This is a genomic window from Streptomyces sp. NPDC012508 (genome assembly GCF_042902595.1).
In the GTDB taxonomy this organism is placed as follows: Bacteria; Actinomycetota; Actinomycetes; order Streptomycetales; family Streptomycetaceae; genus Streptomyces.
The window spans coordinates 461374-518812 of record NZ_JBIBEO010000001.1 but is presented as its reverse complement, the minus strand read 5'-3'; the positions used below and the strand labels follow the sequence as shown (position 1 = coordinate 518812).

46 protein-coding genes and 1 pseudogene (2 of these 47 running past the window's edge) are annotated in these 57439 nt (G+C 71.7%); 27 read left to right on the top strand and 20 right to left on the bottom strand.

Translation table 11 applies throughout. The annotated features are described in order from the left end of the window. On the top strand, window positions 1–19 hold the end of the coding sequence (locus ACFY8U_RS02085; protein WP_389564427.1) for an MFS transporter. It extends 1445 nt beyond the left edge of the window; the window shows 19 of its 1464 coding nt (coding positions 1446–1464); its start codon lies beyond the left edge, outside the window; the stop codon is at window positions 17–19. A 49-nt stretch (window positions 20–68) separates the two neighbouring features. Here the strand turns inward: ACFY8U_RS02085 and ACFY8U_RS02080 are convergent, their stop codons facing one another. The 4 genes from ACFY8U_RS02080 to ACFY8U_RS02065 all read right to left on the bottom strand — a co-directional run bounded on the left by ACFY8U_RS02080 (window position 69) and on the right by ACFY8U_RS02065 (window position 6422). Beyond that, window positions 69–830 carry a hypothetical protein gene (locus ACFY8U_RS02080; RefSeq protein ID WP_361431394.1) on the bottom strand — a complete coding sequence of 254 codons (762 nt, stop codon included), beginning with the start codon at window positions 828–830 and terminating at the stop codon, window positions 69–71. Window positions 831–1086: 256 nt separating this feature from the next. Further along, the gene (locus ACFY8U_RS02075; RefSeq protein WP_389564423.1) at window positions 1087–1356 is read right to left on the bottom strand and encodes a hypothetical protein; all 270 of its coding nucleotides are present in this window, start codon (window positions 1354–1356) and stop codon (window positions 1087–1089) included. 336 nt (window positions 1357–1692) lie between these two features. Then, window positions 1693–4632, bottom strand: a complete 2940-nt coding sequence (locus ACFY8U_RS02070; protein WP_389564422.1) for a poly(A) polymerase — start codon at window positions 4630–4632, stop codon at window positions 1693–1695. Next, window positions 4632–6422, bottom strand: coding sequence for an RNA ligase family protein (locus ACFY8U_RS02065; RefSeq protein WP_389564419.1), 1791 nt, complete (start codon window positions 6420–6422; stop codon window positions 4632–4634). The genes ACFY8U_RS02070 and ACFY8U_RS02065 overlap by 1 nt, the downstream gene beginning before the upstream one ends. Window positions 6423–6606: 184 nt before the next feature. On the opposite strand from ACFY8U_RS02065, the pseudogene ACFY8U_RS02060 reads away from it, so the two are divergent. The 6 genes and pseudogenes from ACFY8U_RS02060 to ACFY8U_RS02035 all read left to right on the top strand — a co-directional run. After that, a pseudogene (locus ACFY8U_RS02060) lies at window positions 6607–7374 on the top strand (DUF817 domain-containing protein); the annotation flags it as partial. 326 nt (window positions 7375–7700) lie between these two features. Beyond that, entirely contained in the window at window positions 7701–8504 is an 804-nt protein-coding gene (locus ACFY8U_RS02055; RefSeq protein WP_389564416.1) for an alpha/beta fold hydrolase, read from the top strand. Beyond that, window positions 8504–9781, top strand: a complete 1278-nt coding sequence (locus ACFY8U_RS02050; protein WP_389564414.1) for a PP2C family protein-serine/threonine phosphatase — start codon at window positions 8504–8506, stop codon at window positions 9779–9781. The genes ACFY8U_RS02055 and ACFY8U_RS02050 overlap by 1 nt, the downstream gene beginning before the upstream one ends. A gap of 13 nt (window positions 9782–9794) precedes the next feature. Further along, window positions 9795–10133, top strand: a complete 339-nt coding sequence (locus ACFY8U_RS02045; protein WP_389564411.1) for an STAS domain-containing protein — start codon at window positions 9795–9797, stop codon at window positions 10131–10133. Between the two features lie 61 nt (window positions 10134–10194). Continuing rightward, window positions 10195–10731, top strand: coding sequence for an MSMEG_6728 family protein (locus tag ACFY8U_RS02040; RefSeq protein ID WP_389564408.1), 537 nt, complete (start codon window positions 10195–10197; stop codon window positions 10729–10731). 209 nt (window positions 10732–10940) lie between these two features. Beyond that, window positions 10941–11168: a hypothetical protein gene (locus tag ACFY8U_RS02035; protein ID WP_389564405.1), complete on the top strand. Its 228-nt coding sequence runs from the start codon at window positions 10941–10943 to the stop codon at window positions 11166–11168. 38 nt (window positions 11169–11206) lie between these two features. Here the strand turns inward: ACFY8U_RS02035 and ACFY8U_RS02030 are convergent, their stop codons facing one another. After that, window positions 11207–11962: a restriction endonuclease gene (locus ACFY8U_RS02030; RefSeq protein WP_389564403.1), complete on the bottom strand. Its 756-nt coding sequence runs from the start codon at window positions 11960–11962 to the stop codon at window positions 11207–11209. Between the two features lie 415 nt (window positions 11963–12377). Between ACFY8U_RS02030 and ACFY8U_RS02025 the strand changes: the two genes are divergently transcribed. The 6 genes from ACFY8U_RS02025 (at window position 12378) to ACFY8U_RS02000 (ending at window position 18462) form a co-directional block, all read left to right on the top strand. Then, window positions 12378–13631, top strand: a complete 1254-nt coding sequence (locus ACFY8U_RS02025) for a PucR family transcriptional regulator (RefSeq protein WP_389564401.1) — start codon at window positions 12378–12380, stop codon at window positions 13629–13631. Window positions 13632–13852: 221 nt separating this feature from the next. Next, window positions 13853–14140, top strand: coding sequence for a hypothetical protein (locus tag ACFY8U_RS02020; RefSeq protein WP_389564398.1), 288 nt, complete (start codon window positions 13853–13855; stop codon window positions 14138–14140). Further along, window positions 14140–15738 (top strand): cation acetate symporter, encoded by a 1599-nt coding sequence (locus ACFY8U_RS02015; protein WP_389564396.1) that lies wholly within the window; start codon window positions 14140–14142, stop codon window positions 15736–15738. The genes ACFY8U_RS02020 and ACFY8U_RS02015 overlap by 1 nt, the downstream gene beginning before the upstream one ends. A gap of 142 nt (window positions 15739–15880) precedes the next feature. Continuing rightward, a complete protein-coding gene (locus tag ACFY8U_RS02010; RefSeq protein ID WP_389564393.1) occupies window positions 15881–17029 on the top strand; it encodes a tetratricopeptide repeat protein in 1149 nt (382 codons plus the stop codon). Window positions 17030–17163: 134 nt separating this feature from the next. Continuing rightward, window positions 17164–18189 (top strand): polyprenyl synthetase family protein, encoded by a 1026-nt coding sequence (locus ACFY8U_RS02005; RefSeq protein ID WP_389566099.1) that lies wholly within the window; start codon window positions 17164–17166, stop codon window positions 18187–18189. Window positions 18190–18300: 111 nt separating this feature from the next. Next, window positions 18301–18462 (top strand): DUF5670 family protein, encoded by a 162-nt coding sequence (locus tag ACFY8U_RS02000; protein ID WP_389564390.1) that lies wholly within the window; start codon window positions 18301–18303, stop codon window positions 18460–18462. Between the two features lie 124 nt (window positions 18463–18586). Here the strand turns inward: ACFY8U_RS02000 and ACFY8U_RS01995 are convergent, their stop codons facing one another. Both ACFY8U_RS01995 and ACFY8U_RS01990 read right to left on the bottom strand, forming a co-directional pair. Then, window positions 18587–19381, bottom strand: a complete 795-nt coding sequence (locus tag ACFY8U_RS01995; RefSeq protein ID WP_389564387.1) for a heparin lyase I family protein — start codon at window positions 19379–19381, stop codon at window positions 18587–18589. A gap of 81 nt (window positions 19382–19462) precedes the next feature. After that, complete coding sequence (locus ACFY8U_RS01990; RefSeq protein ID WP_389564384.1) at window positions 19463–21904, bottom strand: polysaccharide lyase 8 family protein; 2442 nt, start codon at window positions 21902–21904, stop codon at window positions 19463–19465. A 214-nt stretch (window positions 21905–22118) separates the two neighbouring features. On the opposite strand from ACFY8U_RS01990, the gene ACFY8U_RS01985 reads away from it, so the two are divergent. Together ACFY8U_RS01985 and ACFY8U_RS01980 are read left to right on the top strand one after the other, a co-directional pair. Further along, window positions 22119–23180 carry a LacI family DNA-binding transcriptional regulator gene (locus ACFY8U_RS01985; protein ID WP_389564381.1) on the top strand — a complete coding sequence of 354 codons (1062 nt, stop codon included), beginning with the start codon at window positions 22119–22121 and terminating at the stop codon, window positions 23178–23180. Between the two features lie 138 nt (window positions 23181–23318). Next, complete coding sequence (locus ACFY8U_RS01980) at window positions 23319–24740, top strand: PLP-dependent aminotransferase family protein (protein WP_389564378.1); 1422 nt, start codon at window positions 23319–23321, stop codon at window positions 24738–24740. Between the two features lie 47 nt (window positions 24741–24787). On the opposite strand, the gene ACFY8U_RS01975 is transcribed toward ACFY8U_RS01980, so the two are convergent. From ACFY8U_RS01975 to ACFY8U_RS01950, 6 genes are all read right to left on the bottom strand, one after another. Beyond that, window positions 24788–25285, bottom strand: a complete 498-nt coding sequence (locus tag ACFY8U_RS01975) for a cupin domain-containing protein (protein ID WP_389564375.1) — start codon at window positions 25283–25285, stop codon at window positions 24788–24790. A 159-nt stretch (window positions 25286–25444) separates the two neighbouring features. Beyond that, the gene (locus ACFY8U_RS01970; protein WP_389564373.1) at window positions 25445–25783 is read right to left on the bottom strand and encodes a thioredoxin family protein; all 339 of its coding nucleotides are present in this window, start codon (window positions 25781–25783) and stop codon (window positions 25445–25447) included. A gap of 75 nt (window positions 25784–25858) precedes the next feature. Further along, the gene (locus tag ACFY8U_RS01965) at window positions 25859–27301 is read right to left on the bottom strand and encodes a serine/threonine-protein kinase (protein WP_389564370.1); all 1443 of its coding nucleotides are present in this window, start codon (window positions 27299–27301) and stop codon (window positions 25859–25861) included. Then, entirely contained in the window at window positions 27298–28110 is an 813-nt protein-coding gene (locus ACFY8U_RS01960; protein WP_361596121.1) for a serine/threonine protein kinase, read from the bottom strand. The genes ACFY8U_RS01965 and ACFY8U_RS01960 overlap by 4 nt, the downstream gene beginning before the upstream one ends. Before the next feature lie 442 nt (window positions 28111–28552). Then, window positions 28553–30583, bottom strand: a complete 2031-nt coding sequence (locus tag ACFY8U_RS01955) for a family 43 glycosylhydrolase (RefSeq protein WP_389564367.1) — start codon at window positions 30581–30583, stop codon at window positions 28553–28555. Window positions 30584–30605: 22 nt separating this feature from the next. Then, window positions 30606–32120, bottom strand: coding sequence for a peptidoglycan DD-metalloendopeptidase family protein (locus ACFY8U_RS01950; protein WP_389564365.1), 1515 nt, complete (start codon window positions 32118–32120; stop codon window positions 30606–30608). 266 nt (window positions 32121–32386) lie between these two features. Between ACFY8U_RS01950 and ACFY8U_RS01945 the strand changes: the two genes are divergently transcribed. Continuing rightward, complete coding sequence (locus ACFY8U_RS01945; RefSeq protein ID WP_389564363.1) at window positions 32387–34906, top strand: penicillin acylase family protein; 2520 nt, start codon at window positions 32387–32389, stop codon at window positions 34904–34906. A 37-nt stretch (window positions 34907–34943) separates the two neighbouring features. Beyond that, on the top strand, window positions 34944–35975 hold the full coding sequence (locus ACFY8U_RS01940; protein WP_389564360.1) for an alpha/beta hydrolase: 1032 nt from the start codon (window positions 34944–34946) through the stop codon (window positions 35973–35975). Window positions 35976–36041: 66 nt separating this feature from the next. Here the strand turns inward: ACFY8U_RS01940 and ACFY8U_RS01935 are convergent, their stop codons facing one another. Continuing rightward, entirely contained in the window at window positions 36042–37703 is a 1662-nt protein-coding gene (locus ACFY8U_RS01935) for a peptidase M23 (RefSeq protein ID WP_389564357.1), read from the bottom strand. Window positions 37704–37858: 155 nt separating this feature from the next. Here ACFY8U_RS01935 and ACFY8U_RS01930 point away from each other — a divergent pair, with 155 nt between their 5' ends. Next, window positions 37859–38524 (top strand): cutinase family protein, encoded by a 666-nt coding sequence (locus ACFY8U_RS01930; RefSeq protein ID WP_361431455.1) that lies wholly within the window; start codon window positions 37859–37861, stop codon window positions 38522–38524. Here the strand turns inward: ACFY8U_RS01930 and ACFY8U_RS01925 are convergent, their stop codons facing one another. The 4 genes from ACFY8U_RS01925 to ACFY8U_RS01910 form a co-directional block, all read right to left on the bottom strand. Continuing rightward, on the bottom strand, window positions 38525–39607 hold the full coding sequence (locus ACFY8U_RS01925; protein ID WP_389564353.1) for a BTAD domain-containing putative transcriptional regulator: 1083 nt from the start codon (window positions 39605–39607) through the stop codon (window positions 38525–38527). Between the two features lie 187 nt (window positions 39608–39794). Beyond that, the gene (locus ACFY8U_RS01920; protein ID WP_389564350.1) at window positions 39795–41069 is read right to left on the bottom strand and encodes a ricin-type beta-trefoil lectin domain protein; all 1275 of its coding nucleotides are present in this window, start codon (window positions 41067–41069) and stop codon (window positions 39795–39797) included. A gap of 261 nt (window positions 41070–41330) precedes the next feature. Beyond that, window positions 41331–41981: a DUF4360 domain-containing protein gene (locus ACFY8U_RS01915; protein ID WP_389564348.1), complete on the bottom strand. Its 651-nt coding sequence runs from the start codon at window positions 41979–41981 to the stop codon at window positions 41331–41333. A gap of 304 nt (window positions 41982–42285) precedes the next feature. Next, window positions 42286–44001 carry an ABC transporter ATP-binding protein gene (locus ACFY8U_RS01910; RefSeq protein WP_389566097.1) on the bottom strand — a complete coding sequence of 572 codons (1716 nt, stop codon included), beginning with the start codon at window positions 43999–44001 and terminating at the stop codon, window positions 42286–42288. Window positions 44002–44274: 273 nt separating this feature from the next. On the opposite strand from ACFY8U_RS01910, the gene ACFY8U_RS01905 reads away from it, so the two are divergent. From ACFY8U_RS01905 to ACFY8U_RS01895, 3 genes are all read left to right on the top strand, one after another. Continuing rightward, entirely contained in the window at window positions 44275–44631 is a 357-nt protein-coding gene (locus ACFY8U_RS01905; RefSeq protein WP_389564345.1) for a hypothetical protein, read from the top strand. A gap of 106 nt (window positions 44632–44737) precedes the next feature. Then, the gene (locus ACFY8U_RS01900) at window positions 44738–45190 is read left to right on the top strand and encodes a YbhB/YbcL family Raf kinase inhibitor-like protein (RefSeq protein WP_389564343.1); all 453 of its coding nucleotides are present in this window, start codon (window positions 44738–44740) and stop codon (window positions 45188–45190) included. Between the two features lie 130 nt (window positions 45191–45320). After that, complete coding sequence (locus ACFY8U_RS01895) at window positions 45321–45482, top strand: hydrophobic protein (protein ID WP_389564340.1); 162 nt, start codon at window positions 45321–45323, stop codon at window positions 45480–45482. A gap of 124 nt (window positions 45483–45606) precedes the next feature. Here ACFY8U_RS01895 and ACFY8U_RS01890 read toward each other — a convergent pair whose 3' ends face one another. After that, a complete protein-coding gene (locus tag ACFY8U_RS01890; RefSeq protein ID WP_361596153.1) occupies window positions 45607–46035 on the bottom strand; it encodes an ATP-binding protein in 429 nt (142 codons plus the stop codon). A 443-nt stretch (window positions 46036–46478) separates the two neighbouring features. Here ACFY8U_RS01890 and ACFY8U_RS01885 point away from each other — a divergent pair, with 443 nt between their 5' ends. The 4 genes from ACFY8U_RS01885 (at window position 46479) to ACFY8U_RS01870 (ending at window position 54950) form a co-directional block, all read left to right on the top strand. Beyond that, a complete protein-coding gene (locus ACFY8U_RS01885; RefSeq protein WP_389564338.1) occupies window positions 46479–50501 on the top strand; it encodes a HAMP domain-containing protein in 4023 nt (1340 codons plus the stop codon). Between the two features lie 76 nt (window positions 50502–50577). Beyond that, window positions 50578–53232, top strand: a complete 2655-nt coding sequence (locus ACFY8U_RS01880; protein ID WP_389564335.1) for a PP2C family protein-serine/threonine phosphatase — start codon at window positions 50578–50580, stop codon at window positions 53230–53232. 87 nt (window positions 53233–53319) lie between these two features. Beyond that, window positions 53320–53691, top strand: a complete 372-nt coding sequence (locus ACFY8U_RS01875) for an STAS domain-containing protein (protein ID WP_361596162.1) — start codon at window positions 53320–53322, stop codon at window positions 53689–53691. Window positions 53692–53750: 59 nt separating this feature from the next. Beyond that, window positions 53751–54950, top strand: coding sequence for a PP2C family protein-serine/threonine phosphatase (locus ACFY8U_RS01870; RefSeq protein ID WP_389564332.1), 1200 nt, complete (start codon window positions 53751–53753; stop codon window positions 54948–54950). A 171-nt stretch (window positions 54951–55121) separates the two neighbouring features. On the opposite strand, the gene ACFY8U_RS01865 is transcribed toward ACFY8U_RS01870, so the two are convergent. Further along, on the bottom strand, window positions 55122–55628 hold the full coding sequence (locus ACFY8U_RS01865) for a MarR family winged helix-turn-helix transcriptional regulator (RefSeq protein WP_389564329.1): 507 nt from the start codon (window positions 55626–55628) through the stop codon (window positions 55122–55124). Between the two features lie 107 nt (window positions 55629–55735). Between ACFY8U_RS01865 and ACFY8U_RS01860 the strand changes: the two genes are divergently transcribed. Then, on the top strand, window positions 55736–56923 hold the full coding sequence (locus tag ACFY8U_RS01860) for a PP2C family protein-serine/threonine phosphatase (RefSeq protein ID WP_389564326.1): 1188 nt from the start codon (window positions 55736–55738) through the stop codon (window positions 56921–56923). A 140-nt stretch (window positions 56924–57063) separates the two neighbouring features. Continuing rightward, a protein-coding gene (locus ACFY8U_RS01855; RefSeq protein WP_389564324.1) for an ATP-binding protein crosses the window boundary here: on the top strand, window positions 57064–57439 show its 5' portion. Its footprint extends 59 nt past the window's final position; the window shows 376 of its 435 coding nt (coding positions 1–376); it begins with the start codon at window positions 57064–57066; its stop codon lies beyond the right edge, outside the window.

Sequence of the window (57439 nt, the reverse complement as noted above, 5' to 3'; positions counted from 1 at the left end):
CCAGACCCGCCGCTGCTGACGGCGTCCGGCTCGCGACGTGCGGTACCGCTTCCCTTCGTGATCCCTGATCAGACCGCGGTGGTGAGGAGGTCGCTCAAGGGCTGGGCGGAGTCCGTTCCGGAGTGGCCGAGGGGCGCGTCGAAGCTCCAGACGAGGAAGAGCAGGAAGACCACCAGCGCGCTGAAGGTGGTGGCGAGCAGGAGTTCGCGCGCCGAGCGGCGGATCTGCAGGGTGTAGAGCAGGCCGAGGGTGACCAGGGCGCCGGCGACGAGGCCGAACCAGAGCGCGGCGGGCAGGGTCGTGCCGGAGGTGTCCAGGCGCTGGTGGCGGGCGTCGTCCGCGGCCGCCACCTGGTCCAGGAGCGGCTGGTAGGCCTGGGCCTGGAGCTCGTCGGCCGGGGTGCGGTGAGCGATGTCGCTCCGGATGCGGCCCAGGAGCTCGGCGCCGGTGCCGTCGACGGGCGTGCCGTCCTTCAGGGCGGGCCATTCGGTGGTGACCGCGTGCCGGGCGTAGGCGTCGATGTGCCCCTTGATCTGCGTGCGGAACGCGGCCGGGTAGACGTCCAGGCGCTGATCGATCTCGTAGAGGGCCTGAGCCTCGCGCTGGACGGTGTCCTCGGCAGCCGTACGGGCTTCCCACACGCCGGCGATGGCCAGACCGAGCACGATGGCGTAGACGACGCCGACCATCATGACCATGTACTCCAGCACGTCCGGGGTCTCGGAGGTGTCCTCGTCGACGGCGACGCGACGGTGCCGCACGACGGTCGCCGTGACGACGAGAACGCAGACCAGGACTGAGGCCAGGGTGTAGACGAGCCATTCCGGCATTGCACAACTCCAGGACGAGCGAAGCGATGTGTACGGCATACGGGGAGCGGACGGGGGACCGGTCAGGGACCCGCCGGCCGGACGGGAAGCGGGCGGTCAGCCGCGGCCGCGGCGGCGGGACCCGGGTCGCAGGGCGGCCGCGGCCAGAACAGCCGGCAGGGTCACCACGACCGTGGACATGGTCATCGAGAGCTTGGCGGGCGCGGGACGGGACGGGCCGCCGGTGTAGTGCGAGCGTGGCACCCACCGGTAGGCCTCAGGCGCCTTCGCCGGGGGCGACGGCGCGGGGGCCGGGGTGGAGCCCGGCACCGGGGCCGCTGGCGTCGACTCCGGGCCGGGAGGCGGCGGTGCGGCGGGTGCCGGTGCCGCGGGTTCCGAGGCGGCTTCGGGCGGTGGCGAGAGCGCGGGCCCGGGCGGCTTCGGCGGCGTCGGCTCGGGGACCGCCGACGGGGGCGACGGTGGGGGAGCCGGCGCGGGCGGCGGGGACGTGTGCGGTGCGGGCAGTGGCGGGGACGGCGGCGTGCACGTGGGTGGGGTTTCGGGCGTCACATCGCCGTAGCCCATGTCGACCCACACGTCCGGGGTACAGACCACCAGGTGATCGCGGCCGGAGGAGTGATCCATGACGACGGTCACGTCGCCGTGGAGCGGCAGCGGGCACAGGGCCGCCGCAGCCCCGAGCCCGACACTGATCCAGCCACCCACTCGTCATTCCTCCCCGCGACGACCCGACGCCGTACACGCGCTCCGGGCGAAGGGGGCCGCCCTCGGACGCTGCCACTGCGGGTAACGATCATGGGCGTGGCCGGTCACGGACACCGGGCGTGCCGCCTGCCATCGGGGTGAACGGAGGGCGGACGGCCTACGGCGGGGCGTCGCCCGCGCGGGCGCCTCCGGGTCGGAGCGGCGTGGGCACCTCGCCTCCGGCGGCGTAGGTGAGGTCCACGCCGGGGAGGCCACGGGGCCAGGTGCGCGCCAGGGCTTCGACGGCAGCGGCGGGCGGCGGGGTGCGGCCCAGACCGATCGCGACATGGACGGTCCCGGGACCGCTGTCGTACGGGTGCGGCCAGGCGTGGATGTCGGGACCACCGGACGTCTCCAGCGCGCTCACCAGAGCCCGGATCCGCCCCCGTACGCGCCCCATCACCTCCTCGAACTCCACCGTGCCCCGTCGGCCCCGTACGGTCACCAGCGCCCAGGCGGCATGACGCCGGTGCAGCGGCGGAAGGTCCGGCGTGCCAGCGCGGACGTCGGCCTCCGCGTCCTCCCACGCCTCGTACAGCTCCTGGATCAGCAGGTCCCGGAACCCGGCGGACACCTGCGTGGTGCAGCTCCGCACAGGAGCGGAGGGGGTGAGGATCACGACAGGGTCGGACGAGTCGATGTCCTGTGCACGGCGGGTGGGGCCGGTACCTGACGCCCCCTCACCCGGCTCCAGGCCGATCGGGTGCTGCCAGTTCCAGGCGGCCCAGGTCGCGAGGAACTCGCGCCAGAGGGCATCCGGTCCGGCGTCCGGGGAGGGGGACCGGGCCACCACACGGGCGGCCAGAACCGTCCACGCCAGGCCGGGCAGACCGCCGTGCGGGGCGGAGTCCAGGCCCCGCACGCGGGACCAGGCCTTGACCCGCGTGGCCAGCTCCTCGAAGGCGGCGGTCCGCCCCGCCACCGCCGCGCGGACCGCCTCCGCGTCGCCGACGGCGCTCAGCGCGACCGCCGCCGACTCGCCCAGCTCCGCCCGGCGGGTCACCGCCTCGGCCGGGTCCAGACAGCCCGTGCCGACCAGCACCAGGTCCACGGCCAGACCGCCCACGGCGAACCGCAGACCCGGGACCCTGGCACCGACCACCTGCCGCAGTCCGGTCGCCTCGGGCAGTGCCGCGGCCAGGCGGGCGCCGACCGCCTCCGTGTCCACATTCCCGGGCAGGGCGGCGACGAGGTCCAGGTCGGCGCCGGGAAGCGCACAGCCCATCCGGCGGGATCCGACCACCTCCACTACCGCGTCGCCCAGGGCGCCGGCGACCCGCTCGGCGACCGCCGCCGCGAAGCCCGGTCCGTCGCCCGCCTCGTGGCCCGGGGCGGCCGGGTCCGGGCGCCAGCGGATCTCGCCGGTCCCCAGCGTCACCGTGGCCCGGACCCGCATCGGCTCCGGGCCGCGCCGGGACAGCAGCACCAACTCGCCGACCGTGCTCGCCGGCAGCCCGGCCAGTGCCTCGGCGCACTCGGCGGCGACGGCCGCCGGTTCGGCGGTGCGGCCCAGGCTGAGATGCGGGGTGAAGCCCGGGGCCCGGCCGCGGCAGCGCGGGAACCGCGCGGCCAGCGCGGCGTGCAGCTCCTGCCATGCCTGCTCGCCGCCCCCGGTGGGGTCCAGCCAGACCGTGGCGTCGTGCCGGTGCCCGAAGTCGTGCACCCCTGCCCACCGGACCGGGAAGGGCGCCGTCCCGGCCGCGACCCCGGCCACCAGAGCCGCCGCCCGCTCGAACTCCGCCTCCGGTACGAAGCCGAACAGCAGGTTCACATGGGGAGGCCACCGGTCGATCTGTGGGTCGTGCGCCTGCCGCAGCCGCTGGATCGCGGGCCACAGCACCTCGGGGGGCAGCCAGGCCAGCGCCGTACGGGGGGTCGGCGCCACGTCCACGACCTCGGTCGCCGCGACCGCCGGAGCGAGGTCCAGGTCGGCGCGGACCCCGAAGTGATCGGAGATGAACAGCCCGTCGGTATGCGGGACATCGCCGAGCAACCCGACTTCCGTCACCCGGCCGGTCCCGCGCAGCAGCACACGGTCCAGCCGCGAAGTCCGGCCGGTCAGCGACGACACCGCGGCCAGCGGGTTGACCGCCGGCGCGAAGGTCGGCGTCCGGTCGCCAGGACCGCGCGCCTCGGTCCAGGCATCCCGCAGCCCCAGTGCGGCGGCCGGGCCCTCCGGGCCGTCCCGCCCGTCGTTGAAGTCGCCGAGCAGCACCACGTCGCCGTCGGTGTCCGCCAGTCCCTTGGCCAGCTGGGCCAGTTCGGCCGCACGCCGGTCCGCCCCGCGGGCCGAGTGGTCGCTCGACAGATGCGTGCACGCCACCACCAGCGGGACGCCCTCCGCCTCCACCGCGATCGCCGTCACGGCCTTGTGCGGAGCGAGGGCGTGCACGCCCGCCTCGCTCACGGGCAGTCGGCTGAGCAGCAGAAGACCGAAGTCGTCCACGTCCCGCCCGCGGGGTTCAGCGCCCAGCGTGTAGCCGGAGCGCACCCAGTCGGCGGCCAGCACCATCTCCAGCAGGGCGGGTTCGACCTCCTGCAGCGCGATCACGTCGGCGTCGGCCTCGGCGAGCGCCTCCAGCAGCCGAGGCCGACGCAGCGCGGTGCCGATCAGCTCGGCGTCGTACCGGTCCCACAGGGTGTTCCACGTCAGCAACCGCACCCCGGAGCCGACCCGGGAGCCGGTCCCGTGCTGCCGCGGCACGACGGTGCCCGCCGTGGCCGGTACGGCCGGAGAGACCGGGCTCCATCGAGTCCCGTCCCAGGCGTGCGGTGTGCGCGCGGTGAAGAACGGGGCCCGCAACCGGCGCGGCGTCCGCATGCGTCCGGCCCCGGACTCCGCGACGCGGTCCAGGCCGCTCGCCCGGTCCCACACCAGCTCCCCGTCCGCCTCCACGAACAGCACACGGTGCCAGGGGACATCGCCCCCCGGTACGAAAGAGGTCAGCGGGATCCGCTTCGGATCCCGCCCGCGCTGGGCCACCCCCAGCAGAAACCGGGCCGGATCGAACCGCGGATCCCAGCGGACCTGGTGATAGATGGCCTCACTGGTACGCATCAGTCCCTCACACCCCACAGCTCCCGTTGGTCCAGGCCTCCGGCCCGGTCTTCGATCCCACCGTCCGGACCGGCGTACCAGGTCCGATGCGCCCGCCCCGGATACGGCGGGCTGTACCGCCGCAGCTGCCGGTCCAGCACCTCCGCCGGTACCGGATGCGGCCGGCAGGCGTTGCGCCGTACCAACTCGTCCTCCGCGACCAGCACCACGACCTGCGTGACCAGGGCGTTCCGCCGCCGTGCGACCGCCAGTACCGGATCTCGCTGCCGTTCGGTCAGCGAGGTGGCGTCCCACACCACCGTGCCGCCGTACGACAGCGCCGCGTCCAGTCGCTCCAGCCCGCGCCGGACCACCTCCGCGTTGGCGGACTGGTCCGAGCGATCACCACGCTCGGTCCTGAGGTCGTCCAGCGACACGCACACCGCGTGCGGAAACGTCCGCGCCAGGGTGCTCTTGCCGCTGCCGGAGGGCCCGACCAGCTGCACGAGCCGCGGGAACTCCCCGGAACGCCACCGCCACGTCGCGGCAACAGCTTCTTCCACCGTGCCGATCCGGCCCTCCGCGTACGCCTCCCGAGCCTGCGCCCAGCAGCGGTCCGCGGCCTCAGCCGTCACGTCCGCGCCGGCCAGGGCCTCCCGCAGCCCGGTCCGCAGCGGTTCCAGCGGGGCCGGACCGAGCAGCCCGGCGTCCTCCGCGTACAGCGAGGACCATTCCACCTGCTCCCGGCCGTCACGCGTCCGGCCTCCCGGCACGGACGCGGCCACCGCGTGAAGGACCCCGAGATCGGCCGCGGCCGTCATACGCAGCAGCCCGGCCCGACGCTCCGAGTCCGGGAAAGGAGCGTGGAGCCGAGGGTGCAGGCCGACGAGGTCGGCCACCCGCCGAGCCTGCGGTATCCCCAGCCTGCCCGCCAGCACGGGCCCCAACGAGCCGCGACGCCGGTCGTGCAGCAGTGCGGCCAGCACTCCGGTCAACCGTGCGTCCCCGGTGCGCCCCAGCACGTCCAAGCGCCCGGCGACCTCCCGTACGGCCTCCTCCGCAGCCACGGCCACCGGTCCACTGCTCACGGACAGCCGATCGGCACCCCCGTGCGCCGGACCGATCCCCACCGCGTCCAGCAGACCCGCCGGGTCGGGCGCGGCACCCGAGCGGACCGCCCACAGGGGCGCCGCCGGTCCGAGCCCGTTCTCCACCACGGCGGCGTACATCCAGTGCGCGTCGGTGCTCACGTGCCCGGCCCGCACCCACTTGGCCACCCGCCGGCCGAACTCGTCCCGGGCGAAGCCGGCGACGGTCCGCACCACATAGCCCTCCTGCCGGGAGAGATCCAGCCGCAGCCGGCGCAACGCCCGTTCGTCGAAGACGCCGCGCCACAGCACCCGCGGCGCCGGAACGCCCACGGCGCGCAGGAAGGCGACGGTGTCGTCCCAGTCCAGGCATCGATCGGAGTCGTCCCAGACCGAGAATCCGTAGAACCAGCTCTCCAGGTCGGCGTAGGCCAGTGAATGGCGGGCGTACACATTCTCCCCGCACACCCGCCAGCCCGCGGGTATGCCCGCGCCGATGCGCCCCTGAAGCCCCTTCACCCAGGCCCGGGAGGGGTGGTGGCCCGAGTCGAGAGAGCGCGCGTGCAGACCGTCCCGGTAGAGGGTGGTGTTCTCGCCGTCCATCTTCTCGGTGACCACGATCTCGCGGCCGGCGAAACCGGCGAGCCCCTCGGCCCTTACGTCGTCCGAGGTCGCACCGGGCGACCAGGGAAGGTGTGGGGTCCGGGGGTAGTGCGTACGCATGGTCGGAGACTCTATGGACCGTCGCGACGGTCGATCCACCGGTTAATCGACAGGCGGGCGGGGCGGCCCGGCGGCAGCCGGCCCGGCAACGCCTTCGAAAGCCGGCCGGGTCCGCACGCGACGTTCCGGGAGGTCCGACGGAACCGACGGAACCAAGGGCCGCCGGCCGGCAGTCTGCTCGGGCATGACCTTCCAGCGGATCGCCCACGGGTGCGCGCAGTTCTGGCGCTTCGGGCTCGACCAGGTGCGCGCCGTCGCCTTCGCCGTCGCCCTCGTCGGCGGCATCGGCGCCTCGCGGCTGCTGCCCGGCGACCTGCCGGTCGCGCGCTACGACCTGCTGCTGCTCTACGGCGTGGCCTTGACGGTCCTGGCCCGCAAGGTCGGCTGGGACGGTCCGCGGGACACCGCCGTGATTCTGGGCTGCCACGTCGTGGGGCTGCTCTTCGAGCTCGTCAAAGTGCGCATGGGCTCGTGGAGCTATCCGGAGGACGCCCTCTCCAAGGTCGCGGGAGTTCCTCTCTACGGCGGATTCCTCTACAGCGCCGTGGGCAGCTACTGCTGCCGGGCGTGGAAGATCATGGATCTGTCGCTGTCCGGGTACCGGCCGCGCCTGATGGCCGTCCTCGCGGCCGCGGTGTACGTCAACTTCTTCACCCACCACTGGCTGCCGGACGCGCGTTTGCTGTTGGCCCTCCTGCTGCTCGGCGCGATGGCCGGTACCTGGGTCCACTTCACGGTGGGCTCCTCGCGCCCGCGGATGCCCTTGGCCCTGGCCTTCGCGCTGATCGGGTTCTTCCTCTGGGTCGCGGAGAACGCGGCCACCTACGCCGGTGCCTGGAGCTACCCCCACCAGCTCGACGGCTGGCAACCCGTACCCCTCACCAAGTTCGGAGCCTGGGCCCTCCTGATCAGCGTCACCTTCGTCCTGGTGGCGCGGACCAGGGGTACGCGCGACCGGCGCGACCGGGCGGTCCCCGGCGGCGGGGCGACGGGGAGTACCGCGGGAAAGGGCCGGGTCCGGTGGGTTCTGCGGGACACCGATCGTGCGTCACGCGTGCGGCGGCCGCCGACGCCACCCCCTACTGTGACTGGTTCGGCCGTGAAGCCTCGGGCGCCCCGGCGGCGCCTGTCGAAGCGGCGGGACGAGCATTCCACGGCCTGACCGACGGCGGCCACAGCGCGGGCGGCCGGAATCTGCAGGTGAAGGCTTTGCGTCAGGTCCGGGGGGATGTGGAGGTCCGCGGGGCTCCAGGTGGCGGAGCTGCGAGGATGGCGGGTATGGACATCCGACGCAGGAACAACGTCACCGTCACCGGCAACCCGAGGGGGCCGGTGATCGTCCTTGCGCACGGATTCGGCTGCGACCAGAACATGTGGCGGCTGACGGTGCCGGCTCTCGTCGAGGACTACCAGGTGGTGCTGTTCGACTACGTCGGCTCGGGCCGCTCCGACCTCTCGGCGTTCACCGAGGACCGCTACTCGTCCCTGGAAGGCTATGCCCGGGACGTGGTGGAGGTGTGCGAGGCTCTCGAACTGCGTGACGTGGCGTTCGTGGGGCACTCGGTCAGCGCCATGATCGGGGTGATGGCTGCCGCGATGGCTCCCGAACGCATCGGAGCCCTGGTGATGGTCGCCCCTTCCCCGCGCTACATCGACGACGACGGCTACCGGGGCGGGTTCAGTGCCGAGGACATCGACGAGCTGCTGGATTCGCTGGAGTCGAACTATCTCGGATGGTCGGCCGCCATGGCGCCGGTGATCATGGGGAACGACGAGCGGCCCGAGCTGGGCGAGGAGCTGACCAACAGCTTCTGCGCCACCGACCCGGACATGGCGCGCGTCTTCGCCAGGACCACGTTCCTGTCGGATTCGAGGGACGATCTGAAGGCGGTCGACGTGCCGACCATGGTGCTGGAATGCACCGAGGACGTCATCGCCCCCCGAGAGGTCGGCGCCTTCGTCCACGCAGCCGTCCCGGGCTCGACCCTGGTCACTCTCGATGCCACGGGTCACTGTCCGCATCTCTCGGCGCCCGAGGCCACCAATCAGGCCATCACGGCATTCCTGGCAGGCTTGCGGTGATGTGCCGTACCGAGCAGGTGTCCGGGCCGAACGAGGCCGACGGCGAGGAGAGGAGCGACGCCGCGTTCGCGGCGATGCTCGAGGACGACGCCGAAGAGCTGTACGAGAGCGCTCCGTGCGGCTACCTCTCCACACTGATGGACGGCACCGTCGCGAAGATCAACACCACGCTCCTGCGCTGGCTCGGCCTCGACCGGAACGCGGTGGTGGGCCGGATGCGGTTCACCGACCTGCTGACCGTGGGCGGCAAGCTGTACCACGAGACGCACTTCGCGCCGCTGCTGCGGATGCAGGGTGAGATCGCAGGCATCGCCCTCGATCTGCGACAGGCCGACCGTGCCCGGCTGCCCGTACTGGTCTCCAGCACCGTCAAGCACGCCGACGACGGCGAGCCGCTGCTGATCCGTACCTCCGTCTTCGACGCGCGCGACCGCCGCGCGTACGAGGAAGAGCTCCTGCGCGCCAGGAAGGCGGCCGACGAGGCCACCAAGCAGGCGCAGGCCGACCGGGCCCGCCTGCAGGACGCCCTCGCCGTACTCCAGCAGTCGCTCCTGCCCGCCACCCTGCCCCCGGTCCCCGGCGTGGAGACGGCCGCCTACTACCACACCGCCTCCCCCGACCGGCTCGGCGGTGACTTCTACGACGTCTTCCCCATCGACGACAAGCGCTACGGCTTCTTCCTCGGAGACGTCTGCGGCAAGGGCCCCCAGGCCGCCGCGGTCACCTCGCTCACCCGCTACACCCTGCGGGCCGCCGCCCTGCACGACCCCGAGCCCGTCGCGGCCCTGTCGACCCTCAACACGGTGCTCCACGAGCGTTACACGGGCGGAGACCCGCGCTACTGCACGGCCATCGTCGGCATCCTCGAACCCGATCCGCACACGGGGCTGACCTCCGTCCAGCTGGCATCCGGCGGCCACCCCCCGGCCCTCGTGCTGCGCGCCGACGGTCGGACCGAGTATCTCCACACCCCCGGAGGCCTGCTCGTCGGCATCCTGCCCCAGCCGAACTTCGCCGCCGCGGACACCACACTCGCCCCCGGCGACACGCTGCTGCTCTACACCGACGGCCTCACCGAGGCCCGTACGGGAGCGGACCGTGCGGACCTCTTCGGGGACGAGGCGCTCCGGGACTTCGCCGCCGGGCACGCCGGCACGTCCGTCCGTGGCGTCATCGAAGCTCTGACCGGACTCCTGGCCGGATTCGGCGAAGGACTGGACGACGACACCGCCCTCCTCGCCCTCGGCGTCCCCACCTGTCCGGCTTCCGTCCTGTAGCGAAGAAACCACGATGAGCGCATTGAAGATCACTGTCCGAGACACCGCGGCCGGCCCCGTCCTGGAGATCAAGGGCGAACTCGACTACGCCAGCGCCGGCGAGCTGCGTGAGGTGTTGTCCACGCTCGCCCTCCACGCGGGACAACGCCTCGTCATGGACCTGGGCGGTATGGAGTTCTGCGACTCCAGCGGCATCACCGCCCTGCTCGCGGCGCGGAACCGAGCCGAGGCGGCCCGGGCGGACATCGCCCTGGCATCCGTACCGACCAACACCCTGCGCATTCTGCGCCTTGTCGGCCTCGATCAGGTGTTCGTCCTCCATCCCGACGTCGACACCGCCCTACGCGCCTGAGGCGGGCCGTCCGACCAAGGATCGAGTCAGGGCGGTGAACGGACGGGTAGGACACATCACCATGCAGACTTTCCTCCCGTATCCGGTCTTCTCCGACTCCGCCGCCGTTCTGGACCTTAGGCGTCTGGGGAAACAGCGGGTGGAGGCCCTCCAGGTCTTCCGGGGACTCACCGTCCCGGGGTACGGGTGGCGCCGGCACCCCGCGGTGCGGATGTGGGCCGGCTACGAGGAGGCCCTCGTGCGCTACGCCCTGGACGTCTGTGACGTCTGGACCGCCGCGGGGCGCGCCGACAGCTGCGCCGCGACGCTGATGAGTGACTACCTCGCCTGGCGCCCGGGGGCCGTCGTGCGCGAACAGAGCCGACTCGGGGAGGACGCCGAGCTGCCCCCCTGGCTGGGTGACCCTCCGTTCCACCGCAGCCACCAGTCGGCGCTGCTGCGCAAGGCTCCGGAAATCTACCGACACCACTTTCCGGACGTCCCCGAGGACCTTCCCTACGTCTGGCCGTCGTCCGACCGGGATGCCGGGCCCGGCCGGGACGATCGGCGCGGCGGGGACGACGGGCCCGGCCGGGATGACGGGCCCGGCCGGTCGTGAACCCCGGCCGGGCGGAGGGGCGCCCGCAACATACGCACCCCACTGCCGGACTCCCGTCGGCTCCGGCGGCGCCAGGCGCGCGGCATCGAGGTTTGCCGGACGGTACACCGGTCAGCAGCCGTAGGGGGTGGGGCCGGTCCCGCCGAGGCACCGCGACCCCGCGTCCGTATCCACCCGCGAAGTGCCACCGCCAGAGGAAGGTGAGCCGTATGAGCAATCCGGACAATGCCGAGCCGACGGAGGAGCCGCTTCCCCGCGACCCGCAGAACCAGCAGGCGGAGCAGGGGGAGGACCCCCTGGCCATACCGGTACCGGACTGGCCCGACACCGAACTGCCCGGGACCGATGTGGCAGGCACCGGACGCCGGGACCGTGCCGAGGGCGAGGCCCCCAAAGAGGGGCACGAGGAGTCCGCCGCGGACGAACCGGTGGACTGATGCCTCGGCAGGGCCGCGTCCGGCCGCCGTGCGACGGCTCAAGCCGGGCCGGTCACCGGGACAGGAGTCGTAGGGTCCGCACCGAGCGTCTCCCAAGGAGGCGGCGTGATCTGGTCGGTCCACGCGGCCAGGGCCTCACCGTCCACGCACACGATCCCGGACGTGGCGGCGTATTCGGCAGCAGGCGCGGTGAAGGAGCTGGTGGTCACGACGACGGCCACATCCGCCTCGTGGATGGTGAAGCAGGTGCCGCCGAACCTCTGCAGATCCTGCGAGCCGACGCGGTTGTCCTCCGCGTAGTGCTTGCACTGGAGCACGACACGTCGGCCGTCCTCCGCGACCGCGAGCACATCGGCGCCCAGGTCGCCCGCCCCGCCGACCACTTCCACGGCGGTGCAGCCGTCCCGCGCGCACAGCGCGGCGACCGTGTGCTCGAAACCGTCGGCGTCGACCGCCGCGTGGTCCAGAGCCCCGGCATCCACGTCGGGCACGTCCGGGGCGGGCGGCGAGGCGTCCGGCGCGCCTGCGGGGCGAACGCCCGCGCGGCTCCGGACGGGCACCGTACTCCGCCTGGCCACCCCCAGCCCGACGGCTAGCACTCCGAGGACGGCGAGCGTCGCGAGGACGGCGACCGGGACGCCGGACCCGCGGCGCCCCGCGACTTCGGCCGTCCTGAGGAAGAGCGCCAGGCCGCCGCCGCATATCCCTATGAGCCCCACCGCCAGCAGCAGATCGCGCCCGATGGCCGCAGGGCCACGCCGGGCCGCACGACTGTCTTCCCCGGTCACCCTCATCCGGGCCCTCCCTCACTCGTCGACGCCTCATGCGCACCGCGGCCCCGACCCTGGCAGGTTCGGGGGCCGCGTCGTACCGGTCTGCGGGTCAGTACCGCGGCGGTCCCCTCCGAGAGGCCGATGTTCCTGACGGAACGCCACGTATCCGTGAACGCGCTTTCGAAACGTGGCGGACCGCGCCGGCGCATACGGAAACATCACGATCCGGCCGAGGCCTCACCACTTCCTGACCGACCGCTTAGCATGGGCCTCGCCGGAGAGGACGCTGCCGGTTCTCGCCTACGGCGACCGGCCCGCTGAAGGCCCCCGCGCTCCGCGCAGCTCCGTCGGCACCGCACGTCAGCACCGCACGTCGGCGCCTCGCGCCCGCACCTCGCTCGCGTGGTGCTCGCACCCTCGTCCACCAGGAGCGTCCATGCACCGTAGTTTCGCCCCCGGCAGCGCCACGGACCCGTCCTCCGTCGAGCTGTTCGACCGTGCGTGCCGACGGCTTCTCGGGTACGGCACGGTGTTCACGGACTCCGTCCTCGAGGCGATCCGCGCCGAGGTTCCGTACTACGCCGACCCGGTGCTCGCACCGCCCGACGTGCGCGAGAACGTGGCGACGGGCATCCGCCACGCGTTGGAGACCGGGGTGGATCCGGGCAGGATCGTGGACGTCGAGCGGTTCACCAGAGAGCTGGGCACGCGGCGCGCGGAACAGGGCCGCCCCCTCGACGAAGTGCTGCACGCCTACCGTGTCGCCGGATCCGAGGTCTGGAGCGGGATGATCGGGGTGGTGGAGCGCGAGGGTCTGGGCGACATGCGCAGGCTGGTGCACGTCGCCGAGCTGGTGTGGAAGAGCAACGACCGCGACGCCGTCCTGGTCGCCGACGCCTACCGTCAGGTCATCGAGGGGGTGACCGGGCGGCACGCGGAGCGGGTCCGTCTGATCCTCGCCGCGCTCCTCGAGACGCGTCACGAACCCGAGTTCACCCGCAGCGCGGCCGGCATCCTCGACCTGCCGCTGGACAGCCGGTACGCGGTGGCGGTCGCCGAGGCGACACCCCCGTACGGCCGCGTGCCCCAGGCCGCCCCGGAGCTGAAGGACGTCCGGGTCCTACGGCACTCCTGGGGTCAGCGCGCCGTGTTCGTAGCTCACTTGGGCGACCGTCCGCTCGACGCGTTCGCCTCCGGCCTCGTCGCCGGACCGGGGCTCCGCATCGGCATCAGCCCGGTGGTCCCGGGCCTGGAGAGTCTGGCCCGCGCGCGTGACATGGCCGGACTCGCCCTTCGTACCTGCCGGGGCGACGGGGAGGTCGCCCGGCTCGACGCCCGCCTGCCCGACGGACTCCTGGTCTCGCGGCCCGACCTGTCCCACGAACTCGTCCGCCAGGTGCTGCGGCCCCTGTACGACCTGGAACCCGTCGACCGCGACCTGCTGTTCGACACCATCGGCGTCTGGATCGAATGCGGTGGATCCTCCGTCCAGGCGGCTCGGCAGATGTTCTGCCATCGGAACACCGTGCTCAACCGCCTGCGCCGGGTGGAGCAGGTCACCGGCCTCACGCTGTCCCGCCCCCGCGACCTGGTGCAACTCACCCTCGCGCTCGATGCCCATCGCCTGCTGGGCCCGACCGCGGCAGCCGGCCCCGCCGACGACGGGCGTCGACGCCGCCCCCCGTCCTGACCCCTCCCCGCCCCAGCCCCATTCTTCCTGCCAGTTCCACACCCTCCCGGCAGTCACCCGTCGTCCCCGCCTCTGGGCCTCCGCACAGTCGCACGTGCCGGGCGTTGGGAGCGGACACCGGTGCGCGTGAAGCGCATGGACGTGTCATGGGGCCGGGTGCTCTGGTGAGCCCCGTTCAGAGGCGATCCACCCGCACCCAGGCCTGCCAGGAGAGCTCCGCCATGACCTATCCGCGCGTCCCCCGACCCCCTCAACACTCCCGGTCCCGTCGTCGTCCCGGTCTGTCCTTCGCCGTGGTCAACGGAGCGGTCTTCGCCGCGCATCTGCTGCTCGTGTGCTCCGCACCCGACTTCATGGCCGCCTCGTTCCGGGGCCAGGCCGGCATCGGCGTACCGGCGCTCCTCCTCCAGGCCGTACTGCTGGTCTGGACGGCGGTGCGCTACGACCGCAGTGCGGACGAGTCCCGGCCGGCCGGCCGGCCCACCGCGCACGGGCACGGGGAGTACTGATGAGACCGGAGATCCCGCTCGCCGCGCCCGGAACCATGGACCCGGAGACCCAGGCACTGATCCTCGGCTGCTTCGTGGCGTTCATCGTCCCCATCCTGTTCCTGTGCGTCCTCAGCGGCCCACCGAGGGACCGCGTCGAGGACTTCTACACGGCGGGACGCACACTGCGGCCCCTGCGTGGGGCGCTCGTCCTCTCCGGTGTCTACCTCTCCTCGGCCACGGTGCTCGGCACCACGGGAAGCGTCGCCGTCTTCGGGTACGACGGCCTGTTCATCGCGCTCTGCACCGTGCTCTCCCTCGGCGTACTGCTGCTGCTCGCCGTGCCCTTGCGCGAGCGCGCCGGCTACACCCTGGGCGACACGTTCGGCCTGCGGACCCCCGGGCGCGCGGTGAGGATCGCGGTCGCCGTGGTCACCCTGTGCGTCTGTGTCCCCTACCTGGTCGTACAGCTCTCCGGTGCGGGGGTGACCACCTCGGCGCTGCTCGGGCTGTCCGGTCCGGGGATCGAGAAGACGGCGATCGTTATGATCGGTGCTCTCGTCGTCTGCACGACGGCGTTCGGCGGCATGCGCGGTACGGTCGTGATCCAGGTGATCAAGACGGTGGTGCTGCTCTGTGTGGCCCTGGGCGTGTCCGCCGTGCTGCTGCACCGCTTCCACTGGAGCGCCGATTCCCTGATCGCCGCGGCCGGACAGGGCAGCGGCCGCCCCGCCGACTACCTGCGCCCTGGTCTGCGCTTCGGCGCGAGCGCCGAGCCCGCCGCCACCCTGGACTTCATCGGCCTCATGATCACCATCGTGCTCGGCGTGGCCTGCCTTCCGCACGTCGCCCTGCAACTCGGCACGGCCCCCGACGCCGCCACCGCCCGCCGTACCGTGCGTCATACGCTCACGATCGTCGGCGCGTTCTGCTTCACCACGGCTCTCATGGGTCTCGCCGCCTCCGCGTTGATCGGCGCACCGGCGATCCTGGCCGCCGACCCGGGCGGAAACAGTGCGCTGGTGATGCTGGCCGACGAACTGGCCGGAGGCGCGGACGCCGACGCCGGCGGGGCGCTGCTCGTCGTCCTGGTCGCCTCCGGCGTCTTCCTCACCACGCTTGCCGTCGTCGCGAGCGTCACCCTGGCGGCAGCGGGGACGATCGCCCACGACCTGTACACCCATGTGCTGCGACGCGCCCGTACCACCGAGGGCAGGGAAGTGGCCGCCGCACGCCTGGCGTCCGCCGGTGTCGGCGTACTGAGCATCGCCCTGGCGGTCTGGGTCCAGGGGTGGAACGTCCAGTTCCTGACGGCTCTCTCCCTGGCGGTGGCCGCCTCCTCACTGCTGCCGGCTCTGGTGTACTCCCTCTTCTGGAAGGGCTACACCCGGACCGGCCTGCTCTGGACGCTGTACGGAGGTCTGGGCTGCGCCGTCGGGCTCCAGCTGTCCGGCCCGGTCTTCTCCGGCAACCCCCTGGCGCTCTTCCCCGACTGGCACGTCGATTGGTTCCCGCTCCAGACGGTCGTCCTCGTGTCCCTGCCCGTCGCCTTCCTCCTGGGCCGGCTCGGCAGTATGCGCGGCGCGCAGGTGTCCGCGGAGGGCAGGAGGGTGGGGTAGGCCTTGCTGACGAGTTCGTGGTGGGCCGCGTAGCACTTGAGGATGACCCGGCGCCCGTACGGAGACGGACTTTGCAGCCTTCGCGGAACCTCGGCCCTTCGTCGACGTCTTGATCGTCAAGTTCGACTGAAGGAGGCTTCTGATGGCGGGTCAGGTATGTGATGCGGGACGGGCGAAGGCGTCCGCGCCGGAGTACCAGGGGGTTCTCGGGTCGCTGTCGGTGAACGCCCCGTTGGCCGATGTGCTCGCCCGGGGGGTCGAGGAGCTGCGGGCGGCCGAGCTGGCCGGTGACCGGCAGGAGGCGGCACGCTGCGGGCTCGCCGTCGCGGAGGCCTGCCGGAGGCTGGGCCGGATCGAGGAGGCCGACCGGGCGTGGAAGGCGAGTTACCGGGCGGCCCGCTCGGCCGGCCACGAGGGGGCGATGGCGTGGGCGCTGTGGAGTGGCGGCACGCTGGCCCGGCAGCGAGGGTCCTTCCCGCTGGCGTACCGGTTGCTGCGCCTGGCGGCCGAGATGGGTGAGCGGGGCGGTGACGTCGTCGTGCGAGGTTACTCCCTGGCCGGGCTCGCCGAGACGGGGCGCATCCAGGGCGATTACGCGGCGGTGGGCAGGCTGCACGAGCAGCTGCTGGCCGAGGCCCGCAGGCGCGGCGAGGCCCGGCACACGGTGTGGGCCCTGGAGGGCATCGCGCAGATGCACCGCAACACCGGCGCCTACGACGAGGCGTTGGAGCTGTTCGAGGAGGCGGCGGAGACGGCGTCGCGCGCCGAGGACCGGCGCGGGTGGGCATGGGCGCTGCGAGGCGTCGCCGATGTGGTGTCCGCGCGAGACGGGGACGTGGAGCGCGCCCTGTCGCTGCTGTCGCAGGCCGAGGAGGCCTGCCGTGAGATACGGCTGTCCAGCGCGCTCGCCTACAACCACAAGATGCGGGGCAACGTGCTGTACCGGGCGGGTCGGTACGAGGAGGCGCGTGAGCTGTACGCGCGGGCCCTCGACGAGTTCCGCGCGATGGAGGAACCGCGGGGGACTGCGCTCTCGCGGCTGGGGCTGGTCAAGTCACGTGCCCGGCTGGGCCGGGACGCAACGCAGAGCGCGGCCGAACTTGCGGAGCTGCGCTCGATGCTGGAGCGCATCGGCCTGCGCCACGCCCGGGACATGGTGGAGAAGGCGGCGGCAGAGCTGGGCGTGGGTCCGCTGCCGGGCCACGCCGCAGACGCGGGGCCCGAGGGGCCGGTGCTGCCCGCGGCCGGGGTGGAGGCACTGCGAGCGGCAGACGCGGAGGCGCTGCGGTGAGCTCCTCGCTGACGTCCTCCTCCGCGTCCACGTCCTCCCTCGCCTGCACCTCCACGTTCACAGCGCCGAAGCCGGAGCCGGAGCCGGAGCCGGAGCCACAGCCCCGGCCCGAGCCGGAGACCCGCCTCGGGAGGGTGCCCGGTGACGTGGCGCGCTGTCGTGAGCTGGTGCGGCCCGCGTTGGTGGAGGCCGTGGGGCAACTGCATCCCTGGATCGGTGAGATGGCGGCGTACGCCCTGGGCTGGGGCGATGTGGCCGGGACGCCGGATCCGGCCGGTTCCGAGGGCAAGGGAGTGCGGCAGGCGCTCGCCGTGCTGGGGGCCGAGGCTGTGGGAGCGGACGGCGGCGTCGCCGTCCCCGGCGCGGTGGCCACGGAACTGGTGCACACCTTCTCCTTGCTCCACGACGACATCATGGACGGGGACGTCCTGCGACGGCAGCGTCCGGCGGTGTGGAGGACGTACGGGACCGGACCGGCCGTCCTGGCCGGTGACGCCCTCCTCGCCCTGGCCGTGCAGACGCTGGCCGAGGCGTCGAGCCCCTGGGCCGCGACCGCGGTCCGGCACCTGTCCGGGACGCTCAACGTGCTGGTGCGGGGGCAGGCGGACGACCTGCGGTTCGAGCAGCGCCCCTGGAGCGGATCCGATGCAGTGGGGTTGGCGCAGTACCGGCTGATGGCGGAAGAGAAGACGGGTGCGTTGCTCGGCTGTGCGATCGGGCTCGGTGCGGTGCTCGGCGGTGCTCCCGCCGGCACCGTGTCGGTGTTGGACCGGGCCGGACGTCATCTGGGCGTCGCCTTCCAGGCGGTGGACGACCTGCTCGGCATCTGGGGTGACCCCGCGGTGACGGGCAAGCCCGTCCACAGCGACCTGCGGCAGGGCAAGAAGACGTACCCGGTCCTCGCCGCACTGGCCGCGGAGGGAGCGGCCGCCCGCGAGCTGGCGGCGGTGCTGGGGCCTTCCGGTCAGCAGCCACACGGCTCGGCGGTGGCACGTGCCGCCGTGCTCGTGGAGGAGGCCGGCGGGCGGGCCGCCACCCGCGACGAGGCGCGCCGGCATCTGGACATCGCCCGCCACGGGCTGCGGGAGGCGTCACTCGCGCCGGGTGCCGCCGGGGACCTGGACGCCTTGTTCACCTACGTACTGGACCGCAGTTGGTGACAGACCTCCCCACGGCAAGAGGCCAGGGACGACGGGGATTCTGGTGTGCGACAGCCAGTTGTGTGTGCGAACAGGAGACCGGGGCACACGTACCGCCGGAGGTTGATACACATGGTTCCCCTGCTGCTCGTTCTTCTGCTGATCCTGATTCTCTTCGGTGCCGGTTTCGCGCTGAAGGTGCTCTGGTGGATCGCCATCGTCCTGCTCGTCGTCTGGCTGCTCGGATTCGTCGCACGCCCCAAGAGCGGTAGCGGTCGCTGGTATCGGTGGTAGCGAAGCCGTGGCGCACCGGGCATGACAGGGGTGAGGGGCCCGAACTCGACGAGTTCGGGCCCCTCACCCCTTGCCCAAGCGGGAGCCGGCCCGCCTTCGCCTCAAGCCCCCCGCACGCGGTGCCTCAGTCGACGTCGGCCCGTGTCGTGCCCATCTTCAGGCCGTCGACCCAGTGGATCGACTCGACGTCGACGATGGTGGAGCCGTAGGAGCCCCAGCGCGGGACGTTGCCCTGGAGGTCCCATGTCCGGGCGTTCTGGCGGTCGACGACCAGGTGGCCGTTGACGTACAGGGAGAAGGAACCGCTCGTGGAGGTCTGGGCGTCGATGCCCAGCTCGATCTTGTTCCACGTGCCCGGCGTCCACGCGACGCTGCCGACGGAGATCCACTGCTCGCCCGGAGCGACGTACCAGATCTTCAGCCGGCTGTCCTCGACCTTCATGATCACCGGGTAGTTCTGGTCGTGCTCGTCACCGGTACCCCATGACTTCCACTGGAAGACGGTCTGGGCATTGCCCGTCTTGGTCATGGACTCCCAGCCGAACCAGTAGGTCCTGCCGGACGTGAGGGTGCGGCCGGCGATGCCGTGGCCTTCGCACCGCTCGGAGCCCACTGCCTTGGTGAAGCCGAAGATCTTCCCCCGGCCGTCGCCCCAGTCCGGCTGGTACACGGACGACGGGGAGTCGCAGAGCACCGAGGCGAACACGGCGGTGCCTCCGTTGTCCGCGTCGCCGTTCCACTCGACCGCCGCGTGCGCGGGTGTCGACAGGACGAGCGAGAGTGCCGCGGCGAGCGCCGTGGGGACGAACAGCCGCTGGCGGGGGCGCTGCGGTCCGTGGCGATCCGTGGGGGAGCGGCGACTGCCCGAGCGGGAGAAGCGGGAGAGGAGGGGAGTGCCCCGGACGTTGCTGTGATGCATGGATTCCTCCGGTGGGGGGAGAGCGGATGTCCGCGAGTGGGGCGCGGACGCGAGTCGGAGCGGGTACCTCTCTTCATGGGGTCAGCCGAGGCGGACGGTGATCTTCTGGGGCGCGCCGGCCTGCCCCGTGAGGTCGCCGAACATGAGCTTCAGCGACGAGCCGGTCGTGGCCGCGGTGACGGTGGCGGGCTTCGAGAGCACCTTGCTCACCCTGCGGTTCCAGACGACGTCCAGGGACGTGGCCTGCCGCGCGGGGTCCGAGACGACGACGGTCGCCGTGCCGTTGCGGTGCTCCCGTACGAGGACGGAGGCGGGGGCGCTCGCCCGGAGCCGGTCGACGGTGCCCGCGCTCCAGAAGTTCACCGCGGTCAGGCCCAGTCTCTGGATGCGTACGCCCTGGTGGTCGGCGGAGTTGGCGAGGATCCGCAACCACCCCCGGTCGCAGGCGCGGTGGGCGGTGGTCTTCGCGCTCGCTCCGGGCAGCAGGACGTAGGCGTAGTCCCCGTCGGTCGGATCGATGCCGTGGTCGGTGAAGAGGGTCAGATAGCGGCGCGTGACCGGGTCGGGGGAGCCGCCGGTGTTGATGTCCCTCCAGGAGCCGGTGCGCTCCTCGCGTACGGCGCTGAGCTTGGCGCCGCCGGGGAAGACGTAGCCCGCCTGTCCGGCGACATGGGCCCACTCGGCGCCGTCGAAGGTGGTGGTCCACCCCTGTGTCATGGGCTGCGTCCTGCCGTCGACGGTGAGGACCGGCGCGCCCGCGGCGCCGAGGGCGCGGTTGTCGACGGTCGTCTCGACGGTGTGGCCGTCGGTGGAGGTGATGCCGGCGCCGAGGCAGACGATGGAGTCGTCGAGGCAGAACCACGACTTCTTGGCGTCCATGGTGCTGGAGATGCCCTTGAGGTGCTGGCCGATGGCGGCGTACTCGCCGTCGGTCGTGCCGCCGACCCAGGCCGCGTCCGGCATGGGCTGTCCCCAGTTGCCGCCCTCGCCGTCGGCGAGAGGCTTGCGCGATGCGGTGATTCCGGGCAGGCGGTAGGGGTCGACGGTGGGCCAGTAGGCGTCCGAGTACTGCTCCAGGCCGAAGTCGCTGCCCCACCAGGAGAGCCATCCGGCGCCGGTGTGGTAGCCGCGGGCGTGCTCGCCGTTGCCGAACTCGTAGTGGGCGATGCGGTTCGAGGCCATGGAGACGGAGGCCGCCCAGTCGCGGCGGCGGTGGGTGGCCCGCGCCATGTTGGGGAACAGCCGGTGCTCGACGGGCTCGGGGGCGGCCTTGACGGACGTGTCGTCCTGCAGCGACTGCAGGAGTGAGGCCCTGATCAGGCTCAGGCCGGGGTTCTTCAGCGCCGGGTAGTAGTAGTCGCGCCGGAGCCAGCCCTTGACCATCGCGCGCCAGCGGGCGTTCTCCTCGGGGCTCGCCCCCTGGCCCACCAGCAGGATGGTCGCCATGAGGCCGTGGGCGCGCTGGTGCTCGTTGGTACCGATACGGCTGATCCCCCGGCTGCTGACGTTGTCCATCATCAGCCCGTTGTAGATGAACGGAGCGACCGCCTTCTCGATCGTGTCGAGGAAGAGCTGTGTGCCCGGACCCGCCACCTCCCAGCTCGAGCCGCGCAGCAGCGCGAGCAGCCGGCCCACACCGTCGTGGAGCACCGCGCCGTAGCCGCCGATGTAGGGGACGTTGCGGTGCTGGACGAACGATCCGTCGTCGTAGAAGCCGTCGCCCGAGGTGACGTAGGGGAACACCGGGGCCAGCGCCTGGGACGCCAGCGCGATTCTGCCCGCGTCCTTGCCGACGATCCCGCGCAGGATGACTCCGCGGCACAGGTCGACCCGGTTGGCGCCCGTGCTGGTGCCCGTGTACGAGGCGAAGACCGAATCCGGCACGAACGCGTCCACGGCCCGGCAGTAGTCGGCGATCTGCGTCGCCGACAGGTGGTCGTACATCAGCACGCAGGTGTCCATCAGCGCCTGAGGGGCGCCGATCTGCCAGTTGTACCAGTTGCCGTAGCGCGCGGTTTTCTCGTTGTAGACCTCGGCGTAGAGGTGTTCGAGGCCGGTGAGGACGGCGTCGCGCAACCCGGCGTCGCCGGTGAGCCCGGTGCCCGGCTGGGAGTACGCCTCGGCCATGGTGCGCAGCCGGTTGTAGCTGTCGTTCATGACCGCCGAGAAGGCGTAGGACTCCGCGTCGAGGTCGGGCTCCGGGTCGGTCCAGGTGCGGCCGGGCCAGAGCGAACCGCTCGCCGGGGCCATGGTCGCCGCGTATCCGGACGCGGTCGTGCCGAGGTTGGTGAGGATGGTCCGGAACGGCTCCGCCGTCGGGCTGAAGCCCGTACCGAGGGCGAGGTCGCGCCACTTGGCGCGCAGCGCGTCGAACTCCGCGTCGGACGCGGCGCTGAACGTCCCGTCGCCGCCGGGGACTTCGGCGGCGGCGGACGGGTGCGTGAGCGTTCCCGTGAGTCCGAGGGCGAGCGCGCCCCCACCCGCGGCCTGGAGGAGTGTGCGGCGACGCCAGGGAGATGGCATGGGAGACGACCTTTACGGGAGGAGCGCGTCGTTGCCTCGGCGCTGTGTTCGCTGTCGCTTGGCTCGTAAGCGTGGGGTTTCTAACACGCAGAAACACAAGACAGCAACGGTTTGGACAGGAACAGCCACTCATTGTCCGTTCGAAAGTAAACAGACAGAAACGATCCATCGCTCGCTACACTGCACGTGAACTGGGGCGTCGTCGGAGGGGAGCGTGGCAGTGCACGCGGAACACAGGCACCAGGCGATCCTGCGCAGGCTGCGGGAGGAGGGCTCGCTACGAGTCAGCGACTTCGCGGCCGAGTTGGGCGTTTCCCCTGTCACCGTCCGCCGTGACGTGGAGATCCTCGCGGACCGTGGCCTGGTCGCCCGGGTGCACGGCGGCGCCATGCTCCCCGAGACCTGGGCGGAGACGGCCACCTCCGAGACGGCCCCCGCCACTCCGTCCCGTGGCAGGGAGCGCGTCATCGGCCTGATCGTGCCGTCCGCCGACTACTACTACCCCGAGGTGATCAAGGGTGCGCGCGAAGCCGCCGCGGCCAGGAACGTCCGGCTGGTGCTCGACATCTCGGGATACGACGCGGACGAGGAGCGCGCGCAGGCCGAGCGGATGATCGGAGACGGAGTCGACGGGCTGCTGGTGGTCCCGTCGGGGCCACGCGGCTGGTACGAGGAACTGCCCGTTCCGGTCGTGATCGTGGAGCGCCGCCCCGAGGCGGACGAGGTGGCCGGGATCGACCATGTCGTGTCCGACCACGTCCATGGAGCACGCCTGGCCGTGCGGCATCTCGTCGAGGCGGGCCGGCGTCGCCTCGTGCTGCTCGTACGCGGGACGAGCCCGACCGCTCAGTGGATCATCGAGGGGTTCGAGGCCGGTGTGCGCGCGGCCGGGCTCGACGCCCGTTCCGCATCCGTCATGGACATCGCCGACGCGGGGAGTCCGGAACGCGAAGGTCTGGTCGAGCAGTTGCTCGACGCCGCCGCGGAAGGCCGCGTCGACGCCGTCATCGCCCATCCCGACAACGAGGCGCTCGCCCTCCTGAGGCGGTTGCGCGCGCGGTCGGTCCAGGTTCCCGGCGACGTCGCGATCGTGGCGTACGACGACGAGGTGGCGGGGCTGGCCGACATCCCGCTGAGCGCGATCGCCCCCGCGAAGCACGAAGTCGGCGCCTCTGCCCTGGAGTTGCTGGTGCGCCGACTCGATCAGCCGGACGCCCCCAGGCATCGGCTGTTCGTCCTCCCGCGGCTCCGGACACGCTCGTCCAGCGGCGGCTGAGCGGCCTTCTGCCTCTGTCACCCTGAACGCGCTGGTCCTGGGCGGACCCGCGCACTGATCAACAGTCACGTGCTCGGACGGTTTCGGCGCTCGCTTCCGGAAAGGGCGGCGCCTCGGACGATGGGAGAGGTCGGACAAGTGGCGGAATCCTGGGCCGATCTGGCCGAACGCCTGGGCGCCGACCTGCACCTCGAACTGGCCGGGACGGGTTCGCGCCGGGCCGCCCTCGCGCGGGCTCTGCGGGAGGCGATCCAGGAAGGGCGGCTGCCCGCCGGGGTCCGGCTGCCGCCCTACCGGTCGCTCGCGGTCGACCTCGGCCTTGCGCGGAACACGGTCGCCGACGCGTACGCGGAGCTGGTCGCCGAAGGCTGGCTGACCGCACGGCAGGGTTCGGGCACCCGGGTCGCGGAGCGCGCCGCGCCGGCCAGGGCGGTGCGCGTGCCGAAGAGACCGCACCCGGGGTTCGCCGCCCCCGTACACGATTTGACGCAGGGTCAGCCGGACGCCTCGTCGTTTCCGAGGAACGCCTGGTCCACCTCCACCCGCCGGGCGCTCACCGCCGCCCCGCACGACGCGTTCGGGCCGGGCGACCCACAGGGCAGGATCGAGCTGCGCACCGCGCTCGCGGAGTACCTGGCCCGCGTGCGGGGCGTGCGGACCGACCCGGAGCGCGTCGTGATCTGCTCGGGTTTCTCCGACGCGCTGAGGCTGCTGTTCGGCGGCGGAGTGCTGCGCGGAACGCTCGCCGTCGAGGCGTACGGCCTGGCCTTCCACCTCGCCCTGCTGACGGCCGAGGGCGTACGGACGGTGCCGCTCGGCCTGGACGAGCACGGCACGAGAACGGAGGAGCTGGACGGGCACCGCGGCGTGCGGTCGGTGCTGCTCACCCCCGCCCACCAGTTCCCTGTCGGCGGGCCGCTCGGTCCGGCGCGGCGCAATGCGGCGGTCGACTGGGCGCGTGCGCGGAGCGGTGTGGTGATCGAGGACGACTACGACGGGGAGTTCCGGTACGACCGCGAACCGGTCGGCGCGGTCCAGGCGCTTGACCCCGACCACGTGCTGTACGTCGGGTCGGCGAGCAAGAGCGTGTCGCCCGCGCTGCGGCTGGGCTGGATGGTGCTGCCGGAGCGTCTGGTCGGTCCCGTCCTCGAGGTGAAGGGCCTGCGCGAGCGCTGGACCGGCGTGGTGGACCAGCTCACCTTCGCGGACCTGATCACCTCCGGTGCCTACGACCGGCACATCCGGCAGATGCGTCAGCGCTACCGTGACCGCCGGAACCGCCTGGTCGCCGCGCTCGCCGCGCACGCGCCGCACATCGAAGTCACGGGGATCGCCGCAGGGTTGCACGCGGTACTGCGGTTGCCGCCGGGCACCGAGGCCTCCACCGTGACGGCCGCCGGCTCTCTCGGCCTCGCGCTCGACGGCCTGGCCGGCTTCCGGCACCCCGCCACCGGGACGGCACTCTTCGACGGGCTGGTCGTCGGCTACGCGACCCCGCCCGACCACGCGTACGCCGCCGCTCTCGAAGCGCTCTGCCGGATCCTGCCGCCCGCTCGGTGAACCCACGCCCTCACCCGGGTCGCGACCGGGACGCAGGGCCGGGGACTTCAGCGGCGGGCGAGTTCCTGCTGCCAGACGGGGCTCTCGAAGTAGTGGTTGTCGTACTGCTCGGAGCTGTCCCGGATGTCCTGCACCGACGCCTCGCCCCGGTACACCCGCTCCAGCAGCCGGTAGTAGTCGAAACGGTCCATCCCCGGCGTGAAGACGACGAGCATCTCGGCCTCGCTGTCCGGGGACGGCGCGAAGGCGTGCGGGACGGTGGGCGGGACGGTCAGGAAGTCACCGCGGCCGAGCGTGAGGACCTGGTCGTCGAGCAGGACCCGCATGGATCCGTCGAGCACGTAGAACATCTCGGTGGCCCGGGTGTGGAAGTGCGCCGGAGCACCGGGAGAGCCCTTCCGCAGCGTCGCGCGGTTGGCGGTCAGCGCACCGCCGGTGGCGTTCGCGTCGGCCAGCAGCGTGATCAGGCTGGTGGCTCCGTCCTGCAGCGTCTCGGCCTCGCCGGCACGGACGAGGACGGGCTGCGAAGCACGGGTGAACGTCATGGTCGCTCCTGGGTCTCAGCAGTTCCGCCGACCGGTGTTCCCGGCGACACCACTCAATCTAGATCCCGGAAAGACCGGCAGCAGGGTGCATTGGAGGTGCAGAATCATGGGTCAATCCAGCGCCCCCAAGGTGCCCCGCGCACCAGGAGACGGGGCACCTCAGAGGTGGCCTTCCAGGAACTCCCGGAGCTCGGCGGTGGTCAGGATCCCCGCGCCGTGTGCCACCGCCTCGCCCTCCTTCAGCAGGACGCAGGACGGGGCTCCGGTGATCCCGTACCGCTCGGTCGCCGCCGGACAGCGCGAGATGTCGGTCCTGACGGCCGTCAGGCGGCCCGCGTACTCGTCGGCGATGCCACCCACGACGAGGTCCATCGTCCGGCAGGGCTCGATGGCCTTGGGCCATGTCCCGATGAAGTACGCGAGGACCGGGACCCCGCTCATCCTGAGGATGAATTCGAACTCCGCGTCCTCACGGGGCTGGTGAACCCGCTTCGCCATGAGACTCCTGACCTCGTGTTCCGTCGTTCCACCTCCATCATCCCGCGCCCGGTGGGGCGGGTCGTGCGAGGTCTTTCAGCGCACCGCCGTGGGAGGCCGGCACTCCGGGAGGGCAGGCCGTTCCTTGGTGCGTACGGCCGGGAGCCAGGCCGCCGGGGGAGCGGAGCCGGGTGGGAGCCGGACGCGGAACCAGCGGGTGGACCACAGGGATTCCTCGTCGACGATGGGCTGCCCGTCGGGCAACTGGCAGTCGGCGGCGAGGACGTCGCCGTGCCACACCCTGGTCGGTACGACATTGTCCGCCGTGTACGGCTTCACGGGATCGATCGCCAGGCCCAGACTGCACCCAGGGTCCCGGTCGGCCCGCTCCCGGCAACTCCGTTCCGCGTTGAACACCCGCACCGTGCCGGCCGTCGCGCCCGCGCGGACGGACGGTGTGGACGAGGCCGTGCGCACCGAGTCCGAGCACAGGGTCGCGGCGGCGATCCCGCACAGCGCGGTGGCGAGGACGGCGGCGCGGGCCCGGCCCCGCTGCCGGCCCGCCCCCGGCCCGGGCCGCTCCTGATGGGCGGCGATGCGGGCCAGCAGGCTGTCGGCGGTGTGCGGCGCGCGGGCCGCGTGGGTCGGGGCGAGGCAGTCGGCCGCCAGGGCACGCCAGAACGGCGGCACCGCGTGGTCCATGCGCAGCGGGGCACGCCCCTCGCCGTACTCCTGGACCGCGGCGCCCCGCGCGACGGGTGTGGCGCCGGAGAACGGTGAGCCGCCCGAAGAGAACACCTCGTGGATGACGATCCCCAGGGCCCAGATGTCGGCCGTCGGCCGGATGCGCACGCCGAGTTCACCGAGGGGCGCCCTCCAGCGCTCGGGCGGCAGATAGTCCAGGGTGCCCATGGGAGGCACGTACCCGTGCGTCCCCGTCAGCTCGGTGGCGAGGCCGAAGTCCGAGAGCTTCACGGAGCGGTCCCGGCCCAGCAGGACGTTCTCCGGCTTGAGATCCGCGTGGACCCAGCCCGAGCGGTGGAGATGGGCGAGCCCCTCGCAGATTCCCGCGATCAGGGGGCCGCGCTCGGCCTCGGGCACCCCCGCGTCGAGCAGTTCCCGCAGACTGCCGACGGCCCGTTCCATGACCAGCACGATCGCGCCGTCCAGGGAGGGCCGGTCGGGTGCCGCGAGGACGAACGACTCCAGGAGGCCGATCAGCCTGGGATGCCCGACCCGGCTGCCGAGTTCGACCTCGCGGCGGGCGGATTCCATGATCCTTCGCGCCTGCCGCGGCGCGAGCCCGTCGGTCGGCATGATCTTGAGCGCGACCTCGGTCGGGTCCGAAGGCCGGGCCGCGGCGGATTCCCCGCCGGTGTGGTCCGGGCGCCCCTCGGCACGCCGCGCCGCGTAGACCGTGGACCAGCCCCCGGATCCGATCAGCCGGGAGACCACCCAGCCCCCCACCCGATGACCCGGCGGGAGCACGTCCGTCCGGTCGCCTCCCGTGCTGCCGCCCAGGCCGTACGGCGAGGTCATGGTGCGGCCTGCCGCTCCCGCCCGCCGGCCGCCGTCAGGGGCGGCAGCAGCGCGAGGTGCTCCTCACGTACGAGCCCGAAACGCAGGGCGAGCCCGACGATCTCCTCCCGCTTGCCGTTGCGTCGGTCGCCCTTGCCGGGTTCACGGGCGTCCGCGACGCCGATGCGCAGCTTCTCTTCGGCGAGGTAGTCGATGTGCGAGCTGACCGCCCGCGCCGTCAGCGTGCCGCAGGTGGCGTGCTCCCTCAAACGCTCGACGATCTGGGGAGTCGTGGGCACCGCCACGCGGGACTGGTCGCGCAGGCGCGGTTCGCAGAGCGCGACGAGGACGACGAAGTACGTCGCCGTCTCGTCCAGGGAGTACGCGGTGACCGTGCTGTTCCCCCAGGGGACGTCCATGGCCTCCGGGTCCAGATAGACGTGGTCGGGGGCGAACACCTGGAAGGAGACCGTGGCGTCACCGCGGGTGGGCAGGACCACACGGGAGAACTCGAACGGGATGGGCGCCCCGACCCGTCGCGGCTGGATCCTCAGGTATTCCCCTGCTCCCTCCGGGTTCTCCACCAGGTAGCTGTGGCTGCCGCTGTAGTTCGTCAGCTGCCAGTGGTCGTGGGTCACGCGGATCTCCCCGGCGAGCCGCGAGATCGCCGGGTCGGCCAGGCACAGCTCGACGGGGACCGTGGCGGAGCCCCGTCCGAAGCGGGCGACCTCGCCGGGACCGAGCCGTAACGTCACCGCGTCACCACGCGGTTCGCCGCCGTCGGCGCCGCCACCGCTCCCCCGCGGCAGATGGACGACTACGCCGCTCACCGTTCCCCCCGTTCCCCCGGCCGTACGCGTCGGACGAGCCGAACGATACTCATCCATCACGGGAGTTCACCGTCGTACTTTGGCCACCTCGCCCCGACCGGCAGCGCGGGGGAGGGCCGCCGGCCGCCGCGGTACGGGGAAGCTCCCCACGTGCTCTCCCCGCGGCGCTTCGCGACACGGTCAGCAAGAGTCCTCCCTCGTTACGTCCCGGGGGCCTCCGTCGGGCTGTTCAGGCGCAGTTGCCACGCCGAGGCGTGGGGGAGACGGCTGCCGCCGCGGAGGTCGGGCGCGGAAGACCGGCAACGGCCGCGCGGAGTGCGCATGCCTCGCTCCGGCCGCACAAGGTGGGGAAGGTCACCGTACGCGGAGGGTTCCGGGGAGGTTCACGGTGCGTACGGAGGGCGGATTCCCTCATTCACGTGGCGCGATCCGTACTCTCCGCTCAGCACGCGGGGCTGCCTGACACGAGGGGCGCGACCGCGCGGTCGCCGAAGGCCGTCCACGGCCGCCAACCGCCGTTCGGCCTGTCCTGGACGCGGGTCCGTATCCCGCCCGCGACGGTGACGGCGAAGACGTGCAGCCGCCCGGCGGGGTCGAGCGCGGCCGTGGGTGTGGCGACGAGCCTGATGCCGGGCTCGCCGAACTCTCCGCCGGGAGCCCAGGTCCCGCCCGGAGCGACCTGCCAGCGGTGGCTGAGCCGGGCGCCGCCCGGCGAGAGGGAGAACGCCTCCAGACGGCCGTCGGCGTTGGCGGCGAACGCCGGAGCGCCGGCGCTCCAGCCGAACAGCGGCAGCCACTCGTCCCAGCCGCCGCTCGGCACGGTCTGCCGCCGGACGAAGGTCCCCACACCCGACGGTCCGATCGCGGCGACGCCGAGCCGGCCGCTGCCGTCCACGGCCACCCGGGGCGCGGCACCGGCCGCAGTGCCGAACGGGTGCCATGCCGCGGTCCAGGGGCCGTCGGCAGCTTCCTGCCAGCGGTGGACGATCCCCGAGCCGCCGGGCGAGAGGACGAACGCCTCCAGCCGTCCGTCGGCATTCGCCGCGACCACGGGTGGCGCGCCCGCCGCCCCACCGAACCCCGGCTCCCACGGGTCCCAGGCCAGAGAGCCGGGTGCCCTTTGCCATCGCCGCGCGACGGAGGCGCCGCCCGGGCTCGGCGCGAAGACCTCCAGACGGCCGTCCGCGGCGCGGGCGACGGCAGGGGCGGCGCCGGCCGGCCCCCCGAACCCCGTCCAGTCGTGCCACCCGCCGTCCGGCCGCTGTACGCGGTGGTTCAGGTGGACGCCGCCCGGGGCGATCGAGAACACCTCGAGCCTGCCGTCGGTGTCGCGGCCCAGTGTGGGCACCGCACCGGCCGGCCCGCCGAACGTCTCCCACTCCGACCAGGCGTCGGTGTACGGGTCGAGCTGGACGCGCCGCAGCATCGAGCGGTCGGCGGCGTCGAGCGCGAACACCGTGAGACGGCCGTGCACATCGAGGCCGGCCACCGGGTTGTCGGGGCTCTGCCATGGTGCCGGCGAGTCCCGCCAGTACAGGGGTGCCACGTACAGCCCGTTGCGGAACCAGCCCGCGGCGCTGACGTACCACCGCTCCCCGTCGGCCACCACCTCGACGGCGTGACCGGGCACATGGCCCGCGTACCCCGCGAGTTCGAAGCGGAACGGGTCCCGCGACGCCAGGACGTCGGTGCCCTCGTATCCGTTGCGCGGACCGATGAACAGGTAGTACCAGCCGTCCCGTTGGACGACGTACGGCGACTCGGTGACCGAGACGGTCGCGTCCGTGCTCGCGTCGGTGAACGCGACGCCCGGCTCGCTCCAGCGCAGCAGATCGGCGGAACGGCGGTACGCCACGACATGGTGGCCGCCCACATCCGAGAGCTCCGTGTAGTACATGACCCACTCGCCGCCGACCCGCAGCACCATCGGGTCACGTGCCGCGAGCCCCCGGAACAACGGGCCGGACGGTGCGCGGGTCCAGGTGAACAGGTCGGTCGACGTGGCGAGGTTGATCGCGGCACCACGCTCGCCGCCCGCGGCGTAGAACATCCAGAACCTGCCGTCGGCTTCGACGACGTGCGGCGCCCACAGGTGTTCCTCGCCGAAGTAGGACGGGTCGACGGTGAGGGCGTCGGCGTGGCTGGTCCACGGCCCGTGCGGGCTCGGGGCCGAGGCGTGGGCGAAGGAGATCTCCGCCGAGCTGTCCGGGGACTCGCCGCGCGGTGCGCTGTCCCCGACGATGCCGAACAGGTGCCAGCGGCCCCGTGCGTGGACCAACGTGTGATCGTTGAGATAGCGCGGGCCGTTGGAGGTCGACGGGTCGTGGACGTAGGTGAAGGGTCCCGCGCCGACCCACCTGGGGGACGGCGTGTCCTCGGAGGCCGCGGTGGCGGCCGGGCCGATGCCCAGGAACGGGAGCACGCCGGCCCCGGCCACGCCGTGCAACAGGCTCCGTCTGCTGATCGGAAGCACGAGTCCCTCCAGAGGGGGCGGGTCAGTCGAGGCCGGGGCCGGCGGTGTCGTTGAGCCAGGTCCAGCCGGACCACGTGGAGAAGCCGGTCTGCCACCGGTGGAAGGTGCCGGCCGGGTTGGTGCCGAAGACCTCGATGCGGCCGTCGGCGTTGGTGGCGGCGGTGACCTCGGTGCCGCCGGTGCCGAAGGGGGCCCAGTCGCCGTAGGGGGCGTTCACGGCGGTCTGCCAGGTGTGCATGGCGGTGGTGCCGTTCATCGCGAAGACTTCGACGCGGCCGTCGGGGGTGCGTTCGCTGGTGAGCTGTGAGTCGGCCGGGCCGCCGGTGGGTTCCCAGCGGGACCAGCCGGCGGGGCCGGTCTGGTACCGGTGGAAGACGCCGACCGGGCCGGAGGCGAAGACTTCCAGGCGGCCGTCGGCGTTGTGGTCGACGGTCAGGTCGTGGCCGCCCTCGCCGAAGGCGTCCCATGAGGACCAGCCGCCGTTGGGCGCGGTCTGGTAGCGGTGCTGGAAGGTGCTGTCGTTCAGGGCGAACACCTCCAGCCGCCCGTCGGCCGACTTCTCCATCTCCACGCGGCTGTCGGCGGGGCCGCCGCCGGTGGGCTCCCACTCCGACCAGCCGCCGTTCGGGCCGGTCTGGTACCGGTGGAAGAGCCCGACCGGCCCGGACGCGTAGACCTCGATACGGCCGTCGGCGTTGACCCCGGCCGCGGTGTCCCGGCCGCCCTCGCCGAAGGTCTGCCAGTTCGACCAGCCGCCGGACGGGCTCTGCTGCCAACGGTGCTGGAAGGTGTTCCCGTTGAGGGCGAACAGCTCCAGGCGGCCGTCGGCGTTGGGCGCGACGGCGAGTTCCGCGCCGCCGGGTCCGCCGAGGGGTTCCCAGGCCGACCAGTTGCCGTTGACCTCCTGCTGCCAGGCGTGATGGATGCCGTCGGCTCCGGCCGCGAACACTTCGAGGCGTCCGTCCGCCGACCGCGCCGACACGACCCGGCCGGACTCCGCCGGGTACACGTGCGGTGTGGGCCGCGGTCCGCTGCCCGGGGTGCAGGGCAGCACGACGCCGCGCTCGGCGAGGTGGACCTCGGGGTCGATGCCGTAGGAGGTGGACCGGTCCCCCCAGATCCGCAGATGGAGGTGAGGGCCGGTGGACTGCCCCTCGGAGCCCATCAGGGCGATCTGCTGGCCGGCCACGACACGGTCGCCGGCGAAGACGTCCCGCCGGGACATGTGCCCGTACTCGGAGATCCTGCCGTCGGGGTGCTGCACGCGGATCCACTGGCCGTAGCCGGGCTCGTACCCCGAGATGGTCACCTCGCCGTCGCCCACGGCGTAGATCGGCGTCCCGACACTGTTGGCGATGTCGACGCCGTTGTGACCGTCGTGGAAGTGCTGCGAGACGAAGCCGGCGGCCGGACAGGCCGCGGTGGGAGCGGCGGGCCGGGCCGCGGCCGGAGGCGCAGGCGCCAGAGCCGGCAGCAGCAGGGCGGCTGTCGCCGCGAGCACACAGGCCAGTGCGCGGCGGGAAAGACCAGGAAGCACAGGAAGCTCCTCCGAGGGCGCGGTCCGTCGACCGGGTCGTGCGAACGGGCGGTAGGGAACGTAGCAACGCCATCGGGCCGGGAGACCCCGGAAGAGTACGGAGTGACAGGCGGAAGCGCGTCGGCTAGGGGGCAGCGGCCCGGCCGGGGGCCGCGGCTGCCGTAGCCGGCCGCGGCTGCTGTCCGCGGCATCATCGGTATTTCATCGCCCCTCCTTAGCGTGACCGCGTTCGGACGAGAACCGGTACCCAGGGGAAGGACGGCTCGATGGCACGGAGGAGATTCAGAGCGAGGCTGCCGGTGGCGGTCGCGGCCGCGGTCGCGGTGATGAGCACGATGGCCGCCACGGGGGTGACGGCCACCGGATCGGCCGAGACGGGGTCGGCTGCCGGCGGATCAGCCGCCGAGGGGCCGGTGGCCACGGGGTCGGCGGTTGCCGGCCCGGGGCCCGACAAGCCGACGATCCGCTACACCGAGTACGGCATCCCGCACATCGTCGCCTCGGACTGGGAGGGGCTGGGAACGGGCTACGGATACGCGGCGGCCAAGGACAACATCTGCACCCTGGCCGACACCTATCTGATGGTCAACGCCCAGCGGTCCCGCCATCTGGGGCCCGCCGGCAAGGCGAGCCCCGGCCAGAACCAGAACAGCACCACCAACCTCAACAGCGACCTGTACTTCCAGCGGATCAAGGACAACCGGGTGGTGGAGCGGCTGCTCGAAAAGCCCGCCCCCGACGGGCCCGCACCGGAGGTCGAAGAGGCCATCCGCGGCTACGTCCAGGGATACAACAGGTACCTGTCCGAGACGGGCGTGAACAACATCTCCGACCCGGCCTGCCGCGGTGCGGCCTGGGTGCGGCCGATCACGGAACTGGACGTCTACCGGCACACGCATGCCGAGATCATCATGGGCAGCGCCGACGCGCTGCTGGACGGTCAGGTGAACGCCACGCCCCCGGGGGCGTCGGGCGCCGCGCGGCCGGCGCCCACGCCCAAGGAGACCGCGGCGAAGATCCGTGACGCGATGGCGGTGAGCCGTCGGCAGAGCATGGGCAGCAACGCGTTGGCGGTCGGCTCGCAGGGCGTCTCCGGAGGCACCAGCATGCTCCTGGCCAACCCGCACTTTCCGTGGCAGGGCAAGAACCGGATGTGGCAGAGCCAGCTGACGATCCCCGGAAAGCTCGACGTCTCCGGGGCCAGCCTGCTGGGGCTCCCCGCGGTGAACATCGGGTACAACAACGATGTCGCCTGGAGCCACACCGTCGCCACGGTGGCTCCCTTCGGGCTGTTCGACGTCCAGGTGGACCCGCTCAACCCCACGAAGTACCTGGTCGACGGCGCCTGGGAGCAGATGACCTCGCAGCAGGTCGGTGTCGACGTGCTGAACGCGGACGGCTCCATCGGCAAGGTCACCAGGACGTTGTGGTCCACCCGCTACGGCCCGATCACCACATCGATGCAGGGCATCCCGTTGCCCTGGGCGGTCAGCGCGCACGCGGTACGCGACGTGAACATGAACAACCTGCGGGCGTTGAACACCTGGTTCCGCCTCGACCAGGCCAAGGACGTCGACGACGTGGTGAACATCCTGGAGACCACGCAGGGCGTCCCCTTCTTCAACACCGTCGCCTCCGACCGCAAGGGCAAGGCGCTGTACGCGGACATCCAGGCCGCCCCGAACATCACCGACGCGCACGCGCAGTCGTGCCTCACCATGACCGGGCAACTGCTGTTCAACCAGCCCCTACGGCTGCCGAACGTGCCGCCGATCTCCATCCTCGACGGCAAGCGCAGCGCGTGCGACTGGCCCGACGACCCGAACGCGGTCGCACCGGGACTACTGGACCCGCACAAGCAGCCACGCCTGATCCGGGACGACTTCGTGGGCAACGCCAACGACAGCGCCTGGCTGGCCAACCCCGAGCAGCCGCTGGCGTTCCCCCGGGTGATGGGCGACATGGGGGCGCCCCGCTCCCTGCGTACCCAGGAACTCATCCTGACCGCGCAGAAGCGGATCAACGGAACCGACGGCCTGCCGGGCAGGGGCTTCACTCCGGAGACCATGGGGAAGTTGCTGTTCGCCGACAACAGCAGGGCGGCCGACCTGGCTCTCAACACCACCGTGGCGATGTGCAGGAGCGTCCCCTTCGGGCTCGTCCTGGTGGACGGCAACCTGGTCAACGTGAGCGAGGCATGTCCGATCCTCGCCGCCTGGAAGGACCACGACTACACGGCGGAGAGCCGCGGGTCGCTGCTCTTCGCGAACTACTGGTTCTCCCTCCTCGGAGGACAGGGGATCGAGAAACTCCCCTGGCGCGTTCCCTTCGACCCCAAGGACCCGGTGCACACGCCCAATTCGCTGGATCCCGGGAGCTCCGCCGTCCGCGACGCGCTGGCCCGGGCCGTTCTCGCGCTGCGCAAGGCGGGCATCGCGCTGAACGCGCCGCTGTCGGACCACCAGAAGGTCACCCGCGGTGGTGAGCAGATCCCGATCCACGGCGCGATCGGCGAACTCGGCGTCCTCAACGTGATCACTGCCGGCCAGGTCGACGGAAAGCCGGACGTCGTCTTCGGATCGAGCTTCATCCAGCAGGTCCGGTTCACCGCCGACGGCCCGCCGCAGGCGCTCTCCGTCATGACCTACTCCCAGTCGGCCGACCCGAACTCGCCGCACTACGCCGATCAGACCAAGCTCTTCTCGGCCGGCCAGTGGGTGACCGAGCGCTTCACCGAGGATCAGATCGCGGCCTCGCCGGCCCTGGTGGTCAGGGTCCTCGACTGACATCGACGCAACGACAACGATCACGAGAGGGAGCCCCGTGAGAAGGACACCGAATGGCTGGCGCATGGTGGTGGCCTGGATATTCGCCACCTTGGCCTTGGTCACGCTCATGCCGGCGGGTTCGGCACAGGCCGCGGACGACACCGCGCCCCCACCGATGGCGAACGGGTTCGGCCTGACCCAGGTCGGCACGGCGACAGGCAACGCCACCAACTTCTACCTCACCGTGACCACGCCCGAGGTCGCCGGTGAGCAGCACATCAAAATCATTCTGCCGAGCGGCTACTACGACGACCCGGGCCGGCGGTACCCGGTGATGTACTTCCTGCACGGGTCACCCGACGACCCGGTCCAGCAGACCTATCCGGCGCTGAGCATGTCGGACCGGATGATCACCGTCATCCCGGACGGCGGTGCTCGGGGCTGGTATGCCAACTGGCTGAACCAGAAGACCAAGGCCGGTGCCCAGAACTGGGAGAACTTCCACCTCAAGCAGGTGATCCCGTTCATCGACGCGAACCTGCGGACCATCGCCGCCAAGAAGGCGAGGGCCGTCGCCGGCATCTCCATGGGCGGGTTCGGAGCCCTTCACTACGCCCAGGTCCGTCCCGACCTGTTCAGCCAGACCGCTTCCCTGTCCGGCGACATCGATCTGTCGGTCCGGTCCATGGACCTGCGACTGGCCGTCGTCGCCTCCCTCGTGGCCTACGAGCCCTCCGTGGACAGTGACGCCGCGTTCGGCTCGCCCTACCCGGTGTTCAACGCCGACTGGCGGTGGAACGAGGTCGATCCGTCGCAGCACATGGACAGGCTCAAGGGCGGCGGAGTCGGGGTCTCGGTCTATGTGGGCAACGGGGGCGGATCTCCCGGTGACCTGGAGTTCTGGCTCGAGGGTGCGGCCAAGCACGTCAAGAACGCCATGGACGCCCTGGGCATGTCGTACCACTTCGTGAACTACGGCGACGGTTCCGGCTGGGGCACCCAGTGCAACGGCGGACACAACGCCGGCTGCTGGGAAGAGGACCTGCGGGACCTGATTCCCCGGCTGGAACGGCACTTCGCCTCCTGACGAGAAACCCGCCGTCGTCCCGGCCGCTGACGCGGCCCCGGGACGACGGCGGGCAGGCGGGACGTGTCAGGTGACCGCGGGGCCGGAATCGTTCAGCCAGCCCCACTGCGACCAGCTGGCGAACCCGGTCTGCCACCGGTGGTAGACGCCGGCCTGACTGGTACCGAACACCTCGATACGACCGTCGGCGTTGTTGCTCGCACCGATCGCGCTGCCACCGGTACCGAACGTCTCCCACTGCGAGAACGCCGCGTTCGGGCCCGTCTGCCAGGCGTGGGTCGCGGTGGTGGCGTTGATCGCGAACACCTCGACCCGGCCGTCGACCGACCGCGAGGTGACCAGCTCGGCGTTGGGTGTCCCGCCGGTGCCCGTCCACTCCGACCACGAGGTGGGGCTGGTCTGCCAGCGGTGGAACACCCCCTCCGCGTTGGAGGCGAACACCTCGAGCCTGCCGTCCTGGTTGTAGCTGGCGGTGACGGCGTGCCCTCCCTCACCGAAGTGCTCCCACGACGACCAACCCCCGTTGACGGCGGTCTGGTAGAGGTGCCCGAACGTCGCGTCCGACAACGCGAACACCTCCAGTCGTCCGTCGGGTGCGGTCTCGACGGCGAGTCGCGCGTCGGCCGGGCCACCACCCGTGCCGACCCAGGGGGCCCAACCGCCGCTCGGCGCGGTCTGCCAGCGGTGGAACACGCCGTTGGCATTGGACGCGAACACCTCGATACGGCCGTCGGCGTTGTTGCCGGCTGCCAGCCGGGACCCTCCTGTGCCGAAGTTCTCCCAGGCGGACCAGCCCGCACTGGGCGCCGTCTGCCACATGTGGTCGAAGGTGCTGTCCGACAGCGCGAACAGCTCCAGCCGGCCGTCCGCGTTGGACGCCACCGCCAGCTGAGCATTGCGCGGACCACCCGCGAACCGCCACTGCGACCAGCCGCCGTTCACCTCGGTCTGCCACGAGTGGTACACGCCGTCGGCACCAGCGGCGAAGGCCTCGAGCCGCCCGTCCGCGGACCGCCCGGACACCACTCGGCCGGCGGCGTACGGGTGCTTGGGGCCGGCGCTCATCCCGGACCACAGCGCGTTGGCGATGAGCACGGCGTCGCCCGCCTCGAGCCCGTACAGGTGGCGCAGGTCCTCCCGCGGCCGCTGAACCTTCCAGCACACCTCGCCGATCGCGGTGTTGTTCCAGGAGCCGCCCTGGAACTGCTCCTCCATCGCGTCGAGGAAGGCGTTGGTGGCATAGGCCGGGTTCAGCCGCTGTTCCCGGCTGCCCCACCAGTCCTGCTGCTGGAACAGGCCGATGCTGGTGTGGTCGACGGCCTGGGAGTAGTTGTTCATGTTGGTCTCCACGATGATCGTGGCAAGGGCGATCGCCGCGGCTCGTGGGTTGAGCCCCCGGTCCTTCACCGCCTGGGTGACCATCCGCGCGCAGGACATCTTGTAGGCCGTCAGATAGCCGGCCATCCGCGCCTGCAGCTGAGGGTTGAGCTGTGCGGCCATGAGGCCGTCGGTGGCCGACGGACCCGCCGGATCACACGGCTCGGTCGGAATCGCCAGACCTTCGGGGCCGCTGAAATAGTGGGAGACGCCGTACCGGTCGTCACCCGGGCGCGGACCGGGGTCGGGTTGGGCGACGGCGAACGAGGCGGTCATTCCGACGACCAACGCCCAGATACCGGCCACCAAGGCCAGTCTGGTGAGCACCCGGTACAAGCCAGTTCTTTCCATCGTGTGCCCTTCTGTCGTGAACTCCGGTATTCGCCGGCCGACAGTAGAAGGCACCGATGAAATGCCGATGGAATGGGCCCCGTACGCGTTTCATCGGGATGTCATCGGCCTCTGCCAATGTCGTCCTCCGTAGGCCGACCACATGGAGGATCGAAATGCGAGCAAAGAGGATCACGGCCGCGCTGGCCGGACTTCTGATGACAGCCGGGCTTTCGGTGGCCCAGGGCTCCACGGCGCAAGCAGCGGCGACGGCTCCGTGCGAGGGCACGTACACGATCGTCGTCGGTGGTACGGGAAGTTCGTGGAACAACGACGGCTTCACCGGCAACATTCAGCAGCACGTCGGATACCCCACGCAGATTCCCAACGGTGCGAGCGCCCGGGCCGGCGTCAATGAACTGAACCGGCTGGTCCGTGACCAACGTGCCGCGTGCCCGGGCCAGCACGTCAAGATGGGCGGGTATTCCCTGGGCGCGGCGGTGGTGCACATCTGGGTCACCGAGAACTGGCAGACGTTCGACAACGTCAATGCCATTCTCATCGCGGACCCGAAGCGTCAGGGCAATCCCGGCGCCAACGGCGGATCCGTTCCCTTCGGTGGAATCGTCGGCGCTCCGCTCGCCGGCGCCGACAGGTTCTTCGGCGACATCCCGGTCAAGACGATCTGCCACTGGGACTACGTCTGCGACGAGTCCGCCGGCATCTGGACCTACCCGGGCAACCACGTCAGGAACTACCCCAACGACTTCAACATGGACCACCACAACGACAGCGCCAACGAGCAGTGGTACAACGGCGCCTGGTATCCCGCCTCCTGGTGATCACGGGCAGGCGGTGCGGCCGGCCGGGGGAGTGAGGCCGAGGCCGGCTTCGTCACCGCGCAGAATCATCGCGTGCGTCCGCCGCAGCATCCGGCTGGGGGATACGCCCAGTTCGTCGGCCAGGCTGCGGCGGGCGCGGTCGAACACGGTCAGCGCGTCGGCCTGCCGGCCGTTGCGGTACAGCGCCCGCATCAGCATCGCGGCCACCGGCTCGTTCAGCGGGTTGGCCACGGACAGGGCGAACAGCTCGTCGATCGCCTCCGAATCCTGGCCCAGCCGCAGCTGCCACTCCAGCTTCCGCTGCAGCAGGGCGATCCTGCGCTCGGTGAGCCGCAGGCGTTCCAGCTCCGCGAGCGGCCCGGGCAGACCGGCCAGCGGCTCCCCTCGAAACAGCTCCAGCGCCTGCGCACACAGGCGGACCGCTTCGGCGGCTTCGCCCGCGCGATCTGCCGTCCCTACGGCGGTGACCAGTTCCTCCATCCGCGCCACGTCCACCTCGACTGCCCCGGGGACCAGCCGGTAGCCCTGCCGGGCATGCTCGATGACCGAGTCCGGGCTGTCCCCGATGCGCAGGATCTTGCGTAATCGGTAGACGTACACGGGCACCACGTTGGCGGCCGGCGGCTCCATCCCCCATACGTCGTCGAGCAGTTCCTGCCGGCTGAGGGGCCGTCCCGCGCAGAGCGCCAGCGTCGCCAGTACCGCCTGCTGGCGGGGGTGCCCGAGATCCAGGGACCGCCCGTCGTGCCACGCCTGCACCGGGCCGAGCACGGAGATCCGTACCGTCGGTCCGCCCGCCCGAGCGGCGGAGCGCGGGGCGTGGCTCACCGGCTGCGTGCGGGGTCCGCGTCCGGGGACGACCAGGCCGCAGTCGAAGGCGTGGACGATGGCGGCGGCCCGGTCGCGCAGCCCGAGCTTCACCAGTATCCGCGCGAGGTGTCCGGCCACGGCGTCCTCGGGGATGGCGAGGGCGGCGGCGATCTCGTGGTCCCGCATCCCGCAGCCGACCGCGGAGAGCACCGTGCGCTCCTGAGGCCTGAGCACGGTGGCGGTGCGGCGTGCGGTGGTGGTGGTCGACGACATCGTTGCTCCCCCGGGCTCCGGACTGGTGGCTCTGGCGGGCGCCGCCGACACGGTAGAGGGGGGAGGGCCGGTCGAGGCATCCGGAACGATCCGGAGTGACAGTCACGCGACGGCCGGGTCTGATGAGGGGCAACGCGGAGTGACCCCCGCTCGCGCGGGGGTCACTCCGCTGTCGGACGTCCCGGACTCAGCCGACCGTCCACTTCTGGTTCGCCGCTCCGGAGCAGGTCCACAGTTGGAGGCGTGTGCCGTTGGCGGAGCTGTTGCCGGTGGCGTCCAGGCACTTGTTGGCCTGGGGGTTGACGATGTCCCGGGCCGCGTTGGCGATCCAGCGCTGGGCCGCCGTGCCGTTGCACTCCCACAGCTGGACGAGAGTGCCGTCCGCCGTGCCGCCCGAGGCCGCGTCGAGGCACTTGCCCAGGGCCCGGATCGTGCCGTCCGTGCCGACCGTCCACTGCTGCGCCGCGGTGGCGTTGCAGTCGTAGAGCTGCACCGGAGTGCCGTTGGCCTCGTTCGCGCCGGCGACGTCCACGCACTTGCCGCCGAGCCCGGTGATCCGGCCGCCGGTGGCCGGGCCGTCGCCGGTCGTGACCCGGACGTGGTCCACGACGAGTTGCTGCGGGAAGACGGTGGAGCCGTCCGGGTCGCCGGGCCAGTAGCCGCCGACCGCGAGGTTCAGGATGAGGAAGAAGGGCTTGTTGAAGACCCAGGCGCGGCCGCCCAGATCGGCGGGCGTACGGGTCTGGTACACGGTCCCGTCCACCGACCAGGTGATCCGGTCGGGGGCCCAGTCCACGGCGAAGGTGTGGAACGCGTCGGCGAAAGCCTGTCCGCCGGGGAGCGTGTAGCCGGCGCCGATGCCGCCCGCGCCGGAGTAGCCCGGACCGTGGAGGGTGCCGTGGACGGTGGAGGGTTCGAAGCCCACGTTCTCCATGACGTCGATCTCGCCCGAGTTCGGCCAGCCGACCTGACCGAGGTCGTTCCCGAGCATCCAGAACGCCGGCCACATGCCCTGACCGCGGGGCACCTTCATCCGTGCCTCGACCCGGCCGTACTGGGCGGTGAAGCGGCCGGCGGTGTTCAGCCGGGCCGAGGTGTACTCGCACCGGCCGTACCAGCAGGTGTAGTTGCCGGGGTTCTCGCGGCGAGCCGTGATCACGAGATGGCCCTGGCCGTCGAGCGCGGCGTTGGCGGTGCCGGCCGTGTAGTACTGCCGCTCGTGGTTGTTGACGTTGTCACCGGTCTCGAGCTGCCAGCGGCCGCCGTTCACGGCTGAGCCCGCGGGCCCGTCGAACTCCTCGGCGAAGGTGACGGCGGCGGCCTCGGCGGCGGGCACCGCGCGCGTGGCGTCGTCGACGGCGGACGTGGGGGCGGTGCCGGCGAGGCCGAGCAACAGGGCGGCGCCCGCCAGGGCGGACAGGGCCTTCCGCAGGGGGCGGCGAGGTGGTCGGGAGGAGTGCATGGCTCTCTCTTCCGTCGGATGCGGGTGGGGGAGGGGCACATCCGGCCCTGCCGGGGCGGAGGGCGACAGGTGAGTGGAATGTCATGCGCATGACAGACATGCCGGTCGCAGGGTGGCCCGGCCGCGGCGCGTGAACACTCAACTCCTTTGTCGCCTCCATGATTTAAGAAGTAAGTTAAGTGTCCGTCAAGAGCCTTGAGCACTCCTCGGGGGCGGGGTGTCCCCGGCCGGGACGGGGGGCCCGGCCGGGGTGGCGCCGTGTCAGTTCGCGGGGCACTCCTTCCACGCGAGGTGATAGACGGTGCTGATGTCACCGTCGGTCGAGTCCATGGTCATGTAGCTGGTCTTGGCCGGGTTCGACGTGCCGGCGTTCACCCGGAGTTCGGTGTTGATGTTGAAGTTCCGCTGCACGCCGCAGGGTGCCCACACGAGCTGCGCCCAGTCGGTGTTGTCCGTGGCCTGCCAGTTGTCCTCGTACGGCCCTTGGAAGGTGTGGGTCCGGGACGCGGTGTTCGGTGAGCCCTGGAAGTAGTACGAGGCCTTCTCGGTACTGCTCGCGCCCGGCTGGAGCGACGCGTAGCCCCGGTAGTCGGCGCTGGCGATCGCGTAGGTGAACCCCTGGGGCACATGCACCAGAAGGTTGAGCTGACAGTTCCTGCGGGCCGCCGTCGGGGCGGAGCCGCCGCCCACCTGGGCCAGGTACTCGCTGTAGGTGACGGTGAAGGCGGTGTTGTCCTCGGAGACGGCGATGGCCGCGGTGCCCAGGGGGCAGCCGGAGCCGTTCACCGTGGCGATGTCGATGACGATCCGGTCCGGGGGCGGGTCGACGATCGACGACGGTGTCGCCTGTGTCGGCAGGGCCGAGGCGAACAGAGCGGCGACCGCTCCGCCCACGAGCAGGGGGACTCTCATGATTTCTCCCATCCAGTGCTTCACTGCGCCACAGGGGTGGTCCAACCGGCAACGGTTGAACTATCATGTACATGTCATGCGTCGTTCCGGGGCTCCCTGCCGGTGTGGGCGGGGGTGGTCGAATGCTAGGCGCCCGGGAACGGCAGGGCAGGGCAGAGCCCGGCCAACAATCAGCCCGTGAGCGGCCCTCCATGTGGCTCGGAACAGCGGTTGGCGCCCCCGTGCGCCCCAGGAGTCCCGTGAACAACGGAAGCCCCTGGAGCCCCACAGGACCAAGCGCCCTCGCGTGTCCCGGGAGCCCCCGTCAGTTGTCGGCGGTGGCCAGGAACTGCGTGGCGGCGAGCTCCGCGTACAGCGGGTCGGCGGCGATGAGTTCACGGTGCGTGCCCACTGCCCGTACCCGGCCCGCGTCCATGACGACGATGCGGTCGGCCATGGTGACCGTGGACAGCCGGTGGGCGACCACCATCACGGTCGTGGTGCGGGCGACGTCCGTCACGGTGTCGCGCAGCGCGGCCTCGTTCACGGCGTCGAGCTGGCTCGTGGCCTCGTCGAGCAGGAGCAGCCGGGGGCGGCGCAGGAGCGCGCGGGCGATCGCGACGCGCTGACGCTCGCCGCCGGACAACTTGGTACCGCGGTGGCCCACGAGGGTGTCGAGGCCCTTGGGGAGCCGCTCGACGAGACCGTCGAGCCGGGTGGTCCCCAGCACCCGCCGTACGTCGTCCTCGCCGGCGTCAGGGTTGCCGAGCAGCAGGTTGTCGCGCAGGGTGCCGGAGAGGACCGGCGCGTCCTGCTCGACGTACCCGATCGCGGAACGCAGCCGCGGTATCTCCCAGGCGTTCAGGTCCCGGCCGTCGAGGGTGATCCGTCCGGCCTCGGGGTCGTAGAACCGCTCGATGAGCGAGAAGACGGTGGTCTTGCCCGCGCCGGACGGGCCGACGAACGCGGTCATGCCGCGCTGCGGTACGGAGAAGGTCACGCCGTGGTGGACGTACGGCAGATCGTCCGCGTACCGGAACCGGACGTCCTCGAAGGCCAGCGCGGCGGGTTCGGCTCCGGGCGCGGGCAGCGGCGCGGGCGCGGCGGGCGGCTCGGCCGGCAGCTGCAGTGCCTCGCGGATCCGGGCCAGCGCGCCTGCCCCGGCCTGGTACTGGGTGACGGCGCCGACGACCTGCTGGATGGGCGACATCAGATAGAACACGTACAGCAGGAACGCGACCAGAGTGCCCACGTCGATCGCGCCGGTGGCGACCCGGGCGCCGCCGACCGCGAGCACGGTGATGAACGCGATCTGCATGGACAGGCCGGCCGTGTTCCCGGCCAGCGCCGACCACTTGGCGGCCCGGAGGCTCTGCCGCCACGACTCCTCGGCCGCCGCGTGCACGGCCTGCTCCTCACGGTGCTCGGCGCCGGACGCCTTGACGGTACGCAGTGCCCCGAGGATGCGTTCCAGCGACGCCCCCATCGCCCCGACGGCGTCCTGCGCCTGCCTGCTGGCCTTGTTGATACGGGGCACGAAGACGCCGATCACCGTGCCCGCGCCCAGCACGACGCCGAGCGTGACCGCCAGCAGGACCGGGTCGACCACGCCCATCATCACCAGCGTCGCGACGAGCGTGAGCCCTCCGGTGCCGAGGCCCACCAGGGAGTCGGTGGTGACCTCGCGCAGCAGGGTCGTGTCCGAGGTGACCCGGGCCATCAGGTCGCCTGGCTCACTGCGGTCCACCGCCGTGATGCGAAGTCGCAGGAGATACGACGACAAGGTGCGCCTCGCGCCGAGGACGACCGACTCCGCGGTGCGCTGCAGGACGTACCCGCCGAGCGCGCCGATCCCCGCGTTGGCGACGACCAGGACCGACATCAGCAGCAGGGCGCCGGCGATCGGACGGTCGTCGGAGAGCGCGTCGATGAGGAACTTCGCCACCAGCGGCAGCGCGAGCCCGGTGGCTCCGGTGACCAGCGACAGCACCGCGCCGAGGAGCAGCGTCCAGCGGTGCGGCCGTACGTAACCCAGGAGCATGCGCCAGGCGGGCGTGGCGGTTCCGGCACCCGTCGCGGGCCGGTCCCGCGCGGCGGGCTCGGCGGGTGGGGCGGACTCTGCGGTGGTGGCCACGCGTGCTCCTCGTCGTCATGCAGGCTCCAGGAAGCCTCCAGGAGGCCAGACGCGAGGAAGGGCGCCGCGGTTGAGGCCGGCGACCGTGTCGGCTACCTCACACTCGCGGCCATGATTCAGCTGGGGCCGCGGCCGGGCAGGTAGCACGAGGGGCGGCTGATGTCGGGGGGATGCCGCGTGATGTTCGGGTACTCGGACGATTGGCTGGCGCTGCTGTTCGTCCCGGTGGTGTTCTGGGTGCCGCTCGGGCCCTTCCTCATGGCGGGCTTCGGTGTGTGGTGTGCCCGCCGGCCCGGCTGGACGCCGCGACTGTGGTCCGTGCTGGTGCCCGCCGTACCGGTGGGGATCTCGGGCACCGTCCTCATATCCGGCCTGCTCCGGCTGAAGGAGGAGACCTGGCAGGAGGACCTCACGGGCTATCTCGCCGTCTACGTCTTCGGCATCACCGTGCTGCCCTGGCTGCTCGGCTACGGCATCGCACGCGTGACGCGCGCGCTGAGCGCCCGCCGGAACCGGGCCGCCCCGCCGCAGGGCTGAGCGACGCGCGGAGCGGGCCGCGCGGGGCCCGCAGGACGCTCGGCCGAACGGGGGTTTCGGGGCGCGGACCGGTGCCGGTGTCGTCGTTGCGGGTAGGGCGGCGCGCATGAGCGGAATTGAACTCAGCAGCACCGCGTTCGACGACAACACGGTGATCCCCCGTCGGTACAGCGGGGAGGGAGAGAACGTCTCACCGCCGCTGACCTGGTCCGGAGTGCCAAAAGAGGCCACGGAGCTCGTGCTCCTGTGCGAGGACCCGGACGCGCCGGGGGCGACCTTCCTGCACTGGCTGGTCACCGGCATCGATCCGGCGGCCACCGGAGTGGCGGAAGACACGAAGCCGCAGGGCGGACTGCCGTGGCCCAACGGCTTCGGGCGCATGGGCTGGGGCGGGCCGATGCCTCCGCCGGGCCACGGGCCGCATCGCTACTTCTTCCGCCTGTACGCCCTGTCCGAGCCGCTGCCCCTCGAGGGCCACCCGGGCGTCGAGGACGTGCACGGTGCGCTGAAGGGCCGGGAGCTGGCCTCGGGCACCCTCCTCGGGACGTACCAGCGCTGAGCGCGTCACCCGTGGCTGCCGTGAGGGTGCAGCCGCTCCGAATTCCCGGGAAGGCATGCGGAAAACCTGCCTGATCGGCGGGAATGAGCCTGAGAACCGGGGGTACGCGGCGGTCCGGAGGTTGATGACAATGGTTCCCCTTCTGCTGGTCCTGCTGCTCGCGCTGGTTCTCTTCGGCGCCGGATTCGCCGTGAAGGTGCTCTGGTGGATAGCCGCCATCGTGCTCGTCCTGTGGCTGTTGGGCTTCGTGGTCCGGCCCAGGGGCGGCACGGGCCGGTGGTACCGCTGGTAGACCGTGCCTGGTCGCCGCCGCGCGTCACACGGAGTGGGGGGCCGGCCTCTGTCACCGGAGACGGCACCCACCTGTCCATGACCGCGGCGGCGCCTTCCCACCCATGCCTTCGGCTCACGGGCCGTCACTGCTCCAGGGGTACGACCGCGTGGATCGTCTTGCCGCCGCGGCGGACCGTCACGGCCACCTCACGGCACAGGTGCAGGACGATCGGCCACCCGAACCCGCCGGGAACCAGCGGTTCGTGGCGCCGGTACAGCGGAGCGTCCTCGCTGGCGTCCGAGACGGACACCGTCGCCGTGTCCCTCGTCACATCCAAGCGGAAGTCGATGAGGCCACCGCCATGACGTTCGGCATTGGTCACCAGCTCGGAGACGACGAGCAACAGGTCGTCGACCTGTGACTCGTCCGACGGCCGTATGCCGGCCAGCCTCCGCCTGGTGACGTCTCGTGCCTGGGTCGACGTGCGGACCGCCCGCTCGTCGTCGACGGAGCGCGCCGGCCGGGGCCGGGGAATCGAGGCACGGGACCGCGTCTCGCCCTGGGGCTGCATGATGGTTCCCTTCCTCCCGGAGTTCACTTCTGCGTACTCAGGTCGCCTTCCCGTCGTCCCGTCGCCGACACCCTCATCAGGCATCAGTTCTGCTACAGGGCGTCGGATCGGCCGCGCCGGGTTCGCGACGTTCGCAGCGGCGGATTCACGCCATGGAGAGGGAGCGGTGAGGGAAGCGCGCGTGCCCCGTCCTCGCGGTCCCGTGGGCCCGTCGTGCTGTCCGGCACACCGGTCGGGGGAAGGGGCCACGAGCCCGGACCGGATCACTTCCAGCCGCTGGATCCGGCTCCGTCTCCCTCCCGTCGATCACGGGGGAGTAGTCTCGGGTTGATTGCCGTACGACAACGGTCCTGGCCGGGAACGTACGGGAGGGTGGCCGACCGGCCGCAGCCCTGACGACGCCCGGCACATCGGCGGGACCCGCTAGCTGACGAGGATGGATCATGTCTGAGACGACGATCGAGGGCTCCTCGGGGGTAGGGCGGCAGACGCCGGCCGCGGTGGGGGAGCCGGAACTGCGACAGCTCCTCGCCGGCCTCACCGCCGTACGCGACGGAGACTTCGGAACCCGGCTGCCCGACGAGGCGAGCGGGCTCATGGGCGAGATCTCCAGTGTGTTCAACGGCATGATCGACCAGCTCTCGCTGTTCACCTCCGAGGTGACCCGTGTCGCACGGGAGGTCGGTACGGAAGGAACCCTCGGCGGGCAGGCGAAGGTCCCCGGAGTCTCCGGCACCTGGGCGGACCTCACCGACTCGGTGAACGCGATGGCCGGCAACCTCACGACACAGGTCCGTGACATCGCCCAGGTCGCCACCGCCGTGGCCAAGGGTGATCTCTCGCAGAAGATCGACGTGGACGCCCGGGGCGAGATCCTGGAGCTCAAGAACACGATCAACACCATGGTCGACCAGCTCTCGTCCTTCGCGGACGAGGTCACGCGCATGGCGCGCGAGGTCGGCACGGAGGGAATCCTCGGCGGTCAGGCGGATGTGAAGGGTGTCTCCGGCACCTGGCGCGATCTGACCGACTCGGTCAACTCCATGGCCGGCAACCTCACCGCCCAGGTCCGTTCCATCGCGCACGTCGCCACCGCCGTCGCCAAGGGCGACCTCTCGCAGAAGGTGGACGTGGACGCCCGGGGCGAGATCAGGGAGCTGAAGGAGACCATCAACACGATGGTCGACCAGCTGTCGGCCTTCGCCGACGAGGTGACCCGGGTGGCCAGGGAGGTCGGCACGGAGGGGAACCTGGGCGGCCAGGCCACCGTCCGGGGAGCCTCCGGCACGTGGAAGGACCTCACCGACAACGTCAACGTGATGGCGTCGAACCTCACCGGGCAGGTGCGTTCGATCGCCCAGGTCGCGAGCGCCGTCGCCCGCGGAGACCTGGCGCGCAGGATCACCGTGGAAGCCAAGGGCGAGGTCGCCGCGCTCGCCGACACGATCAACACGATGGTGGACACCCTTTCGGCCTTCGCCGACGAGGTGACCCGGGTGGCCCGCGAGGTCGGCACGGAGGGACGTCTCGGCGGCCAGGCCCGGGTGCCGAACGTGGCGGGCACGTGGAAGGACCTGACCGACAACGTCAACTCCATGGCCAACAACCTGACGGGGCAGGTCCGCAACATCGCCCAGGTCACCACCGCCGTCGCCAACGGCGACCTCTCGAAGAAGATCGACGTCGACGCCCGGGGCGAGATCCTGGAGCTGAAGACGACCATCAACACGATGGTGGACCAGCTGTCCTCGTTCGCCGCCGAGGTCACCCGCGTGGCCCGGGAGGTCGGCAGCGAGGGCAGGCTCGGAGGCCAGGCCGAGGTCGAGGGCGTCTCCGGCACCTGGAAGCGGCTCACGGAGAACGTGAACGAACTCGCCGGCAACCTCACCCGGCAGGTCCGCGCCATCGCCGAGGTCGCGAGCGCGGTCGCCGAGGGCGACCTGACCCGCTCGATCACCGTCGACGCCTCGGGCGAGGTCGCCGAACTCAAGGACAACATCAACTCGATGGTCGGCTCGCTCCGCGAGACGACCAGGGCCAATCAGGAGCAGGACTGGCTGAAGTCCAGCCTCGCCCGGATGTCCGCGCTGATGCAGGGCCATCGCGACCTGGCCGTCGTGGCCGACCTCGTCATGGACGAGCTCGTCCCCCTCGTGTCCGCCCAGTACGGGGCCTTCTACCTGGCGGAGGAGGGAGAGGAAGGCACCGAACTGAAGCTCGTGGGCTCCTACGGCCTCCCTGCGGACAGCCTGGGCCGCAAGCGGATCCGGCTGGGCGAGTCGCTCGTCGGCCAGGCCGCGCGCAGTCGCCGCACCATCGCGGCCGAGAACGTACCCGGCGACTACGTGTACATCTCCTCCGGGCTCGGCCGGACATCGGGAGGCAGTCTGATCGTGCTCCCGATCGTGGTCGAGGACCAGGTCATCGGCGTCATCGAGCTGGTCTCGTTCACCCCCTTCACCACCGTGCACCGGGACTTCCTCGAGCAGCTCATGGAGACGGTGGGCGTCAACGTCAGCAACATCGTCGCCAACGCCCGTACGGACGAACTGCTGGGCGAGTCGCAGCGCCTCGCGGACGAGCTGCGAGTCCGCTCCGAGGAGTTGCAGGTCCAGCAGGAAGAGCTGCAGCGCTCCAACGCCGAGCTCGAGGACAAGGCGGCCCTGCTCGCCACGCAGAACCGCGACATCGAAGCCAAGAACCTGGAGATCGAGCAGGCCCGGCAGGAGCTGGAGGACCGCGCCCAGCAGCTCTCACTGGCCTCGAAGTACAAGTCCGAGTTCCTCGCGAACATGAGCCACGAGCTCCGGACGCCGCTCAACAGCCTGCTGATCCTGGCCCAGTTGCTCGCCCAGAACCCGACCCGCAACCTCACCGCCAAGCAGGTGGAGTACGCCGGCATCATCCACTCCGCGGGGTCCGACCTGCTCCAGCTGATCAACGACATCCTCGACCTGTCGAAGGTGGAGGCCGGGAAGATGGACCTCAACCCGGAACGGGTCGTGCTGCGCAGGCTCCTGGACTACGTCGAGGCGACGTTCCGGCCGCTCACCACACAGCAGAGCCTCGACTTCACGGTCTCCACCGCCCCCGGCGTGCCGGTGGATCTGGTCACCGACGACTCCCGGCTGCGCCAGGTGCTGCGGAACCTGCTCTCCAACGCGGTCAAGTTCACCGAGCGCGGCGGCGTCGAGCTGCGGATCGAACCCGCCACGGACGAGGAACTGCCCGCCGGCGTGCACCGGGGCGGTGCCGTGGTCGCCTTCCGGGTCAAGGACACGGGCATCGGCATCGCCTCCCAGCACCTGGAAGCCATCTTCGGCGCCTTCCAGCAGGCGGACGGCACGACCAACCGCAAGTACGGGGGTACGGGGCTCGGCCTCTCGATCAGCCGTGAGATCGCCTACCTGCTCGGCGGCGCTCTCACCGCAGAGAGCACGCCCGGCGAAGGCAGCACGTTCACGCTCTATCTGCCCGTGGCACGGGCGGACTTCCAGGAACAGTCCGGCCCCGCGCACCTCGCAAGGACCGAGGACCGCGCACAGCTCTCGGCAGCCGTCGACGGCGCCTCCTCGGCCCGCGACGGGATCACGCTCGTGCAGCCCCGGCAGCCGAGGCGGCTGCTGGTGATCGAGGAACGCCCGCGAGGGCTGCTCTCGCTCGTCGCCGAGAACGCCGTCGCGGAACTGTCCGGAAGCCGGAACCTCGGCTTCCAGGACGGCATCGAGGTGATCACGGCGGTCGGCCCCCAGGACGCCGCCACCGCCCTCGCCACCCAGCCCTTCCACTGCGTCGTGCTCGAACTCGACATGGCCGACAGCGAGGCCATCACCTTCCTCGACGCCATGGACGGCGACCGGGCACTGCGTACGGTCCCGGTCCTCGCCCACAACAACCGCAGGCTGGCCGCCGACCACGAGCGGGCCCTGCAGTCACGGGCGAGCAAGCGTCCCCTGGAGCTGCTCTCCAGCCTCGACGAACTGCGCGAGCGGATCGCCCTGCATCTCTCCGCCGACCAGCCGGGCGATGTCGTGCCTCTCGTCCGCGCCGAGCAGCGCCAGCCCGTCCCGCAGGCCGTGGACGCCACCCTGCAGGGCCGTACCGTGCTCGTGGTCGACGACGACGCCCGTAACCTCTACGCTCTCAGCGGCATCCTGGAACTGCACGGCGTCGAGGTCCTGCACGCGGAGGACGGCCGCAAGGGCATCGACGCGCTCGCCGCGAACCCGGACATCGACCTGATCCTGATGGACGTCATGATGCCCGAGATGGACGGCTACACCGCCACCGCGAAGATCCGGCAGATGCCCGCCCACGCCCACCTGCCGATCATCGCGGTCACCGCGAAGGCCATGCCGGGGGACCGTGAGAAGAGCCTCGCCTCGGGCGCCAGCGACTACGTGACCAAGCCGGTGGACGCCGACGACCTCATCAACTGCATCCGGCGCTGGCTGGGTGAGAGGTAGCCCCACGAGCCCGACCGACCGCCCCGCTCCCCGCCCGCCCAGGCCCCCCGGCCGTCCCCCCTCAGGAGTCCGCGTCATGAGCGCTCCCCACCACCCCGACGGAGACCCCGCCGTCGGTCCCTCTGGGGACGACGCTCCCGAGGGGGACCGCCGCATCCGCCGGTCCGTCGCGTACCGCGAACTGCCGACGCCCCGGTCCTGGGAGGCGGACAGCTCGCGGGCCGGTTCCGGGCCCGATGGCGACTGGGTGGACGACGACGACCTGCTCGGCCACGATCCGCGCGACGGCGGCTCGGTGGGTGACACCCCCCGCGGCCACGTGGCCGGGGCGGGGCCCGCGCCCGGACCGTCGAACGAGGAGGATCCCCTGTCCGAGGACCACTCCACCGTCGGCCGGCTGGCCGCCACGGTGGAACGGCTGCGCGGAGAGGTGCGTGCCGCACAGGCGGCGGCCGACGGGCGTGCCCTCATCGAACTCGCCAAGGGCGTCATCGTCGAGCGGCTCCGGTGCGGCCCGGCGCAGGCGGCGCGGCAACTGGCCGCCCTGGCGGCCCAGGCCGGACTCTCACAACTGGAACTGGCCGCCGACATCGTCAACCAGGCGGCCCACGACCAGGTCGCCGAGGTGGCCGAGGACTTCGTCCGACGGACGGTGGGTGACCCCGGGACCGGCGCGGGCCCCGACACCAGCGGCGGCACCGAGGCCTCGGTCGCGGTGCGCCTGCGCACGGCCGAGTGCGCCGCGCTGAACGCGGGCGACACCCAGTCCGTGGCCGAGTCCCTCCTGGAGCACGCCCTCGCACCCCTCGGGGCGACCGGGGTCGCCGTCTGGACGGCCGGCTCCGACTCCTCCCTCACCCTCTGCGGCCACGCGGGGTTCGGTCCGGACGAGCCCGCCCGCTGGCATTACGTACCGCCCGGAGTGGCCACCGTCGCCCGGCAGGCGCTCACCGAGCGCCGTACGGTGCGGTTCCCCGCGCTCGCGGCCGCGGGCATCCCCTCCATCGGGCACACCCAGAACCCCGACGGTGGCCGGGTGGCGGTACCCGCCGGCACCGGCGGCCGGATCCACGGCGTCCTGGAAATCTGCTGGCCAGGACCGCTGGACCCGCACCCCCAGGTCGTCGAGCGCCAGTTCGAGGCGCTGGCCGAGCTCTGCGCCCACACACTGGAGACCCTTCCGGCCGAGCCGGTGCCGACGCGACCCCACGAACCGGCCGGGCTGTCCGAACTCGTGGACCTCGCCGACGGGCTGTACGATCCCGCGCTCGTCCTCACTCCGCATCTGGACTCCGAGGGCCGGCTGTCGGACTTCCGCATCCGGCACGCCAACGAACGCTTCCAGGACCCGGCGGGCCGCACCCGGAGCGCCGTCGCCGGAGCCCTGCTCCTGGAGGCGTACCCCACGGCCGCGGGCGAGAACGAACTCTTCGAGCGGATCGAGCGCGTCTACGCCACCGGCGAACCCTTCCGCGCGCGCCGCGCTCGGCTCACCGCGCTGGTGGACCAGGTGCAGCTCGCGTCGGTCGCGGACCTCAGCATCAGCCGGCACAGCGGCAGCGTGCTCCTCATCTGGCGCATCGAGGACGAGACCGCCCGGCTCGCGAGCCTGCTCCAGCACGCCCAGCGCCTCGGCCGGATCGGCGGATTCGAGGAGAACGTCCTCACCAGGGTGATCACCTGGAACGGACAGCTCTTCGACCTGTACGGCAGGGACGTCTCCGCGGGGCCGGTGTCCCTGCACGATCTGAGCGCCCACGCCCACCCCGACGACTCCGTCGCCATCGGCCGCTTCCTGCAGGCCGTGCTGCACCACCGGCGGGCGACCTCGACCGCCTTCCGGCTGCTGCGCCCCGACGGAGTGACCCGCCACATCCGGGTGATCGCCGAACCCGTCCTCGACCCCGACGAGCGGCTCCTCGCCGTACGGGGCGCGTACCAGGACATCTCCTCGCAGCACTGGACGGAGGTGGCCCTGGCGGCGACCCGCGACCAACTCGCCGTCACGGAGCAGGAGTCGGCGGAACGCAACCGGCTGGCCCTCCAGCTCCAGCACGCCATCATGCCGCCGAGCAGGGCCCCGCTCGACGCGCCGGGCCTGGACGTCGCGGTGCGCTACCGCCCGGCGGAGACGGAGTCCCTGGTGGGCGGCGACTGGTACGACGCGGTCGTGCTGCCGTCCAAGAAGATACTGCTGTGCGTCGGCGACATCGCCGGGCACGGCATCGAGGCCGCCACCGGCATGGTGGTCCTGCGCAACGCCCTGCGCGGCCTGGCCGTCACGGGAGCGGGCCCCGGCCAGCTCCTGTCCTGGCTGAACATCGTGGCCCACCACCTCACCGAGCAGGTCACGGCGACGGCCGTCTGCGGGGTCTTCGACCCCGAGACCCGCACACTGCGCTGGGCCAGGGCGGGCCACCTCCCGCCGGTTCTCGTACGCGGTACAGAGGCCTCGACGCTGCCGCTGCTCAAGGGCATGCTGCTGGGAGCACTCGCGCAGGCCGAGTACGAGGAGGCGGAGTTCCAGCTCGAGGCCGACGACACGGTCCTGATGTACACGGACGGCCTCGTCGAGCGCCGTGACACGGCCGTGCACGACTCCCTCGCCCAGCTCCTGACCACGGCCCAGGCCCCCGCCGAAAGCCTCGAACGGCGCCTGGACATGCTGCTGACGCACAGCAAGTCCGACACGGACGACGACACGTGCCTGATCGGCGTGCGGGTCTCCTGACCGCGCGGTGACCGGCCGCCCCGTGCACGAAGACCGAACGTCCCCACCCACGGAAGACCGAATGCCCCACCACAGAAAGCAGGCAGTATGCCCGAGCGAGAAGTGAACCTGGACGTCGAGGTGGACATCCGCGACGCCGACACGGCCGTGCTGTCCGTGGGCGGCGAACTCGACATCGAGACGGCCACACTGCTCCACCACCACCTGGCCAACCAGGTCCTGCACGGCCGCCGCCACCTGGTCCTGGATCTCTCCTCCCTCGCCTTCATGGACTCGTCCGGCCTGAACGTCCTGATCAGGGCGGCACGGGACGCGCGTGAGGCCAAGGGCGACCTCCATCTCGTCGCGCCGACGCCGGCCGTGCGGCGCATCCTGGAGATCACCGGTCTCACGATGACGACGCCCCTGCACGCCGACGTGGCGGAGGCGCTCGCGGCGGCCGGGCGCGCCGGACAGTAGACCTCGGTGCGGGCCCGCCGCGGCGGGCCCGCGGCAGGCGGAAGGAGAAGCGGGAACACGTGCACGAGATCACCGTCGTCGAGCAGGCGCTGCGCCGGGCCGCTCCGCACATGCTGGTGAGCGTCGTCGAGGACGCCCTGCGGAAGCACTACGGCGCCCTGCGGGTGGAGCTACGGCTCGCCGACTACGGCCTGCGCTCCCTCCAGCTCGTCGAGCGTGTCCCGCACGCGAGCGTGTCGGTGCCCATCCACGGCAGCCCGCAGGGCCGCGCCTTCGGTGCGCAGGAGCCGTACGTCACGCACGAGGCGGGCACCGTCACCGCGCACCTTCCGGTGACCATCAGGGGTGACCGCATGGGCGTGCTCACCGTGACCGTACCGCCGGACCGTGACCTGGACTCCCTGCTCTCGGAGCTCGGACACATCAGCGAGGCGCTCGGCCACGAGATCCTCGTCGCGGAGCGCGACACCGACCTGTACGTCCAGGCGCGGCGTGCCACCCGGCTGACCCTGGCCGCCGAGATGCAGTGGCAGCTGCTCCCGGGGCGCTCCTGCGCCCGGCCCGAGTTCGCCCTGGGCGCCCACCTGGAACCCGCCTACGCGATCTTCGGGGACAACTACGACTGGTCCGCGTCGGCCGACCACCTCACCCTGACGGTCACCAACGGGATGGGTGAGGGCATCGAGGCGGCCCTGCTGACCCATCTCGCGATCAACGCGCTCCGCAACGCCCGCCGCGCGGGCCTCGGCCTGGCGGACCAGGCGGCCCTGGCGGACCAGGCGGTCTTCGCGCAGTACCGCGGCACCGCCTACGTCTCCGTACTGCTGCTCCGCTTCGACCTCGCGACGGGAGAGGTCGAGGCCGTCGACGCGGGCTCGCCCCGGCTGTGGCGGCTGCGCGACCGCTCCGTCGAGCCCATCACCTTCGAGGCCCAGCTGCCCCTCGGGATGTTCGAGGAGACGGCCTACGTTCCGGAGCGGTTCACCGTGCGTCCGGGGGACCGGCTGCTGTTCGGCAGCGACGGTGTGTACGACGCCGCGTCTCCGAACGGGGAGAGCTACGGCGAACGGGCGCTGGCCCGCGCGCTCACCTCGACGCGGCTGCTGCCGCCCACCCAGGTGCCCGGGGCCGTGCTGCGGGAACTCACGACGTACCACGGAGACACGGCGCTGGAGGACGACGCGCTCGTCGTCTGCCTCGACTGGTGGGGACGCGGAGCCCGCCAGGACGTCACCCCGGCCGAGGACGCCCGCCCCTGACACGGCCGTCAGGCGTCCGGCGCACCCCCACGTGTTAACAGTTGCCGCGTGACAACTGTATCCTTGTGGCAACACCTGGCTCGTGCCCGGGAGTGAACACGTCGTAGGCGACCAGGGGTGACAAGTGGGACATGGGGCACGTGACCGGACGGCGCTCACGGCACACGGAGCTCAGGCGGACCGCACGCCCTTGAGCGGCGACGCGCTCCGCGGGGCTGCGCCTTCCTTGTCCAGGGCGTCCTGGAACCCGGTCAGCCCTCGCAGCAGCGCCTTGCGGGTCGTCGGTGACATGGCCGCGACGACGGCCAGCAGCGCCTCCTCCCGCTGGGCCCTGAGGTCCTTCAGGTACGCCTTGCCGCGGACCGTCAGGTGCAGCTCGAGCTGGCGGCGGCTGACGGGACTGGGCAGCCGTTGCACGAATCCCAGGGCCTCCAGCCGGTCGCACATGCGGCTCACCGAGGGCGGGGCGGAACCGAGCAGCTCGCCCAGCGAGCGGAGGTTGATCCCCTCCTCACGGTCGAGGCTGTACAGCACCCGGAGCTGAGACGCCGACACCGGCGTCGACGACACCATGTCCCGGCCGCGCTCCCACAGCACCTCGAGAAGCTCGATGAGCTCCCGGGCCGCCTCGGTCGTCTGCTGCGCCTCCCGCTGAGACGGGTCGGGGTTCGTGTCCATGGCTATCGACACTCCTCAGGCGTCCGAGCCGAGGGCGCCGGCACCGCCGGGCGCCCGGTCATCTCCACATCTCTCCAGAAAGCGGTACGGATTCGGTGGATCGACGCGTGACAGTGGAACGCGCTCTGCGCGGGGCGCCGGCACACCGCCTCCTGGACTCCCTCCGGATCAATCTGGCACAGCAGTTCGCCGCGTTCTCCGTCGACCTCCTGCTCGTCGACTACGGGCTCACGGCGCTCCGCCCCGTCGAGCCCGTCCAGGCGCGTACCGGATCGCAGCCCATGGCCCTGGACTCCGGGCCCGCGGGTCACGCCTTCACCACACAGCAACCATATCTTTCCGGTGCGGACGGACCGACGGCGACCGCGTACCTTCCTGTGACGGTTCGCGGCGACCGGTGTGGGGTTCTTGTGGTCGACCTCCTCTCGGAGCACCTCACACCCCGGTCCACCGAGGATCTCGCCGCGATCGCCGAAACCCTCGGACACGCCATGCGGGTCGCGGACCGCCACACCGACGTCTACCGGCAGACCCGGCGGGCCCGTGCCCTCAGCATCCCGGCGGAGATGCAGTGGGACCTGCTTCCCGGGCGGGCCTGCGCCGGCGAGGAGTTCGCTCTCCACGCCTACTGGGAGCCGTCCTACACCTCGGGCGGACACGTCCTGGACTGGTCGGTGACCGAAAAGGAGCTCACGCTCGTCGTCGCCAACGGCACCGGGCCCGGCACCCAGTCGGTCCTGGTGAGCAACCTCGCCCTGAACGCGCTCCGCAACGCCCGGCGCGCCGGGCTCGACCTGGTCGGTCAGGCGAGCCTGACCGACCAGGCGCTCTACGGTCAGCACCGGGGCGAGCGGAGCCTCTCCGCCCTTCTGATGAGCTTCAGCCTCGCCGACGGCGAGGTGCAGGTCGTCGACGCGGGCTCGCCGACCGTCTGGCGCACCCGTGGAGCCGTGACCGAGCGGCTCGAACTGGAACGGCAACTGCCGCTGGGAATGTTCGAGGACACCGTGTACGCCACCCAGCGCCTGCGGATCCTCCCGGGCGACCGGCTCGTCTTCCTCGCCTGCGACCGGCCCGAGAGCCCGCCCGGAGCGAGCGACCCGGTGTCGGACCGTGCCGTGAACGCCGCGATCGACGCCGTACGACATCTGACCTGTGCCGACACGCCCAGCGCCGTGGTCCGGGCGTTGCGGGGATCTCCGGGCGTGCCGGCGGAAGCGGTCCTCGTCCTCTGTCTCGACTGGTACGGCGGCCGCGCCGGCGAACGGGATGCGAACGAGGATGCGGACCGGTAGAACAGTCCGGAGGCCGTGGCCGCGAGAGGCGCGGCGCGCGCGCCCGGATTTCCCGGACGGGGGACGGTGTGGAACGTGCGAAGAGGGGAAAATTCGCAGAACGAGCAGGGATCAACGAAACGTGTGGGGGAGGAGGGGCGGTGACGGACGTGACGGCCATGCAGAGTGCCACCCGACAACCTTCGCTGTCCGCGAGCGTCGAGTACGACATGGGTGACGGGATGATCGCTTCCGCCCGCGACTTCACCGCCGACTTCCTCAGCGCCTCCCCGGCGGCGGGACGTGAACCGGTGCCCCGTGAGCGCATCGACCTCGCACGACTGGTGGTCAGCGAGCTGGTCACCAACGTGGTGCGGCACGCGCCGGGCCCGTGCCGGGTCACGCTGGAGCTGTTCGACGGGGCGCTGGAGATCTCGGTGTTCGACCGACAGGAGGCGTCTCCCGTGCCCCGCGGCCACGACCCGGGGCGGATCGGTCAGCACGGTGTCGAGATCGTGGTGGCCGTCTGCGAAAGCG

What these genes read in the sequence shown, in the direction of transcription:
- ACFY8U_RS02080 (WP_361431394.1), bottom strand. Translation starts at nt 830, where the DNA reads ATGCCGGAATGGCTCGTCTACACCCTGGCCTCAGTCCTGGTCTGCGTT.
- ACFY8U_RS02070 (WP_389564422.1), bottom strand. Translation starts at nt 4,632, where the DNA reads ATGCGTACCAGTGAGGCCATCTATCACCAGGTCCGCTGGGATCCGCGG.
- ACFY8U_RS02065 (WP_389564419.1), bottom strand. Translation starts at nt 6,422, where the DNA reads ATGCGTACGCACTACCCCCGGACCCCACACCTTCCCTGGTCGCCCGGT.
- ACFY8U_RS02055 (WP_389564416.1), top strand. Translation starts at nt 7,701, where the DNA reads ATGGACATCCGACGCAGGAACAACGTCACCGTCACCGGCAACCCGAGG.
- ACFY8U_RS02050 (WP_389564414.1), top strand. Translation starts at nt 8,504, where the DNA reads ATGTGCCGTACCGAGCAGGTGTCCGGGCCGAACGAGGCCGACGGCGAG.
- ACFY8U_RS02045 (WP_389564411.1), top strand. Translation starts at nt 9,795, where the DNA reads ATGAGCGCATTGAAGATCACTGTCCGAGACACCGCGGCCGGCCCCGTC.
- ACFY8U_RS02040 (WP_389564408.1), top strand. Translation starts at nt 10,195, where the DNA reads ATGCAGACTTTCCTCCCGTATCCGGTCTTCTCCGACTCCGCCGCCGTT.
- ACFY8U_RS02035 (WP_389564405.1), top strand. Translation starts at nt 10,941, where the DNA reads ATGAGCAATCCGGACAATGCCGAGCCGACGGAGGAGCCGCTTCCCCGC.
- ACFY8U_RS02030 (WP_389564403.1), bottom strand. Translation starts at nt 11,962, where the DNA reads ATGAGGGTGACCGGGGAAGACAGTCGTGCGGCCCGGCGTGGCCCTGCG.
- ACFY8U_RS02025 (WP_389564401.1), top strand. Translation starts at nt 12,378, where the DNA reads ATGCACCGTAGTTTCGCCCCCGGCAGCGCCACGGACCCGTCCTCCGTC.
- ACFY8U_RS02020 (WP_389564398.1), top strand. Translation starts at nt 13,853, where the DNA reads ATGACCTATCCGCGCGTCCCCCGACCCCCTCAACACTCCCGGTCCCGT.
- ACFY8U_RS02015 (WP_389564396.1), top strand. Translation starts at nt 14,140, where the DNA reads ATGAGACCGGAGATCCCGCTCGCCGCGCCCGGAACCATGGACCCGGAG.
- ACFY8U_RS02010 (WP_389564393.1), top strand. Translation starts at nt 15,881, where the DNA reads ATGGCGGGTCAGGTATGTGATGCGGGACGGGCGAAGGCGTCCGCGCCG.
- ACFY8U_RS02000 (WP_389564390.1), top strand. Translation starts at nt 18,301, where the DNA reads ATGGTTCCCCTGCTGCTCGTTCTTCTGCTGATCCTGATTCTCTTCGGT.
- ACFY8U_RS01995 (WP_389564387.1), bottom strand. Translation starts at nt 19,381, where the DNA reads ATGCATCACAGCAACGTCCGGGGCACTCCCCTCCTCTCCCGCTTCTCC.
- ACFY8U_RS01990 (WP_389564384.1), bottom strand. Translation starts at nt 21,904, where the DNA reads ATGCCATCTCCCTGGCGTCGCCGCACACTCCTCCAGGCCGCGGGTGGG.
- ACFY8U_RS01975 (WP_389564375.1), bottom strand. Translation starts at nt 25,285, where the DNA reads ATGACGTTCACCCGTGCTTCGCAGCCCGTCCTCGTCCGTGCCGGCGAG.
- ACFY8U_RS01970 (WP_389564373.1), bottom strand. Translation starts at nt 25,783, where the DNA reads ATGGCGAAGCGGGTTCACCAGCCCCGTGAGGACGCGGAGTTCGAATTC.
- ACFY8U_RS01965 (WP_389564370.1), bottom strand. Translation starts at nt 27,301, where the DNA reads ATGACCTCGCCGTACGGCCTGGGCGGCAGCACGGGAGGCGACCGGACG.
- ACFY8U_RS01945 (WP_389564363.1), top strand. Translation starts at nt 32,387, where the DNA reads ATGGCACGGAGGAGATTCAGAGCGAGGCTGCCGGTGGCGGTCGCGGCC.
- ACFY8U_RS01935 (WP_389564357.1), bottom strand. Translation starts at nt 37,703, where the DNA reads ATGGAAAGAACTGGCTTGTACCGGGTGCTCACCAGACTGGCCTTGGTG.
- ACFY8U_RS01930 (WP_361431455.1), top strand. Translation starts at nt 37,859, where the DNA reads ATGCGAGCAAAGAGGATCACGGCCGCGCTGGCCGGACTTCTGATGACA.
- ACFY8U_RS01925 (WP_389564353.1), bottom strand. Translation starts at nt 39,607, where the DNA reads ATGTCGTCGACCACCACCACCGCACGCCGCACCGCCACCGTGCTCAGG.
- ACFY8U_RS01920 (WP_389564350.1), bottom strand. Translation starts at nt 41,069, where the DNA reads ATGCACTCCTCCCGACCACCTCGCCGCCCCCTGCGGAAGGCCCTGTCC.
- ACFY8U_RS01915 (WP_389564348.1), bottom strand. Translation starts at nt 41,981, where the DNA reads ATGAGAGTCCCCCTGCTCGTGGGCGGAGCGGTCGCCGCTCTGTTCGCC.
- ACFY8U_RS01910 (WP_389566097.1), bottom strand. Translation starts at nt 44,001, where the DNA reads ATGCTCCTGGGTTACGTACGGCCGCACCGCTGGACGCTGCTCCTCGGC.
- ACFY8U_RS01905 (WP_389564345.1), top strand. Translation starts at nt 44,275, where the DNA reads ATGTTCGGGTACTCGGACGATTGGCTGGCGCTGCTGTTCGTCCCGGTG.
- ACFY8U_RS01900 (WP_389564343.1), top strand. Translation starts at nt 44,738, where the DNA reads ATGAGCGGAATTGAACTCAGCAGCACCGCGTTCGACGACAACACGGTG.
- ACFY8U_RS01895 (WP_389564340.1), top strand. Translation starts at nt 45,321, where the DNA reads ATGGTTCCCCTTCTGCTGGTCCTGCTGCTCGCGCTGGTTCTCTTCGGC.
- ACFY8U_RS01890 (WP_361596153.1), bottom strand. Translation starts at nt 46,035, where the DNA reads ATGCAGCCCCAGGGCGAGACGCGGTCCCGTGCCTCGATTCCCCGGCCC.
- ACFY8U_RS01885 (WP_389564338.1), top strand. Translation starts at nt 46,479, where the DNA reads ATGTCTGAGACGACGATCGAGGGCTCCTCGGGGGTAGGGCGGCAGACG.
- ACFY8U_RS01880 (WP_389564335.1), top strand. Translation starts at nt 50,578, where the DNA reads ATGAGCGCTCCCCACCACCCCGACGGAGACCCCGCCGTCGGTCCCTCT.
- ACFY8U_RS01875 (WP_361596162.1), top strand. Translation starts at nt 53,320, where the DNA reads ATGCCCGAGCGAGAAGTGAACCTGGACGTCGAGGTGGACATCCGCGAC.
- ACFY8U_RS01865 (WP_389564329.1), bottom strand. Translation starts at nt 55,628, where the DNA reads ATGGACACGAACCCCGACCCGTCTCAGCGGGAGGCGCAGCAGACGACC.